General features: G+C 57.0%; 58 protein-coding genes and 4 tRNA genes (1 of these 62 cut by a window edge). 19 read left to right on the top strand and 43 right to left on the bottom strand.

Translation table 11 applies throughout. The annotated features are described in order from the left end of the window. Together mdoH and NR195_RS18980 are read right to left on the bottom strand one after the other, a co-directional pair. Positions 1-2304 carry the 5' portion of a glucans biosynthesis glucosyltransferase MdoH gene (gene mdoH, locus NR195_RS18985; protein WP_010669828.1) on the bottom strand. 249 nt of this gene lie to the left of the window's left edge, so only the first 2304 of its 2553 coding nucleotides appear in the window; its start codon is at positions 2302-2304; the stop codon falls past the left edge of the window. Then, the gene (locus NR195_RS18980; protein ID WP_170933489.1) at positions 2297-3832 is read right to left on the bottom strand and encodes a glucan biosynthesis protein G; all 1536 of its coding nucleotides are present in this window, start codon (positions 3830-3832) and stop codon (positions 2297-2299) included. Before NR195_RS18980 ends, mdoH begins: the two co-directional genes overlap by 8 nt. 268 nt (positions 3833-4100) lie before the next feature. Between NR195_RS18980 and mdoC the strand changes: the two genes are divergently transcribed. Further along, a complete protein-coding gene (mdoC, locus tag NR195_RS18975) occupies positions 4101-5234 on the top strand; it encodes a glucans biosynthesis protein MdoC (RefSeq protein WP_010246421.1) in 1134 nt (377 codons plus the stop codon). 296 nt (positions 5235-5530) lie between these two features. Here the strand turns inward: mdoC and NR195_RS18970 are convergent, their stop codons facing one another. Further along, positions 5531-6991: a phospholipase D family protein gene (locus NR195_RS18970; protein WP_010669827.1), complete on the bottom strand. Its 1461-nt coding sequence runs from the start codon at positions 6989-6991 to the stop codon at positions 5531-5533. 155 nt (positions 6992-7146) lie between these two features. Here NR195_RS18970 and NR195_RS18965 point away from each other — a divergent pair, with 155 nt between their 5' ends. After that, complete coding sequence (locus tag NR195_RS18965; RefSeq protein WP_010669826.1) at positions 7147-8310, top strand: beta-glucosidase; 1164 nt, start codon at positions 7147-7149, stop codon at positions 8308-8310. Here the strand turns inward: NR195_RS18965 and NR195_RS18960 are convergent. The 23 genes from NR195_RS18960 to NR195_RS18850 all read right to left on the bottom strand — a co-directional run bounded on the left by NR195_RS18960 (position 8298) and on the right by NR195_RS18850 (position 27706). After that, positions 8298-8471 carry a hypothetical protein gene (locus tag NR195_RS18960; protein ID WP_010246427.1) on the bottom strand — a complete coding sequence of 58 codons (174 nt, stop codon included), beginning with the start codon at positions 8469-8471 and terminating at the stop codon, positions 8298-8300. The genes NR195_RS18965 and NR195_RS18960 overlap by 13 nt on opposite strands. A 39-nt stretch (positions 8472-8510) precedes the next feature. After that, positions 8511-8654, bottom strand: a complete 144-nt coding sequence (locus tag NR195_RS18955) for a hypothetical protein (RefSeq protein WP_010246429.1) — start codon at positions 8652-8654, stop codon at positions 8511-8513. 132 nt (positions 8655-8786) lie between these two features. Next, positions 8787-10022, bottom strand: coding sequence for a beta-ketoacyl-ACP synthase (locus tag NR195_RS18950; RefSeq protein WP_171820328.1), 1236 nt, complete (start codon positions 10020-10022; stop codon positions 8787-8789). Further along, positions 10019-10750 (bottom strand): 3-ketoacyl-ACP reductase FabG2, encoded by a 732-nt coding sequence (locus NR195_RS18945; protein WP_060679923.1) that lies wholly within the window; start codon positions 10748-10750, stop codon positions 10019-10021. Before NR195_RS18945 ends, NR195_RS18950 begins: the two co-directional genes overlap by 4 nt. Beyond that, positions 10747-11223, bottom strand: coding sequence for a 3-hydroxy-fatty acyl-ACP dehydratase (locus tag NR195_RS18940; RefSeq protein WP_256844816.1), 477 nt, complete (start codon positions 11221-11223; stop codon positions 10747-10749). Before NR195_RS18940 ends, NR195_RS18945 begins: the two co-directional genes overlap by 4 nt. Further along, a complete protein-coding gene (locus NR195_RS18935; RefSeq protein ID WP_256844815.1) occupies positions 11213-12373 on the bottom strand; it encodes a beta-ketoacyl-[acyl-carrier-protein] synthase family protein in 1161 nt (386 codons plus the stop codon). Before NR195_RS18935 ends, NR195_RS18940 begins: the two co-directional genes overlap by 11 nt. After that, complete coding sequence (locus NR195_RS18930; RefSeq protein WP_031593666.1) at positions 12370-12942, bottom strand: DUF3261 domain-containing protein; 573 nt, start codon at positions 12940-12942, stop codon at positions 12370-12372. The genes NR195_RS18935 and NR195_RS18930 overlap by 4 nt, the downstream gene beginning before the upstream one ends. Next, the gene (locus tag NR195_RS18925; protein WP_256844814.1) at positions 12939-15245 is read right to left on the bottom strand and encodes an MMPL family transporter; all 2307 of its coding nucleotides are present in this window, start codon (positions 15243-15245) and stop codon (positions 12939-12941) included. The genes NR195_RS18930 and NR195_RS18925 overlap by 4 nt, the downstream gene beginning before the upstream one ends. Continuing rightward, positions 15232-15840, bottom strand: a complete 609-nt coding sequence (locus tag NR195_RS18920) for an outer membrane lipoprotein carrier protein LolA (protein WP_052270895.1) — start codon at positions 15838-15840, stop codon at positions 15232-15234. The genes NR195_RS18925 and NR195_RS18920 overlap by 14 nt, the downstream gene beginning before the upstream one ends. Next, positions 15834-16247: a thioesterase family protein gene (locus tag NR195_RS18915; protein WP_031594668.1), complete on the bottom strand. Its 414-nt coding sequence runs from the start codon at positions 16245-16247 to the stop codon at positions 15834-15836. Before NR195_RS18915 ends, NR195_RS18920 begins: the two co-directional genes overlap by 7 nt. Next, a complete protein-coding gene (locus NR195_RS18910; RefSeq protein ID WP_256844813.1) occupies positions 16240-17949 on the bottom strand; it encodes a glycosyltransferase family 2 protein in 1710 nt (569 codons plus the stop codon). The genes NR195_RS18915 and NR195_RS18910 overlap by 8 nt, the downstream gene beginning before the upstream one ends. After that, positions 17943-18290, bottom strand: a complete 348-nt coding sequence (locus tag NR195_RS18905; RefSeq protein ID WP_256844812.1) for a 3-hydroxyacyl-ACP dehydratase FabZ family protein — start codon at positions 18288-18290, stop codon at positions 17943-17945. Before NR195_RS18905 ends, NR195_RS18910 begins: the two co-directional genes overlap by 7 nt. After that, positions 18277-19596, bottom strand: coding sequence for an AMP-binding protein (locus NR195_RS18900; protein WP_306278213.1), 1320 nt, complete (start codon positions 19594-19596; stop codon positions 18277-18279). Before NR195_RS18900 ends, NR195_RS18905 begins: the two co-directional genes overlap by 14 nt. Then, complete coding sequence (locus tag NR195_RS18895; RefSeq protein WP_033757233.1) at positions 19593-20156, bottom strand: hypothetical protein; 564 nt, start codon at positions 20154-20156, stop codon at positions 19593-19595. Before NR195_RS18895 ends, NR195_RS18900 begins: the two co-directional genes overlap by 4 nt. Positions 20157-20163: 7 nt before the next feature. Further along, complete coding sequence (locus NR195_RS18890) at positions 20164-20418, bottom strand: acyl carrier protein (RefSeq protein ID WP_010246453.1); 255 nt, start codon at positions 20416-20418, stop codon at positions 20164-20166. A 16-nt stretch (positions 20419-20434) separates the two neighbouring features. Continuing rightward, the gene (locus NR195_RS18885) at positions 20435-20692 is read right to left on the bottom strand and encodes a phosphopantetheine-binding protein (protein ID WP_010669816.1); all 258 of its coding nucleotides are present in this window, start codon (positions 20690-20692) and stop codon (positions 20435-20437) included. A 13-nt stretch (positions 20693-20705) separates the two neighbouring features. Next, positions 20706-21506: a 1-acyl-sn-glycerol-3-phosphate acyltransferase gene (locus NR195_RS18880; protein WP_022625895.1), complete on the bottom strand. Its 801-nt coding sequence runs from the start codon at positions 21504-21506 to the stop codon at positions 20706-20708. Next, positions 21499-22230: a beta-ketoacyl synthase chain length factor gene (locus NR195_RS18875; RefSeq protein WP_256844810.1), complete on the bottom strand. Its 732-nt coding sequence runs from the start codon at positions 22228-22230 to the stop codon at positions 21499-21501. Before NR195_RS18875 ends, NR195_RS18880 begins: the two co-directional genes overlap by 8 nt. A gap of 230 nt (positions 22231-22460) precedes the next feature. Beyond that, complete coding sequence (locus NR195_RS18870; RefSeq protein ID WP_010669813.1) at positions 22461-22847, bottom strand: hypothetical protein; 387 nt, start codon at positions 22845-22847, stop codon at positions 22461-22463. A 266-nt stretch (positions 22848-23113) separates the two neighbouring features. Then, positions 23114-24499, bottom strand: coding sequence for an efflux transporter outer membrane subunit (locus NR195_RS18865; protein WP_372340768.1), 1386 nt, complete (start codon positions 24497-24499; stop codon positions 23114-23116). Next, positions 24496-25590: an HlyD family secretion protein gene (locus NR195_RS18860; RefSeq protein ID WP_010669812.1), complete on the bottom strand. Its 1095-nt coding sequence runs from the start codon at positions 25588-25590 to the stop codon at positions 24496-24498. Before NR195_RS18860 ends, NR195_RS18865 begins: the two co-directional genes overlap by 4 nt. Next, positions 25587-27272 (bottom strand): MFS transporter, encoded by a 1686-nt coding sequence (locus tag NR195_RS18855; RefSeq protein ID WP_029518976.1) that lies wholly within the window; start codon positions 27270-27272, stop codon positions 25587-25589. Before NR195_RS18855 ends, NR195_RS18860 begins: the two co-directional genes overlap by 4 nt. A 2-nt stretch (positions 27273-27274) precedes the next feature. Then, positions 27275-27706 carry a MarR family winged helix-turn-helix transcriptional regulator gene (locus NR195_RS18850; RefSeq protein WP_010669811.1) on the bottom strand — a complete coding sequence of 144 codons (432 nt, stop codon included), beginning with the start codon at positions 27704-27706 and terminating at the stop codon, positions 27275-27277. A 145-nt stretch (positions 27707-27851) separates the two neighbouring features. On the opposite strand from NR195_RS18850, the gene NR195_RS18845 reads away from it, so the two are divergent. The 4 genes from NR195_RS18845 to NR195_RS18830 all read left to right on the top strand — a co-directional run bounded on the left by NR195_RS18845 (position 27852) and on the right by NR195_RS18830 (position 31445). After that, positions 27852-28700, top strand: coding sequence for an AraC family transcriptional regulator (locus tag NR195_RS18845; RefSeq protein WP_187510894.1), 849 nt, complete (start codon positions 27852-27854; stop codon positions 28698-28700). Between the two features lie 41 nt (positions 28701-28741). Beyond that, positions 28742-29149, top strand: a complete 408-nt coding sequence (locus NR195_RS18840) for a DUF2000 domain-containing protein (RefSeq protein ID WP_033786587.1) — start codon at positions 28742-28744, stop codon at positions 29147-29149. Positions 29150-29539: 390 nt separating this feature from the next. Continuing rightward, positions 29540-29800 carry a biofilm/acid-resistance regulator YmgB/AriR gene (locus NR195_RS18835; RefSeq protein WP_010246474.1) on the top strand — a complete coding sequence of 87 codons (261 nt, stop codon included), beginning with the start codon at positions 29540-29542 and terminating at the stop codon, positions 29798-29800. Positions 29801-29939: 139 nt separating this feature from the next. Continuing rightward, positions 29940-31445, top strand: a complete 1506-nt coding sequence (locus NR195_RS18830; protein ID WP_022625901.1) for a SulP family inorganic anion transporter — start codon at positions 29940-29942, stop codon at positions 31443-31445. 34 nt (positions 31446-31479) lie between these two features. Here NR195_RS18830 and NR195_RS18825 read toward each other — a convergent pair whose 3' ends face one another. Next, on the bottom strand, positions 31480-31680 hold the full coding sequence (locus NR195_RS18825) for a DUF6404 family protein (protein ID WP_010669807.1): 201 nt from the start codon (positions 31678-31680) through the stop codon (positions 31480-31482). 193 nt (positions 31681-31873) lie between these two features. On the opposite strand from NR195_RS18825, the gene NR195_RS18820 reads away from it, so the two are divergent. Further along, positions 31874-32041, top strand: coding sequence for a hypothetical protein (locus tag NR195_RS18820; protein ID WP_010246480.1), 168 nt, complete (start codon positions 31874-31876; stop codon positions 32039-32041). A 31-nt stretch (positions 32042-32072) separates the two neighbouring features. Here the strand turns inward: NR195_RS18820 and NR195_RS18815 are convergent, their stop codons facing one another. Together NR195_RS18815 and NR195_RS18810 are read right to left on the bottom strand one after the other, a co-directional pair. Further along, positions 32073-32924 carry a substrate-binding domain-containing protein gene (locus NR195_RS18815; protein ID WP_256844809.1) on the bottom strand — a complete coding sequence of 284 codons (852 nt, stop codon included), beginning with the start codon at positions 32922-32924 and terminating at the stop codon, positions 32073-32075. Positions 32925-33103: 179 nt separating this feature from the next. Then, positions 33104-33176 (bottom strand) — tRNA-OTHER (locus NR195_RS18810). Between the two features lie 235 nt (positions 33177-33411). On the opposite strand from NR195_RS18810, the gene NR195_RS18805 reads away from it, so the two are divergent. Next, positions 33412-33648: a hypothetical protein gene (locus NR195_RS18805; RefSeq protein WP_223565690.1), complete on the top strand. Its 237-nt coding sequence runs from the start codon at positions 33412-33414 to the stop codon at positions 33646-33648. A 135-nt stretch (positions 33649-33783) separates the two neighbouring features. Here the strand turns inward: NR195_RS18805 and NR195_RS18800 are convergent. The 6 genes from NR195_RS18800 to uvrY form a co-directional block, all read right to left on the bottom strand. Continuing rightward, positions 33784-33870 (bottom strand) — tRNA-Leu (locus NR195_RS18800). 10 nt (positions 33871-33880) lie between these two features. Then, a tRNA-Cys gene (locus NR195_RS18795) sits at positions 33881-33954 on the bottom strand. Between the two features lie 39 nt (positions 33955-33993). Further along, positions 33994-34069 (bottom strand) — tRNA-Gly (locus NR195_RS18790). Between the two features lie 150 nt (positions 34070-34219). Then, positions 34220-34768, bottom strand: a complete 549-nt coding sequence (gene pgsA / locus NR195_RS18785; protein ID WP_010246604.1) for a CDP-diacylglycerol--glycerol-3-phosphate 3-phosphatidyltransferase — start codon at positions 34766-34768, stop codon at positions 34220-34222. A 69-nt stretch (positions 34769-34837) separates the two neighbouring features. Then, the gene (gene uvrC, locus NR195_RS18780) at positions 34838-36670 is read right to left on the bottom strand and encodes an excinuclease ABC subunit UvrC (protein ID WP_010246606.1); all 1833 of its coding nucleotides are present in this window, start codon (positions 36668-36670) and stop codon (positions 34838-34840) included. Continuing rightward, on the bottom strand, positions 36663-37322 hold the full coding sequence (uvrY, locus tag NR195_RS18775) for a UvrY/SirA/GacA family response regulator transcription factor (RefSeq protein ID WP_010246608.1): 660 nt from the start codon (positions 37320-37322) through the stop codon (positions 36663-36665). Before uvrY ends, uvrC begins: the two co-directional genes overlap by 8 nt. 432 nt (positions 37323-37754) lie before the next feature. Here uvrY and NR195_RS18770 point away from each other — a divergent pair, with 432 nt between their 5' ends. Beyond that, the gene (locus NR195_RS18770; protein ID WP_003849983.1) at positions 37755-37979 is read left to right on the top strand and encodes a DUF2594 family protein; all 225 of its coding nucleotides are present in this window, start codon (positions 37755-37757) and stop codon (positions 37977-37979) included. 35 nt (positions 37980-38014) lie between these two features. Here the strand turns inward: NR195_RS18770 and NR195_RS18765 are convergent, their stop codons facing one another. The 3 genes from NR195_RS18765 to NR195_RS18755 form a co-directional block, all read right to left on the bottom strand. Continuing rightward, positions 38015-38626 (bottom strand): acyl-homoserine-lactone synthase, encoded by a 612-nt coding sequence (locus NR195_RS18765; protein WP_029518973.1) that lies wholly within the window; start codon positions 38624-38626, stop codon positions 38015-38017. A 122-nt stretch (positions 38627-38748) separates the two neighbouring features. Next, a complete protein-coding gene (sdiA, locus tag NR195_RS18760) occupies positions 38749-39471 on the bottom strand; it encodes a transcriptional regulator SdiA (protein WP_033779449.1) in 723 nt (240 codons plus the stop codon). A gap of 1168 nt (positions 39472-40639) precedes the next feature. Continuing rightward, on the bottom strand, positions 40640-41335 hold the full coding sequence (locus NR195_RS18755; protein WP_010669801.1) for an extensin family protein: 696 nt from the start codon (positions 41333-41335) through the stop codon (positions 40640-40642). A 286-nt stretch (positions 41336-41621) separates the two neighbouring features. On the opposite strand from NR195_RS18755, the gene cycA reads away from it, so the two are divergent. Continuing rightward, positions 41622-43016, top strand: a complete 1395-nt coding sequence (gene cycA, locus NR195_RS18750) for a D-serine/D-alanine/glycine transporter (RefSeq protein ID WP_022625909.1) — start codon at positions 41622-41624, stop codon at positions 43014-43016. A gap of 46 nt (positions 43017-43062) precedes the next feature. Here cycA and NR195_RS18745 read toward each other — a convergent pair whose 3' ends face one another. Continuing rightward, the gene (locus tag NR195_RS18745) at positions 43063-44037 is read right to left on the bottom strand and encodes a metal-dependent hydrolase (RefSeq protein ID WP_010246619.1); all 975 of its coding nucleotides are present in this window, start codon (positions 44035-44037) and stop codon (positions 43063-43065) included. 38 nt (positions 44038-44075) lie between these two features. Beyond that, positions 44076-44711: an HTH-type transcriptional regulator RutR gene (gene rutR / locus NR195_RS18740; RefSeq protein WP_003849991.1), complete on the bottom strand. Its 636-nt coding sequence runs from the start codon at positions 44709-44711 to the stop codon at positions 44076-44078. Positions 44712-45017: 306 nt separating this feature from the next. Between rutR and rutA the strand changes: the two genes are divergently transcribed. Genes rutA through rutG form a run of 6 tightly spaced genes read left to right on the top strand, consistent with a single transcriptional unit; the run spans position 45018 to position 49957 of the window. Continuing rightward, positions 45018-46109, top strand: coding sequence for a pyrimidine utilization protein A (gene rutA, locus NR195_RS18735; RefSeq protein ID WP_010669800.1), 1092 nt, complete (start codon positions 45018-45020; stop codon positions 46107-46109). Next, on the top strand, positions 46109-46822 hold the full coding sequence (gene rutB / locus NR195_RS18730) for a pyrimidine utilization protein B (RefSeq protein WP_010246624.1): 714 nt from the start codon (positions 46109-46111) through the stop codon (positions 46820-46822). The genes rutA and rutB overlap by 1 nt, the downstream gene beginning before the upstream one ends. A 20-nt stretch (positions 46823-46842) precedes the next feature. After that, positions 46843-47238: a pyrimidine utilization protein C gene (gene rutC, locus NR195_RS18725; protein WP_033779453.1), complete on the top strand. Its 396-nt coding sequence runs from the start codon at positions 46843-46845 to the stop codon at positions 47236-47238. Then, positions 47238-48047, top strand: a complete 810-nt coding sequence (gene rutD / locus NR195_RS18720; protein WP_163762917.1) for a pyrimidine utilization protein D — start codon at positions 47238-47240, stop codon at positions 48045-48047. The genes rutC and rutD overlap by 1 nt, the downstream gene beginning before the upstream one ends. A gap of 19 nt (positions 48048-48066) precedes the next feature. Further along, positions 48067-48582 carry an NADH-dependent FMN reductase RutF gene (gene rutF, locus NR195_RS18715; protein ID WP_256844808.1) on the top strand — a complete coding sequence of 172 codons (516 nt, stop codon included), beginning with the start codon at positions 48067-48069 and terminating at the stop codon, positions 48580-48582. 46 nt (positions 48583-48628) lie between these two features. Next, the gene (gene rutG, locus NR195_RS18710) at positions 48629-49957 is read left to right on the top strand and encodes a pyrimidine utilization transport protein G (protein WP_010669797.1); all 1329 of its coding nucleotides are present in this window, start codon (positions 48629-48631) and stop codon (positions 49955-49957) included. Between the two features lie 4 nt (positions 49958-49961). Here the strand turns inward: rutG and NR195_RS18705 are convergent, their stop codons facing one another. Both NR195_RS18705 and NR195_RS18700 read right to left on the bottom strand, forming a co-directional pair. Continuing rightward, positions 49962-50876 (bottom strand): DMT family transporter, encoded by a 915-nt coding sequence (locus NR195_RS18705; RefSeq protein WP_010669796.1) that lies wholly within the window; start codon positions 50874-50876, stop codon positions 49962-49964. 96 nt (positions 50877-50972) lie between these two features. Next, positions 50973-51146 (bottom strand): general stress protein, encoded by a 174-nt coding sequence (locus tag NR195_RS18700; RefSeq protein WP_010246636.1) that lies wholly within the window; start codon positions 51144-51146, stop codon positions 50973-50975. 300 nt (positions 51147-51446) lie between these two features. Between NR195_RS18700 and wrbA the strand changes: the two genes are divergently transcribed. Genes wrbA through NR195_RS18685 form a run of 3 tightly spaced genes read left to right on the top strand, consistent with a single transcriptional unit; the run spans position 51447 to position 53724 of the window. Continuing rightward, complete coding sequence (wrbA, locus tag NR195_RS18695; RefSeq protein WP_010669795.1) at positions 51447-52046, top strand: NAD(P)H:quinone oxidoreductase; 600 nt, start codon at positions 51447-51449, stop codon at positions 52044-52046. A 20-nt stretch (positions 52047-52066) separates the two neighbouring features. After that, on the top strand, positions 52067-52297 hold the full coding sequence (locus tag NR195_RS18690) for a YccJ family protein (protein WP_010669794.1): 231 nt from the start codon (positions 52067-52069) through the stop codon (positions 52295-52297). A gap of 53 nt (positions 52298-52350) precedes the next feature. Next, positions 52351-53724, top strand: coding sequence for an NAD-dependent succinate-semialdehyde dehydrogenase (locus tag NR195_RS18685; protein WP_010669793.1), 1374 nt, complete (start codon positions 52351-52353; stop codon positions 53722-53724). A gap of 65 nt (positions 53725-53789) precedes the next feature. Here NR195_RS18685 and agp read toward each other — a convergent pair whose 3' ends face one another. After that, complete coding sequence (gene agp, locus NR195_RS18680; protein ID WP_256844807.1) at positions 53790-55493, bottom strand: bifunctional glucose-1-phosphatase/inositol phosphatase; 1704 nt, start codon at positions 55491-55493, stop codon at positions 53790-53792. Positions 55494-55776 lie beyond the last annotated feature (283 nt).

Here is a 55776-nt window from a genome sequence, read left to right as displayed (position 1 = left end):
CGTTGCCAGCGCGTTGAAGGCAGGATGGAATAAGGCATGCATAAAGCCATTTTCCAGCGCGCGCTCACGGTTCAGTACCACATAGCGATCGGTATCCACCAGCTCCTGCGGCGGTGAGTACTCTTCCGGGATCAGGAACAGCTTCGCTTTCTTGCTCTTAATGCCCAGCGTTGCGCGGCTCGACATGACCGAGACAAACGGCGACAGAATCAGTGAGAAGACGATCGGTGCCAGCCACCACAGGAAGTTAAGATCCAGCAGTCCCATACCAATCGCCCACACCAGACCCAATGCCATCTGCGAACCGTGACGTTTAAACGCCTCGCTCCACGGTGTCGCATCGTCATCACGCTGCGGTGAGTTCCACACCACTTCCCAGCCGAGGAAGGCGCTGACCACAAACACCGTATGGAACAGCATACGCACTGGTGCCAGCAGCACCGAGAACAGCGTTTCCAGCACCAGTGAAGCCAGCAGCCGCAGAGGTCCGCCGTAGGCCTTCGATCCTTTAAACCAGATCAACACGACACTCAGCATTTTCGGCAGGAACAGCAGCACCATGGTGGTTGAGAACAGCGCTATTGCCAGTTCCGGACGCCACTGCGGCCAGACCGGGAAGAGCTGCCGCGGTTGCAGGAAGTAGGTCGGTTCCATCAGCGTATGCACTACCTGCAGGGCAGTGGAGAGCGCCAGGAACATAAACCATAGCGGAGCCGAGAGGTAGGACATCACACCCGTCAGGAACACCGCACGGTGTACCGGGTGCATCCCTTTCACCAGGAACAGGCGGAAGTTCATCAGGTTGCCGTGACACCAGCGGCGGTCACGTTTCAGCTCATCCAGCAGGTTCGGTGGCAGTTCTTCATAGGATCCCGGCAGGTCATAGGCAATCCAGACGCCCCAACCGGCACGACGCATCAGCGCAGCTTCTACGAAGTCATGCGACATGATTGAACCCGCAAAGGAGCCCTCTCCCGGTAACGGTGCCAGGGCACAGTGCTCAATAAAGGGTTTCACGCGGATAATGGCGTTGTGACCCCAGTAGTGAGACTCACCCAGCTGCCAGAAGTGCAGACCGGCGGTGAACAACGGACCGTAGACGCGGGTCGCAAACTGCTGACAGCGCGCATAAAGCGTATCCATACCCGATGCTTTCGGCGACGACTGGATGATCCCGGCATTCGGGTTGGCATCCATCATGCGTACCAGACCGGTGAGACACTCTCCGCTCATGACGCTATCGGCATCCAGCACCACCATGTAGCTGTAGTTGCTGCCCCAGCGACGGCAGAAGTCATCGATGTTTCCGCTTTTACGCTTCACGCGACGACGACGACGGCGATAGAAAATCTTGCCTGCCCCGCCAACATCCCGCACCAGTTCCATCCAGGCTTTCTGTTCGGCAATCGCGATATCCGCATCGTAACTATCGCTGAGGATGTAGACGTCGAAGTGTTCAGCGTTACCGGTACGAACCACTGACTCCCAGGTCGCACGCAGACCGGCGTAAACACGCTCAACGTCTTCATTACAGATCGGCATAATCAGCGCGGTACGATGTTCCGGGTTAAGCGGTTCATCTCCGACCGTTGAGTAAGAGATACTGTATTTATCACGTCCAATCAGCAGCTGCAGGAAGCCCATCAACGCCGTCCAGAAACCGGCAGAGACCCAGCAGAAAAGTATGGCGAACAGGAACAGGATGCCGGTCTGCAACAAATAAGGCAGGATCTGCATCACTGACTGCTGCCAGTTCTGATTGATCATCTCCATCGGATCCAGAAGCGTCCAGCCCTGATACGGCAGAATACTCTTCATGTACCAGGTGGCGACCACGGTCTGGAAAATGGTCAGGATCAGCAGAATGTAGCGGCGAATTGAACCGACATGACGCCACTTCTCCTCGGCACGCCGCTCTTCGGCATTGCTATAACGCGGCACCGATTTGTGTCCACGCAGTGAGTCCCAGGCACGGGCGACCGGGTTGGTACGCCAGGCTTCCGGGAACATCAGTGAGCGTTTGACCTTCGGCATCGCCTTCAGCGTGGTGCGGTCGAGGTAATCTTTACCCAACTGCTGACCTTCGGCCAGCGAATCGGGCCAGGCCATTTCAACCCGCGATGAGACCGATTTTAACGGCGCATCGTCGGGACGGTCACTGGCTGCGACATCCCTGCCCAGCACATCATGGATGAAGTGGAACTCGCTGGCATTCTGCAATGAGACGCTCAGGCGGGCCTTCCCTGCCGCATCCAGCGGCAGAGATTCCACATAACGTTGAGGTGTAAAAGTCGATTTATTCATTGGCAGGTAACTGATAGCTCCAGGTTTCCGTCAATGTCTTGTCGCCGCTAACCAAGGCCGCACGCATTTCGGTGGACTGTTTGGCATCTTTCACACGCAGACGCAACACCAGACGCCAGCCTTTGGTGACCGGGTTATAACGTACGCTCTGCTCAACCACATCAGCATTTTTACCCACGCTGACCTGCGGTGCCACCTGACTGTTTTCCGCCATCTTGCTCATGTCTTTACCCACGAAGTCGATGGTGAAAGCCACGGTGCCATCCGGCTGACGCACCAGATTAGACTGCTTCACGTCACCCGCTGAACGCAGGGTATTTTTGACCCAGGCGGTATCATCGGAGTGCAGCTGGTTTTCGTCGCGCGAGAAGTGCAGACGATATTTGAAGTTCATCTCTTTGCCAGGCTCTGGCAGCGTCTCCGGCGTCCAGAACGCAACGATGTTGTCGTTGGTTTCATCTGCCGTCGGGATTTCAACCAGTTCAACCCGGCCTTTACCCCAGTCGCCTATTGGCTCAACCCAGCCGCTTGGACGAAGATCATAGCGGTCATCAAGATCCTGATAGTTGTTAAAGTCACGCCCACGCTGCAGCAGACCAAACCCTTTCGGATTCTCAATGGTGAAGGTGCTCACTGCCAGATGACGCGGGTTGTTCAGCGGACGCCAAATCCACTCCCCGTTGCCATTGTGGATAGAGAGACCGTCAGAGTCGTGTAGTGCCGGACGGAAGTTGTTCACCGTCGATGGCTGGTTCTGACCAAACAGGAACATACTGGTCAGCGGTGCAACACCCAGTTTGCCGACGTTATCACGCAGGTAAACTTTTGACTGCACATCAACCGTTGAAGCGTCACCCGGATGCAGCACAAAGCGATACGCACCCGCCGCACGCGGCGAATCGAGCAGCGCGTAGATCACCAGCTGTTTGTCCTGTGGTTTAGGACGCTGAATCCAGAACTCTTTAAAGCGCGGGAACTCCTCACCGGACGGCAGCGCCGTATCGATGGCAAGTCCACGCGCCGACAGGCCATAAACCTGGCCGGCACCGATGACACGGAAATAGCTCGCGCCCAGGAAGCTGGCGATCTCATCGTTTTTACCCTTGTTGTTGAGTGGGTAAAGCACTTTGAAACCGGCAAAACCGAGGTTTTTTACCGCATCCGCGTCATGTTTTACATTACCGAAATTAAAATAATCGGGGTTGTATTTAATCTCGCGCACCGCGCTGGCGGTCACTTCGTTGATCTGCACCGGGGTATCGAAATACATTCCCTGATGATAGAACTCCAGCTTGAACGGCGTGCGCAGTTTGCCCCAATACGCTTTATCGTGGTTAAACTGGATCTGCTGATAATCAGCAAATTTCATTTCACGAAATTGAGAGGGTAAATTGCTTTTAGGCGCTTCGAAGCTTTTCCCTGCCAACGCTTTGGCTTGTTTGGCAACATCGTCGATGTTAAACGCCCAACTGTTATTGGCGTACAACGCCAGCAGAACTGCAGTACCAATCCAGCGTACCTTCATCAGTCCGGCTTTATTTTTTTCTTTAGTCAGCACATCCCCCCCTTTCGTGTGCTTAAATCAAACCCGTTTATCTTAAAGGATTATTCGGTTTTCCGACAGCTTATGCGCAACATTGTTCCCGCATTTCGTCAGGCTTAACCCTGCTTTTAGGACAATTAGACACTACGGATTCCACTGATAGTATACCTGGTTTATCCCAGGTAGAATTTTCACAGAGCATAATCCGGTTTCAGGGTGAAACCGGTTAAACGTACTAACGAACTGGAACTTTATGAGTACTGTAAAACCTGAACGTGAATACTTCCTCGACTCCATCCGCGCCTATCTGATGTTACTGGGGGTGCCGTTTCACGTTTCCCTCATCTACTCTGCGCAGAAATGGGCAGTAAACAGTCATGAAGCGTCGTTATGGCTGACGCTGCTGAATGATTTTATTCATGCGTTTCGTATGCAGGTGTTTTTCGTCATTTCGGGCTATTTCTCCTACATGCTGTATCTGCGCTATCAGCCACGTCGCTTCCTGAAGGTGCGTCTGGAACGGGTAGGTATCCCAATGCTGACCGCCATTCCGCTGCTGACGCTGCCGCAATTTTTTATGCTGAAAGAGTGGACGGATAAGCTGGCTGACTGGCCCCGTTTCACGCCCTATCAGAAGTTTAATAACCTGATGTGGGAGCTGATTTCACACCTGTGGTTCCTGGTGGTGCTGGTGATGCTGACCACGCTGGGGATGGTGACCTTCCGCTGGTTGCGCGATCAGCATCGCACCATTGATTATTCGCGGGTTGGCTGGGGATCGCTGACGGCGGGCGTACTGGCGTGGGCGCTACTCTGGTGCGTGTTCCGGCGTCTGGTGTTTATTTTCCAGCCTGCGTGGCTGATGGATGGTTTGTTTAGCATCATTGTGATGCAGACGCTCTTCTATCTGCCGTTCTTTATGCTGGGAGCGCTGGCGTGGAAACATCCCCCGCTGAAGCAGCTGTTTGTCCGCTTCAATCTGGTGATGTGGGTCGGTGCGCTGCTGATGTTTGCGGCCTATTGCGCCAACCAGCGACTGAGCAGCGGTGAGGGCTGGTTGTATGAGCTGGATGCGATTATCTCGACGCTGATGGGCATTTGCATGCTGAATGTCTGCTTCTGCTTTGGTCATAAGCTGCTGAATTCACATTCGCCGCGCATTATGTATCTGGTCAATGCGTCACTGTTTATCTATCTGGTGCACCATCCGCTGACGCTGCTGTATGGCATTTACGTGACGCCACGGATTGAAAATAACACGCTGGGCTTCTTCGTTGGCCTGCTGATGGTGTTTGGCATCGCGTTTCTGCTGTATGAGATTCACCTGCGCATCCCGCTGCTGCGGTTCCTTTTCTCGGGGAAATTTGAGCGTAAACAAGCACAATGACAGGCGATCAGTGACCTCGGGCCATAAGTGAGGTCAGGCTATAAATGATGTGTCTCACAGACAGCTTAAGAGTTTAAAGCGATGGGAGCATACGCCAGTAGCAAAGCATAGCGGGCCAGGGACAAAAACGCCGGGAGCGTTTTTGAACAACGCAACGCGTTGGCCCGGCAACGGGCGCACCTCAGGGATGAGGTGCGTAATCGCTCGCGCTGAGCCCGCCAGGGATGGCGGGTTTTGCGTCTTTACGGAGGGCGCATGCTTCCTGATCCAGCGCCTGTACCCAGGCAAGGTCCAGCTTACAGCAGCCACTCAATCGGCAGTCGCCACACCAGGCGTACCTGCAGGCGCTGCCACCAGGAGCAGCCTGGCTCGTGTTTATGCACAATCTGCTGCGGCTCACCCGGATACTCCAGCCAGTTTACCCTGCCCCACTTATCCAGCCGCAGCGTCCATGCCCGATCGCGCATTGACTGGCTGAAACGCTGATGCGTCTCTCCGGCGAGCGCCGCACTCTCAATCACCAGTCCCATTTCCGTATTCAGCACCGCTGAACGGGGATCGAAGTTAAACGAGCCGATAAACAGCGTCTGTTGATCCACTGAGAAGGTTTTGGCATGCAGGCTGGAGCCGGAGTTACCGGTTAATCCCCGGTCGTGCGGGGCATCAGGCACGCCCGCCTGCGGTTTCAGCTCATAGAGCGCAATACCATGACGCAGCAATTTTTTGCGCCACTTAGCGTAGCCGGCATGGACAATCGACACATCGTTAGCCGCCAGCGAATTGGTCAGAATGGCAATTTTTACCCCTTTGCGCTTCAGCGACAGCAGCTGAGCGACCCCTGCGCGGGTCGGCACGAAATAGGCCGAGATGATGTCGAACTGCTTTTGCGGCGTGCCTATCACCTCCAGCATTCGCTGCGGCAGCAGGCTTCTGGCACGCGCTTTGCCCAGCCCTTTACGCGGATCATCGCTCAGCAGGCGCGCTTTTGCCCAGGTCAGAGCCAGCGTGCCCTCTTCCAGCTCCTGTAGCAGCGAAGAATTTTCCAGCCGCTGAAGATAGCGCTGCACCGGTTCACTGTGACGCCACTCTGCTGGCAGACTCACACTGTCCTCTTCCGGCTCCTCTTCATCCAGCACCTGCTGCAGCGGCGAGACCGGCTTGCTGCGCCAGTAGCGCTCAAAATCCTCTGCGACTTCTTTAACCACCGGGCCTATTGCCATGACGTCGAGATCGGCAAACAGCGGTTCATTGCCGGTGCCGAAATATTCGTCGCCGATATTGCGCCCACCGACCACGGTCGTGACGCCATCCACCGTAAAGCTTTTGTTGTGCATGCGGCGGTTCAGACGGGCAAAGTCGGTGAGATAACCCAGCGCGCGCAGGGTGCGAAACGAGAACGGATTAAACAGCCGCACCTCAATATTGGGATGGCGGTTAAGCTGGGCCAGCGTGTCGTCCAGGCCCGGCGTATTGTTGTCATCCAGCAGCAGCCGCACTTTCACCCCGCGTCGGGCAGCTTCCAGCACGGCGCTGAACAACAACCGGCCAGAGAGATCGTTTTGCCAGATGTAATACTGGATATCGAGTGAACGCTCCGCTTTTTGCATCAGCAGATAGCGGGCAGCAAAGGCATCCAGCCCGTCGCTCAGCTGATGGACGCCGCTCAGACCCGGATGGCGCAGACACTCTGGCTCCAGCTGTGTTTCCAGCCAGCTGGACCGTTCCAATGGCTGGGAGAGCTCAAACGCTTCGGTCATGACATTTCCCTGTAAAATGCAGTTATTTTTATTATTCCCCGGTCCGACCTCTGATGCTATTCCTCTGTTCTGAGTTAGTGAGGGGTCACGGGCGTTTTTTAGTCTAGACTTAACCGGACGATCTGTGACCGGCATTATCCCGGCAGGAGAGGAATATGTCTCATCAATCCCTTACAGATGCCCGCCAGCGCTATCATCCCAGCCTGTTTCGCAGCTTTTTCCAGGGCAGTTTCCCCTGTTCCACAGCCTGCCGTACACCCGGGAAACGGCTGGATATGGTGATCAGCAGCGGACACGATATGCTGCTGGAAAAAGATTATGCCGCCCTGGCTGAGCAGCATCTGCTCACCGCCCGCGACGGTGCGCGCTGGCATCTGATCGAAAAGATCCCTGGCCAGTATGACTGGCAGAGCTTTCTGCCGATGGTCGACGCCGCGCGACGTCAGCAGATGGAGATCATCTGGGAGCTGGCTCATTTCGGTTATCCCGATCATCTTAATATCTGGAAAGCCGAATTTGTTGACCATTTTAGTCGTTTCGCCCGTGCGATGGCACAACTGATGCGCGATCAGGGCATCGAACGCCCCTTCTTTACACCGGTTAATCAAATCTCATTCTGGTCATGGGCCGGGGCGGATGTGGCCTGGTTTAATCCTCATGCGGCGCAGCGCGGTAAAGAGCTGAAGCGCCAGCTGGTTCGCGCCTCGCTGGCGGCGATACATGCCATTCGCGAGGTCTATCCGGAGGCGCGCTTTGTGCTGACTGACCCGCTGGTGCAGATCGCTCACCATCCCGATAATCCGGACAGCAAACCCTATGCCGATGCGCAGCATCAGGCGCAGTTCGAAGCCTGGGACATGCTGGCCGGTCGCGTCGATAAGGAGCTAGGCGGCAGTGAAGATTGCCTGGATATCCTCGGCCTGAACTACTATCCCGATAACCACTGGTTTTTCCCCGACCAGCCGATGTCGCTGGAGGATCCGGAGCGTGTGCCGCTGCATATCCTGCTGGCGCAGTGCTGGCAGCGCTACCAGCGTCCGATGCTGATTGCCGAAACCGGCGCTGAGGGTGAAGCGCGCGCCCCCTGGCTGCAGGAGATCAGTGAAAACGTGGCGGTGGCGCTGGATCAGGGCATTGCGGTGGAGGGGATTTCGCTCTATCCGGTAGTGGAGTATCCGGCCTGGGCCGATGACCGGCGTTCCCCTGGCCCGCTGCTGGGATTAGCCGATCCCAATGGCAACCGTAATCTGCATGAGCCGCTGGCGCTGGTATTGCGCAGTCAGCAGATTAAGTTTGCGACACGAAATCAGACGTGCTGAGAAGGTGGCTTTTTAGGGTAACAGGAGCGAACGTCGAGAGAGGGATCGGCAGGATGACGTACGTCGGTCAGCCAGACCATGGTAAACAGGAAGGTCACCCCGATTAGGCAGGCCGCCAGCAAACCGATAATTGCGATTAATTTGTCATCTCCGGAGTCCATCGCCTTCTCCTTATTCAATCCGTTGAATCCCTGTGCGTGTCAGCTCATCCAGAGCGTAATCATCAGGACAAAGATTATAAGCGTTACCGAGGTCACCGCAAGCACCACTATCGCAAAGTGCGCATCGTCAAGTGACTGGCGAATTGGCTCATCGTGATCGTCGGGTGGCAAGGGTAAAGACATAACTATCCTGTGAAAAACGTGGGCCGCCGGGAGTGATGCGGTGTGTGACAGTGTAGATGAAAGGCTGATTATCGTCCGGTTCTTTCGTCCGAAAAATAAACTGGCCCGTGCCAGCGCGGCACGGGCCTGAGATCAGACGCCGCGCCAGCGTTTGAAGATCAGTGAAGTATTAATGCCACCAAAGGCAAAGTTATTGCTCTGGATATAGTCGGTTTCAATCTCACGCGGCTCACCCATGATGTAATCCAGCTGGCCGCCATCTGCTGCCGGTTGCGTCAGGTTCAGGGTTGGCGCAAACCACCCTTCCCGCATCATCTCAATACTCATCCAGGCTTCCAGCGCCCCACAGGCACCCAGCGTATGGCCAAAATAGGACTTCAGCGAGGAGATCGGCGTCGTTTCGCCAAACACCGCCGCCGTCGCCAGACTTTCGGCCATATCACCCCGTTCAGTGGCGGTGCCGTGCGCATTTACATAACCAACGTCTGCGGCCGTGATACCGGCGCTTTGCAACGCCCGCTCGATGCAGATCTGCATGGTTTCCCGCTGCGGCTGAGTAATATGGGCGGCGTCGCAGTTGGTATGAAAACCGGTGATCTCGGCGTAGATCGTTGCACCGCGTGCCAGGGCATGTTCCAGCGACTCAAGGATCAGCGTGCCCGCCCCTTCGCCAATTACCAGACCATCGCGCTGCTGATCAAAGGGTGCGGGCGTGGTGTGCGGCGCGTCATTACGCTGGCTGGTGGCAAACAGGGTGTCAAACACCGCGGCTTCCGACGGACAGAGCTCTTCTGCGCCGCCAGCCACCATCACCGTCTGATACCCGTGACGAATCGCTTCCCAGGCATAGCCAATCGCCTGGCTGCCAGAGGTACAGGCGCTGGAGGTCGGGATCACCCGGCCGCGCAGGCCGAAAAAGAGTCCGGCATTGACGGCCGTGGTATGCGGCATCATCTGCACATAGGTGGTGCCGGTGATATTGTTGGTGTGCTTTTCGGTCAGCATGGTGGCGAACTCGCTGACCGGCCCGGTGCTGCCGGTGGAAGAACCGTAGGCGATACCCGTTTCTCCGCTGGTCAGCACCGGATGGTCAATCAGGCCCGCCTGGGTCAGCGCCAGCTCGGTCGCGCGCGTTGCCAGCAGCGAAACGCGGCCCATGGCGCGGATACGCTTGCGGGTGTAGTGCGCCGGCAGCACAAAGTCATCCACCGGTGCGCCGAGCAGCGTATGCAGCCCGTCGTAGATCTGCCACTCCGGCATAAAGCGCACCGCATTGCGGCCCGCACGGATCCGTGCCGAAACTTCAGCCCAGGACTCACCAAAGGCGGTTACGCCGCCCATGCCGGTTACGACTACCCGCTGGATCACAGCATGCCTCCGTTAATAGAAATGACCTGACGCGTCACGTAGCCTGCGATATCGGACATCAGATAGCTCGCCAGTCCGGCGACCTCTTCAGCCGCGCCCATGCGCTTCATCGGCACGATCTTCATCGCTTCCTCAATCACCTGAGGTTCCAGCCCCTCCATACCGGTATCAATCAGGCCTGGCGCGATGCAGTTAACGGTGATTTTGCGTTTCGCCAGCTCAATCGCCAGCGCCTTAGTGGCACCAATAATCCCCGCTTTCGCCGCGCTGTAGTTCACCTGACCGCGATTGCCCATTATCCCCGACACCGACGAAAGCGTGATAATGCGACCGCCGCGCCGCAGACCGATCATCGGCATCACGCAGGGCTGGATCACATTGTAAAAACTGTCGAGATTGGTGTGGATGACGCTGTCCCACTCCTGATCCGTCAGGGCAGGAAACGCCGCATCGCGGGTGATACCGGCGTTGCTCACCACACCATAATAGGCGCCATATTGCTCAATATCCGCCTCCAGCGCAGCGCGGGTTGCCGCCCGATCGGCCACATCAAATCCCAGCACACGGCCGCTGCCGCCTGCGGTTTCGATCTGCTGCAGGCACTGCTCAGCGCCTGCGCGGTCACGGTTGAAATGGACGATAACCTGATAGCCATCCTGGGCGAGACGCAACGCAATCGCGCGGCCAATCCCTTTACTGGCGCCCGTCACTAATACCGAATCTGTCATGGCTGATTTCCTTGTGACATCAATTGCTGTAATTCTACTTCATTGGGTTGATACGTATTCAGACGACCGCTGGCAAGCCGCTGGGTGCCGTAATGAATGTCGCCCTCAAAGCTGCCCATGCGGTCGTCGCGCATCAGCAGCGTCATTCTGATATCCAGCGTAACACTGGCGGGAAAGAGGGATCGCTCTGCCCGCCAGCCGCGTCCGCCCAGCAGCATGCCGGGCGGGATAAGGGTGGCGCCGCCCTGCTTTGCATGCCAGCCAGACCAGACGCCCACGGTTTGCGCCATCATCTCCACGCCAAACCAGGCGGGCAGTTCACCCTGAGGCGTCAGAAACGGTGTCAGTACGCCACCGGCGCAGGTCGACACCTGACAGTGAACCTGCTCATCATCAACGGCGATCAGCTGATCAAGCAGCAGCATCGGCGCAGCGTGCGGCAGCCAGCGTGCCGCGGGAGAATTAATAACCATGTTGGCGTCCCAGAATCAGACAGGTGTTATTGCCGCCAAAGGCAAAAGAGTTAGAGGCAATAACCGGCCGTTGCAGCGCCTGCGGCTGTAATAACAATCCGCAATCCGGCAGCGTCTCATCCGCCGCCATCTCACTGAAATCCTGCGCGGGCAGCGGCAGATTGTTTTGCAGGATCAGCGCACTGAGAGCGGCTTCACACACTCCCGCCGCGCCGAGCGTATGGCCGGTCAGATGTTTGGTCGAGCTGCACGGCACTGCATTGCCAAACAGGCGCTGAATCACGGCGGCTTCCATCTGGTCGTTAAGCGGCGTTGCAGTGCCGTGCAGATTGATATAACCCACCTGCTCTGGCAACAGATTCGCCTGTTGCAGCGCCATACGCATCGCCCGTTCAGCGCCCTCGCCCTGCGGATGGGGAGCGGACATGTGCCAGGCGTCAGACGATTCGCCAGCTCCCAGTAGCGCCAGCGGCTGCGGTTCCCGCGTCAGCAGCATCAGTGCGGCCCCTTCGCCAATCGAGATACCGTCGCGATCGCGGCTGAAGGGAGCGCAGCGACGTTCAGAGAGCGACTCCAGGCTGTCAAATCCGTTGATCGGCATCCGGCTCAGCGAGTCCGCACCGCCCACCAGCGCCACATCCGCCAGCCCCGCCGCGATCAGACGCTCACCACTGATAATGGCGCGGGCGCTGGAGGAGCAGGCGGTTGAAATAGTATAGGCCGGGCCATCCAGGCGCAGAAAGTGAGCCAGAAAACGGGAGGGATCGCCCAGCTCCTGCATCTGATAGTGATAACCGGACTGACTGCCGCCAATCTGCTGATCGCCCTCATCCACGCCCGAGGTGCTGGTTCCCAACACAATTGCCACTCTGCTGGCACCATAGTGCGCAATCGCCGCATCGAGCGGCGGACGGATTTGCGCCAGCGCGGCCAGCAGCAGCTGGTTATTACGGGTGTTGTGCGCGCTCAGGGCAGCAGGAATCAATGGCAAATCGCCTTCAACCCTGCCAAGCCAGCAGGCGCGGTCGCCGCTCAGCCAGCCATGACGCAACTGCATGCCGGGTGCCTCACCCCTGGTAAGGCTGGCCGCAATCTGCTGAGTGTTGTTCCCCAGGGCATTCAGCATGCCGATGGCAGAGATGTAAATCATGAGCCGTCCAGATGTTGAATGCGGATCTGATAGCCAAACGCATGCTGCTGAATGCTGATGGGCTGGCGCTGATTACCGCGTTGCAGATAGTCGATTTCGGTAACCAGCTGGTTATCGGCATCGATCAGCCGTCGCTTTAACCCCTGATCCTGCAACGTCCAGCCTGGCGGCAGCTGTTTTTGCCACAGCTCCCGTGGCCAGTAGCTGAGCATAATATCCGCCAGCACCTGACTGGCAGGCGGCATCTGCGGCAGCGGCATCAGTTGCTGGGTGTGAATACCGCTGGCATCGTAGCGCAGGCTGAACAGGCGAATACCCACCGAGGAGAGTCCGGCCAGATCAATTTGCTGTTCATCGGCGCTGAGCAGTACCAGCAGTGACTGACTCTGGCCTTTCACCTGTCCGGTCAGCAACTGCTGCTGCTGGAAGGCGGGACGGATGCCCGGCGGTGGCAGCGTCACCTTCACGCCCGGTTTCAGCCAGGCGGTGGGACGGCTGCTGTCGGGTGCAGGTCCGGCACAGGCGCTGAGCAGCAGAGCCGTCAGCAGAATAAGAGCGGCGCGGATCATCGTTTACTCCTTGATCGGGTGGGTCGCATCGCCAGCGGCGACAGCAGGAAAGCGCTGAAGATGCCGCTGCATAACACTGTGCCAAAACTGGCAATCGCGCTGGTGCTGCTGAATACCAGCATACCCAGCGTCAGTAAGGTGGTAATCATCGCCAGCGACACCGCCAGCAACGAGGTCAGCGGCGTACCCTGCGGGTTGCTGAAAAAGAGCGTGTAATTAATGCCGATGCCCAGCACCAGAATCAGTGCCAGCAGGGCAAACAGATTCAGCGACGCACCGATCCAGCCCAGCGTTGCCAGCGCCATCGCCAGCGACAGCACTGACGGCAGCGCGCTGCGTAAGCCCGCCTTTAACCCCAGTCGCAGGACAAAACTCAGGGTGATCAGCAGCAGCGCCAGCGCCAGTAACCCGCTCAGCAGGGTGCGCCAGAAGCTGAACAGCGAATCGTAACCTGATTTGCGGTCAATCCAGCTGACGCCCGGATGCTGTTTGGTCAGCTCCGCGAGTGCAGCGCTGTTTTTTACGCCGCTGGTGGGGATCAAAACACCGCTGCGCCCGTCTGGCAGCGTCAGCCACAGCAGTCGCCAGCCTTCACTCAGCGGACTCGACAGCCACGCCTCTGGTGTTACCGGCATCGGGGTCAGATCCGGTGCCGGCAGCGTGATACCCGCCTGCTGCAGGCGGGCCGTAATATCCGGTACTGCCTGTTTCAACAGCTGAAGATCCCGCTGTTGCTGCGCCAGCGACGTCAGCGGCAGCAGACGATAGTGCTGCAGCCAGCCCTGCTGCTGCGCCTGGTGCAGATCCGGTGCCAGTTTTTCCAGTCGCTGCAGCGTCTGCTGCGCATCATCGCCCCAGACCACAAACCAGGTCTGATCGGCGCGCTGTCCGGTCAGGGTTGCCAGCTGGCGATCCTGCTCCAGCAGATGCGCAGGCGCACTTTGCAGATGGGCGATGTCATCATCCACCTTTAACTGGGCGATACCGGCCAGCGCGAAGATCGCCATCGCCACCGGTAATCCGACGCGCAGCCCGCGCTGGCGACGCCAGGCGGCAAGCCAGCGCGCCAGCGGCACCATCAGCGGCACCGGACGCACCGGTAATCCGCGTACCAGCCACGGATAGATGAGAATCACCGTCAGACAGGAGGCCGTTAATCCGCTGGCGGCAAACACCGCCAGCTGCCGCAGCCCCGGGAACGGTGCCAGCAGCATCAGCAGCCAGGCGATGGCGGTGGTCGCCAGCGCCAGCAGCAGCGTGCCGCGGACTTTTCGCAGGCTCTGCCACGGCGTCTGCTGATCGCCGTGAACCATGCGCTCGGTGAGATAATAGAGCGTGTAATCCGCAGAGATGCCGACAATACTCAGGCTCATCACCAGCGTCATCAGATGCAGTTCACCGAAGCAAAGCAGCGTCATCACCGTGCCCGCCATCGCGCCGATGGCCACAGACGTAACCGTCAGCAACAGCGGGCGCAGTGAGCGGAAGACCAGCAGCACCAGCAGGACAACGCCACCCAGCGTCACACTGCCCAGCGTTTTAACGTCATGCTGCGCACGCTGGCTGGCGTTGTCGCTGAACAGCACCGTGCCACGCGTCAGCAGTTTCGCCTGCGGCCAGCGGCTTTTAAGCTGTTGCTCCAGCGCGCTGAGTCGGGTAACCAGCGCATGACTTTGCTGCATACTGAAGGCGTTGTTCGCCAGTTCGCCATGCAGAAAATACCACTGCTGACCCTGTGCATCTTTTACTGTCAGCCAGCCATCATGCAGCGTCATGCGCCCGGCGTTTTGTGCCAGCGCCAGCTGCGAACCCCGCACCAGCATCATGGGATCGCCCTGCAACTCTTTGCTGCTGACGCCAGAGAAGGCCGAAAAGAGCTGCGCCAGCAGCCAGTCAGCCTGCGCGTCGCCGCCGTTCTGTAAGCGGTCGCGCGTCACCTCATCGATCAGGCCGTTACGGTGTTGCCAGGCAAAGCGGCCCCACTGCTGCTGCTGTTGCCCGTCGAGATCACCCTGCACCTGTTTCAGGTCAGGCAGCGCGCGCAGCTGGGCCAGCCACCAGGCGGCGACCTGGGGATCGTCCTGCTCTCCGGGTGAAACCAGCCACACCAGCTGGCGATCCAGCCGCTGCATAAAGCCCTGCTGCAGCGCAGGCGGTGCCGCCCCCAGATTCTGCTGCGGCAGCAGCGCCAGCACACTGCTGTTGAGCTGACTGCGCGGCAGCAAAAAAGAGAGCGCAGCCGCCAGCAGCAGACAGAGGGCCAGCCACAGGAGGGCCAGCAGCCGATCGTTACGGCCCGGCAAAACGCGCCTGCTCCTCGTCGCTTAACTGCGGCGGTTCAATTCGGGTGTTGCTGAGCTCTATTTGGGTTTTATCGCCCTGCTTATCATCCAGATTGATACTGTCCAGGAAGGCGCTGCCCGCCAGCGAGATACGGTTGAAGATTTTGTTGAGCGGCGCCGCTTTGGGCGTCAGCTCCAGCGTCCAGGCTCCGTTGCCGCGATCGCTGAAGGCCACGCTGAAGTTCTCGTTCAGCACTTTCTGGTCGGCCTGGAACAGCGCCCGCAATAGATGGTTGAACTGGAACATCTGCGGGTTGCTGTCGGCGGTGATTACCTGAGGCTTCTGGCCGCTGAGGCTCTGCACCATGCGTTTATCATCCAGCAGCAGCGTCATCACAAAGGGTGTCTGCTGATGCCACCATAAGCCCTGCTCGCGAGCGATCAGCATCTGCCCGTGCGAGACCAGCGGCTGACGCATGCCGGAAATGGTGCGCGTCTGGATAAAGTCTGCCCGAATCACCGGCTGGCTGGCAAAACGCTGCTGCAGCTGATCCAGCGTGACCGCGCTGGCGGCACTGGCCCACAGCAGCAGGCTGGTAAGCACAATTTTCAGCATCCTTTCACTCCTAAACGTTCCAGTAAAATATCGGGTGAAACAAAGCACAACGCCTGACTCTCCTGCTCCACCGCCACCTGCAGAGTATGCGCTTTGGTGGTGATCTGACCGGCAGCATTTCGCACTTCATAGTCGATGCGCAGACGGTTCTCATATTCCGTAATCCGGGCGCTGACGCGAATTGTCTCTTCGCAGCGCAGTGGCTGGCGGTATTTGACCCGGGTATCGACCACCGGCCAGACGTAGCCGCTGGCGGCCATCTCGGCATAGCTGTAGTTAATGCTGCGCAGCAGGGCTTCACGCGCCACTTCGAAAAAGCGGAAATAGTTGCCGTGCCAGACCACGCCCATGGGATCGCAGTCGTGGAATGAGACGGTCAGCACGACTTCAGCATGATGTTCAGTCATGGTCAGACTCCTTGTGGTGCGCCTGTTGATCAGGCAGCGTCCAGAAATCGAAAAAGTTAAACCAGTCGAGCGGCGCCAGCAGTGCGTAATGGGCCAGCCGCGCTGCGTAACGATCGACCGCCTGTTGCAGTGCCTGCTGACGTTGCGCACGCGGCAGCAGCAGCGGATCGGCGAAGGGCTCACAGTGAATACGCAGTTTACCCTGTTGCTGCAGGGCGAACATCAGCAGCACCGGACAGCGCAACGCAGCCGCCAGCACAAACGGCCCCTGTGGAAAGGGCGCGGCGCGGCCCAGAAAGTCGCTCCAGATCACCCGCCGCTCGCCGCCGCGCTGCGGATTGACCGCAGTGCGATCCCCGACAATCGCCACCCATTCGCCCGCATCCAGCTTCTGTTGCAGCAGGATAGCGGTCTCCGGCCCGATATCGCTCACCGGCATCAGATTCACCCCCGCCTGCGGGGCGATGGTTTCCAGCACCGCCCGAAAGCGCCGGGCATTATCGGTAAACACCAGCGCATTAATCACCAGTCCGCTGACCTGCTGCGCCATCGCGCGACAGGCTTCAATGTCACCAAGATGGGAAGCGAGAATCAGCTTGCCCTGCGGCGTGGGTGTGCGGATCACCGCTTCTGCGCCTGGCGCAAAATCGATATCACGTCCCCAGCGCAGATCGCCGCGCCAGCTGGCCACTTTATCCAGCATTGCCTTGGCGAACCGCAGGAAATGGCGGTAGCTGTTAAGCCGTGGCGGTAACGCAATCTGCTGCTGCTGCGCGGCGGTAGTGACCTGCGCCAGCCACTGCCGGGAAGCGCGTCGCGCACGCTGACCGCTCAGCCAGTAGACCGCCACTACCGGCCAGAGTAGCAGAGTAAAGGGGAGCCGCCCGCCGTAGCGATAGACCGCCAGCATAAAACGTAATCCCCACTGTCCGCGCCGCTCCGTTTCCGCAGACCAGTGCGTCGGCGGTTTACGCATCGCCAGCAGACGAGGAATGCGCGGCAGCATGCCGAAAAACAGCCGGGTATGCATCCAGGAGATGCGCAGGTTGTCGTAGAGCGCATCGAAGTGTGACAGCCCGCTGGCCGGATAGGTGACGCGGGTCGGGATAAAGCGACTGCGGGTTCCCTGCCAGTAGAGCCGCACCATGATCTCGGTATCAAAATCCATGCGCTGACCGATGGCCCGGCGATCGCACAGCGCCAGCGTCGCGGCCAGGGGATAGACGCGGAAGCCGCACATGCTGTCGCGGATCGACAGCGACAGCGTTTCAATCCAGACCCAGAAGTGGGTGATGTAGCGACCGTAAAGGCGTGATTTGGGGATCGAGTCGTCATAGAGCGGCTGACCGGAGATCAGCGCGTCGGGATAACGCTCCGCTTCCGCCAGCATCAGCGGCAGATCTTCCGCCTGATGCTGGCCGTCCGCGTCGAGCTGCACCGCATGGGTGAAGCCGCGTGCCGCCGCAGCCCGCAGTCCGTGGATCACCGCCGCGCCTTTACCCTGATTGCTGTCGAGTCGCAGCAGGCTGAGCTGCGGGGCGTGCAGCGTCGCCAGCTGAAGCTGAGTGGCCGCATCGCTGCCATCATCCACCACGATTACCGGCAGATTAAAGGGTGCCAGCCGTGCCAGCACTGACGCCATCATCGCGCCGTGGTTGTAGCAGGGGATCACCACGCAGGGTGAAAACGGGGCGCTTAACACAGCGCGATCTTCCCGCTGCTGGCGATCTGCTCGCCGTCGTTCTTCAGCAGGCTGTAACGGAAACTCAGGCGGGATTTTTCAGCGTCCCAGTCCAGATGCAGTTGCAATAGCGAGTCGGGTAATACCGGCTGCTGAAATTTAATGTTATCAACGGCGGCAAACTGTTTACCGGGCGCAAGCAGTGATATGCCGTAGTGCATCACCCAGTCGAGCTGAGCCACACCCGGCAGAATGGGCAGATGCGGAAAGTGGCCCTGAAACCAGAAGAGTCCGCCATCTATCTGCAGGGTCAGCGTGACGCTGTCAGCCCGCAGCTCCCGGCTGCGTTCAATCGGCAACATGAAAAAGTTCCTCTATTTGCGGCCAGGCGCGTTTGCTTTGGGTGGTCACCGGAATAGTGGCCACAATCCGCCAGTAGCGCGGCATCGCCAGCGGTTCCAGCCAGCGCTGCAGCTGGCGTTTCCACTGCTGCCTGCGCTGATGCAGAGCCGCCTCATCCAGTGCGCTGTTCAGCGCCAGCACGACGCCAATCGCCTGACGCTCATGACGCGTGACCACCAGCGCTACGGCATCCTCGATTTCCGGCAGGTCGGTCAGACGGCGCTCTATCTCGCTTAATGAGATGCGCTTGTCACCGATTTTTACGATGCGATCGTGGCGTCCTGCCAGCTGAAATCCGCCGTCCGGATGCATAGTCAGTCGATCGTCAAGCAGCAGCCCGCTGTCACCGGCAATCAGCGGCGACCAGACCTGCCAGCGATCGGGCGTCACCTGCTCCAGCCTGACCTGCGGGAAGCGGCGCCACGGCGCCTCTGCCCGATCGCACTGACGCCAGGCCAGAATGCCGGTTTCGGTGCTGCCGTAGATTTCACTGACCTGACAGCCAAAGCGCTGCCAGACCTGCTCCGCATCAGAGTCGCGCAGTGCGCCCCCGGCGGAGACAATCAGTTCACAGGCGGGCGCTTTCAGCGTGCTGTCCAGCCGCGATAAAAAGGCCGGGCTGCTGATAAAGGCATAGCGAACGTCGCGCGGAAGCTGGGCCAGCTGTTCGCCGTAAAACAGCGGCTGGGCGGCAAACGGCAGCCTGAGCGTCATCGGCAGGAAAATTCGAAACGATAAACCGTAGAGATGCTGATGGCTGACCGAGGCGATGACCCGGCACCCCCGCAACGGTTCGCCCCACAGGCTGCTGAGCCAGCGACTCTCCTGCTCCATCACCGCCAGCGACTTCACCACCTGACGCGGTGCGCCGGTGGATCCCGAGGTGAAGAGCACCAGTTCTGCACTCTCCGGCAGCGGCGGCAGCGGCCCCTGCGTTTCTGCGTCGTCCCACGCCAGCAGCGGCAGACTGACCGCCAGCGGCATGTCGCACAGCACGCCATCCAGCCGATCCTGCCTCTCATCCAGCAGCGCGGCGCGGCAGTGACCCGGCATCACCGGCGTTTTGCCGGCATACCAGCATGCCAGCAGCGCCACACAAAAACGATAACTGTCATCAAAACAGAGCGCCCAGTAGCTGCCCGGTTGTGCTGCCAAGCGCTGGCGGAGCGCCACGACCTGACGATGCATCGCGCTGAGCATCAAACGTTGGTCGCCGCGCCAGGCGACCTCGCGATCGTCTCCCGTCAGCCAGTCGGCCACTCTCATGCTTTTCGCCTCACGCGCTGACGTACCAGCCATTCAGCACTCATCAGCGCTGCGATTAGCAGATAACTTATGCCGCCATTCCACAGCGTCCAGAGCCGCAGATCGCCCAGCAAACAGGTATAGATCGCCATGCTGCCGTTGCCGATAAAAAACAGGCACCAGATTTGGGTGACGCGGCGGGTATAGCGCACTGCCGCAGGGGGAAGCACGGGCTCACGCAGCCGGGCGATGCGTTCCACCAGCGGCATCGCACTCCAGAGTGAGGCGCCAAACACCAGCAGCATCGCCAGATTGACCGCCACCGGATACCACAGCAGCAGATGCTGAGTGCGTAATAGCTGGCTGCTGACACAGAGCAGTGCACCGAGCAGCGCCAGCCAGCCCATGACCGCGCCCATGGCGTTTTGCTGACGACGCAGCTGCAGCCAGCGCAGGCCAAACAGCAGTGCCAGCAGCCAGAAAAGCCCCTGCCAGCGCGGCTGGGTCAGCGCCAGCCAGACCAGCAGTGGCCAGGCCAGTAGCGTAAGCAGATTCAGCAGGCGAAGCGTAGCAGCAGGCACGGCGGGATCAGGCGTCTTCGCGCATCAGTTGTTCCACGGCATCCACCACATCCTGCACGGTGCGCACCGCCCGGAAGGTTTCCGGTTTAATCTTACGGCCGGTACGTTTTTGCAGATGAACCACCATATCGACGGCGTCAATGCTGTCGAGTTCGAGATCTTCATACAGACGTGCCTCGGGATGGATATCCTCAGGCGCAATTTCAAACAGGCTGGTCAGTAGCGAAGCCACTTCCTGATAGATCTGTTCTTTGTTCATCATAAGGTTGTCTCCGCTTTCAGCCGCGCTGTTGGTTGACGAACGCAGCCAGCGTCGCAACAGAGAAAAAGTGCGCGCGCAGGGTTTCACTCTCAGCGGACAGCGCCACGCCGTAGCGATTTTTCACTGCCAGGCCAAGTTCCAGTGCATCAATCGAATCCAGCCCCAGTCCGTCGCCAAACAGTGCAGCGTCGGTCTCTATATCATCGGGACTGAGATCTTCAAGGTTCAGCGTGTCGATAATCATCTGTTTGATATCGTTAATTAATGAATCCATACCGGTTTTCGTCTTACCTGTTCTGGGGGACCAGCGCCTGCTGTAAATGGCGGGTCAGGCGACGCGCGGCCAGCGGCTGCGCATCGGGATTGCTTTCACAAAACGACTGACTGTCGATTCGCGTTTGTACACGCACGGTAAACAGCGGTTTAACCGGCGGAATCTGATACCAGCGGCTCTGTTTATCGAGCATACGCTGGCTACAGGTGATGTGAACCACACGCAGATCGCATCCGGCGCGCACCGCAATATTGGCTGCCCCGCGCTGCAGAGTCAGTGGATGACCGTAGCGGGTGCGGGTGCCTTCCGGAAAGATCAGGATATTGTCGCCGCGCGCCAGTCGCTGCTGGCTGTCCGGCAACAGCGTCTCCGCTTCACTGTTGATCAGATAGTCCGCGGCGCGGATCACCCCACGCATAAAGGGGTTCTTTTGCAGATCGGCTTTAACCAGACAATCCATCTCTGGCAGTACCGAAGCGATCATCACGTAGTCGATCAGTGATGGATGATTGGCGACAATCAGGCATCCGCGATCCTGTTGCAGCAGCTCTGCGCCTTCAATCCGGTAGTCATAGACTCCGGTCATCCGGCAGAATCGCAGAAAGCAACGGAAGCTAAAGGCGATAGCGCGTCGGGCCAGCAGGCGGCGGCGCAGCGAATCGCGTTGTACCAGCAGCAGCAGATTGAAGCCAATCAGCGACAGCAGCAGTCCGCCTATGCCAAACAGCGTAAAACTTACCGCCGTCATCACCAGCCGCCAGCAATAGTTCATGCGGCTGCCGGTGTAGTGCGCCGGTTGTGAACAATCAGCCATGATGTCTCTCCCAGTGCCATGTCAGGCGTTCGCCCGGCAGGCTGAAGGTGGGCGATTCCGCCAGCCACTGCTGCAGAAAGCGCAGGCTTTGCGGTAACCCTGTTTCTGCCCTCTCCTCTCTGCCAGCACGGCCAGTGCAGTGCAGCTGGTCGCCCGGGCGCAGCAGCAGCGCCACCGCATAGGGAAAGTTCACACGCTGTTCCGGAAGCCACGGCAGATAGTAGTCAGGCACGATGCCGTCGAAATCGACCAGCAGTACCTGCTGATAACCCGCCTGATGCAGCGCGCTGACTTCGATCAATCCCTGCTGAAACGAGTCGACTCCGGCGGCGATTGAGGTGGAGACCAGTGGCGCTTTGGCTGCAATGGTCAGGCTGCCGACCGCCGAATTGTGAACCGACATGGCAAAATCCGTAGGTGACATTGACTGCTGATCGGCCAGGGTAGTGAGGATGCGCAGATTACGTTCCAGTTCACCATGACGACTGGTGAACACGATAGCGTCAACCTGCTGACGCGCAAGCAGCGCCAGCCCACACTCTACCGCCGCACGACTGCCGCCGCTCAGACGACGTGCTGTCATCATCGGTAAAAATTTCGGCTTTGCCATCGCCTCTTTAGGGTCTATGACGTTGCCCTGTTGCGCCCAGTGCTGCCAGCCCTCGCCCCCGTGTAATCCCGGAGCCAGAGCCTGCCAGTCGACCAGTGAGTAAGCGAGTCTCATCTCAACACTCTTTTTGTCATATGTGTGGCGTCGGCGTTTATCGGGGCATCACCCCGGCCCTCTGCAAAAAAAGTGCGTCCGGGAAACCCTCTGCCGATTCCGCATCAGGCCTTCACGGTAGAGGGTTACTCAGTGGTTCAGCAATAGCAGCTCATCTGATTTGTCGGCCGGCTGCCGGAGATCTTTATGCTTTGATCGGCTGTCGACACATCATTGCGACAGCGCACGCATTACTGAGCGGCAAGAGCAGAGAGTCGTAACTGAATATCCTGATCGAGATTGGCAATCCAGCGGTTGTAGTTATTGTGGATCTCGCCCTGCTCCGCTTTCAGGTTCTCACTGCTGACATAATCGATGCGGTAGTTCTGGCTGGTATACGTGATGCGAATAGTCGCCACGAAATCACGCTGAGCCAGACGACCATTGATCACGCCAGGCGAAACGGGAGTCATCACCCATTTCCGGCCAATACCCGCTTCGATGATCGCCAGTTTCATCTGGTTGTCGCTGTAACGCTGAGTGAGCGTTTGATTCACGTTATGAATCGGCGCAGTGCGCGCGCAGCCGGTTAATAACGCAGCGACCACGGCCAGCGTGCAAATAGTTTTTTTATTCATGATGAATCCCTTCTTTTATTTTTATATCAGTAAGTTAAACGGATAATCCGTCTCGCGCAGGCTAAGCTTTCAGTGCGCTTTTCCGTCTGGCTGGCTTAAAACCCGCGCATGATACCACCGAATGTAAAGACAGGTAAGCAGAAGTATGCGTGGGTTTTAGGGGGTTATTTGGGGGATTAAAGCGGGGAATATGCGCAGTCGCCGCGACAGCGCAGAGGCCGATCCCTGCCGCAGAAACTCTGGCTGCGGCTGGATCGGTCTGGGGATTACTGTGTGGAGGCGGGTGTCCAGCCACCGCCCAGCGCGCGGTAGAGATCGATCTGCGCCAGCAGCAGGTTATTTTTGACAGTCACCCGATTCAGCTGCGTTGAAAACAGGGTGCGCTGCGCATCCAGTTCATCCAGATAGGAGGCGTAGCCGTTCTGATAGCGATTGCGGGCAATGCGCAGCGCTTCCGTCACATAGGCTTCCTGCTTTTGCAGCTCCTGAAGTTGTGCCTCACGCTGCCTGATAGCGTCTATTGCATCGTTAACTTCCGAGAAGGCGTTGCGCACCACTTTTTCATAGCCATAAAGTGCCTGATTCCGCGTCGCCATTGAGACATCCACCTGCGCCGTCAGCGCTTCACGGTTCAGCAGCGGTGCCAGGATGCTGCCGCCCACGCTCCACAGCCGGAACGGATCATCCGCGAGCTGGTGCAGAACCGAACTCTGCAGAGTGCCAGTCGCAGTGAGGTTAAGCCCAGGCAGCAGCTTAGCGCGCGACGATGCCAGGCTGGCATCTGCGGCCAGTAACTGACGCTGAGCCTGCACAATATCCGGACGGCGATTGAGTAGCTCTGATGGCAGCAGTGACGGCATCCGCTGCGGTGCAATCTGGTCAAACTGCTGACGACGGGCGATGCTGCGCGGGTTCATACCCACCAGAAGGCTCAGCGCATTCTCCTGCTGGGTGATCTGGTGCTGCAACTGGGGCATCTGCGCTTTGGCCGACTGATATTCCGAGGCGGCCTGCATCCACTCCAGCCTGGAGGTGTAGCCGGTTTCAAACTGACGCTGTGCCAGCTTCAGCGAATTGTTGCGGGTCGCCAGCGTCGCCTCCGTGACCCGCAACTGCTCATCCAGCGCGCACAGGTTGAGATAACCTGACGCCACCGAACTGGCGATGGTCAGCTCGGCGGCAGACGCAGCGGCCTGCTGCGCCGCTAAACTCGCCTGCGATGCGGTGATGCTGCTGCTGCGTGCTCCCCAGAGATCGACCTCGTAGTTCGCCTGTAATAAGCCCTGAAAAATATCGGTTTCATAGGGCTGGCCCGTCACTGACGAGAGCGTACGCTCCCGGGTCGCGGCCACACCGGCGCTCAGGGTCGGAAAGTTATCGCCCTGCGTGGCGCGCAGCTGGGCGCGATACTGGTCAACCCGGGATCGCGCCGTGAGGATATCGGGGTTATTGCGCAGCGCCTGCGTCACCAGCCGGTTGAGATTTTCATCATGAAAAGCGCGCCACCACTCCGCCTCAGGCGCAGCAGATGGCCCGACACTATTGCGCCAGGCGTCGGGGATCGGCAGAGAGGCCGGTGCCTTTTCAACCTGCGTGGCACAGCTGGTCAGAAGGAGTGTCAGTGCGCTTACTATTAAGCTGCGCCGCATCATGGCGCACCCTCACCAGCGGGTTGTGCGGCGGTGTCGATGTTGACTTCGACCGACATACCCGGGCGTAACTGATGCATATCCTGGTCATTGATGCGGATGCGAACCGGAATGCGCTGCGCAATTTTAACGAAGTTACCGGTGGCGTTGTCGGGCGAAATTGCGCTGAACTCTGAGCCTGCGGCCGGAGAGATAAATTCAACCTGACCCGTAAAGCGTTTGCCATCCAGCGCATCGACCCGAATCGTCACCGGCAGGCCAGGACGAATATTTGCCAGCTGGGTCTCTTTCAGATTCGCGATAATCCATTTGTGATTAGGCACCACCGAGGTCAGGCGCGTACCTGCCGTGACATAGGCGCCGGTGCGCACCGCCAGCTGGCCGAGCTGGCCATCATCGGGCGCGGTAATCCGGGTATTCGCCAGATCGATCTCCGCCAGCTCCAGCGCGGCGCGGGCGCTGTCGACATCGCCTTTCAGCGCGTCACGGTTAACGATGACGGTTTGCAGATTCTGCTGGGCGACGGCGATCTGCGCCGCAGCCTGACGAACCTGTGCCTGCGCCTGGGCGTCTGCGGCCCGGGCGGCGTCGCGCTCACGCACTGACAGGGATCCATCCGCCGTGAGATTTTCGACACGCTTCAGATCGAAGCCGCTTTTCAGCGCCTGTGCTTTGGCATTCTCCAGTGCCGCTTTATTGCTCTGGATGGTCGCTTCTGCGCTGCGACGCTGCTGCAGGTTATTGTTCAGCGCCGCCTGCTTCATCGCCAGCTGCGCCTGCGCCTGATGCACCCGCTGGCGATAGATACGGTCGTCAATCGTCATCAGCAACTGCCCTTTTTTCACCGGCTGCAGATCGATCACCTCGACTGAGGTGAGATAGCCATTAACCTGCGGGCTGATAAAGGTCACCTGACCGCGCACATAGGCATTCTCAGTGCTTTGTATTGCGCTGGTGAAGGGCCAGAGTTGCCAGGCGTAAAGAATAACCAGTACACCAATCACCACAATGCCGCTACCTGCGGCGATAGAAAGAATACGGCGGCGATTCGCGCGTTCGCGTTCCGCCGCCTGAAGCTCATCCTGCTGACTCATTGTTTCTCCGTTGATTCCTGTAATGCGGCCAGCTGTTGCTGCTCACGCAGGTTAAATTGCGCCTGACGCCAGTCAAGATAACGACGACGGGTCAAACGCCAGATCACCCACATCAGGGTGACCAGTGCCAGCGCAGCGGTTAACAGGTAGGTGTCGTTATAAGCGAGCACGTTGGCCTGCAGCGTGGCGATTACCTGTAACTGGCTGGTGCTCTGCGCGCCGCGCAGAACGTCGTCACCCACCAGCGAATTAAACAGCGCATTATACTGGCTGAGCCGTTCGGTGACGTTGGGATCGAGCAGTGAGAGCTGATCGCCCAGCAGGCTGGAGTGATATTTTTCCCGCCAGACCTGAAACGTGCCAAGAATAGCCGAGCCGATCAGCCCGCCGAGGTTCTGACTCATGCCAAACAGCACCACAAAGCTCACCAGATTTTTCGGCTGAGTCACCACGCTGCCAATGCCCATCAGCATCGCGGGTGCCATGAAAAAGGCGCTGCTGAAGCCCAGCAGAAACTGACTGAAATACATATTGCTGGCGCGGGTCAGTGGACTGGATTGCGCATCCATCAGCGAGGCGATAATCATCACCACCAGCGAGGTGACAATCGGCCAGTTGAGATGATTGGGCTTGATGGTCAGCGCACTGGCGGCGATGCCCGCAATAACCCCGGCCATGATCGCCAGCGCCAGACCGCGCATCTGATCGTTCTGCAAGCCAATCTGCTGCAGAAAGCCGATTGCGCCGGTGTTCTGTTCCGCCAGTACGATACGGATCATGATCATCACAATGCCCAGCCGCACCATCATGCCGCTGCTTAGCCAGCGGGTATTGATCAGCGGGTTGCGCCGGTTATGCTCAATGACGATCGCAGCGACAATCAGCGTCAGGGCGATCGCGGTACAGATACCGAGCCAGGGCGTGGTAAACCACCACTCAATACGGCCCAGCGTCAGTACGCCGCACAGCAGCGCCATACCGGGTGCCAGCAGGATAAAGGTGACGAAATCCATCTTTTCAAAGGTTTTGATGCGATCGCCCGGTGGCAGTTTCACCAGTAGTACCCCGCCCAGCGCAATCAGCGCCAGACCGAGTTCAAACAGATAGAGACCGCGCCACTCGTTGAGCTGCAGCAATTCCGAAGAGAATAAGCGGGCCAGCGGGATAGCCAGTTGCGATACCGTCAGGCCAATCACCAGCGCTTTCAGCCGATGTTTCGCAGGCCAGGCCTGTACCTGATAGTAGATGCCCAGAGAACTGAGCGCCGCAGCCACCATACCGTGAGCGGTGCGCACAATGATTGCCGAACTGAGATCGTTGGCGAAGAGATGGAAAAACGCCACCAGTACATACAGCACCAGAAACGCCTCGGTAAAGACACGCAGGCCAAACTGCTGGCGGAATTTCACCAGCAGCAGGTTAATAGAGATGTTGCCCATCACGTAGACCGCAGGCAGCCAGGCAATCTCATTCGACCAGGCACCAAAGGTACCCTGCAGGTTGACCAGATTCGCCGTGACCAGCGCGTTACTCAGCGCACCGGTCAGCGAGATAAGTAAACCGATCAGGCCAAACGCCAGGCGTTTTGGCATCGGATGCAGCGGCGTCGAGGGCGATCCCGGCAGCATCGGTTTTTCGTGCGGCAACCACTCGCGTGCAGCGTAGGGATTTCGCTTTGCCACTGCTACATACTTCCCATGCGGCTCAGGAGTTGTTGCAATACGCGCTCGGTCACGGCCAGATCCTGAGGGTCAATATCGGCCAGCATTTCAGTACGGAGTGCGTCAGCCTCGGTTTTCACTTTGGCGAACGCTTCGTTACCCTTATCAGTCAGCACCAGGTGACGCTTACGTCGATCTTCTGGCGGCTGTACCCGCATCAGCAGTGACTGTTTCACCAGCCGATCCACCAGCGGTACCATGCTGGCATCTTCCAGCCCCAGCAGCTGTGCCAGCTCGGTCTGGGTCATGCGTTGCGGCTCACTGGCAATCAGCCCGATGGCCATCCAGCTGCTCATGCTTAAGCCGCTATCTTTAAGGTGACGATCGACCGCCAGGCGCCAGGCATGTGCGGTCAGATGCAATAAGTGGGTAAAGGTACGCGTGTGCTGAGACAAATGTTAGCAGCCTAATAGTAAGAGTTCTAATTGAGTGGTGACGTTATTATACGCAAAGCGAAACGCCAATGAAAAGCGTCCGGTCTGTTAAAAATTAGTGGATCGCGGCAGAATGTCCAGAGGCCGCAACCGGGAGCCGGATAACATGAAACAGGCATCAGCAAACTGGGTCGATCTGCGCCGTGACGCCGTCAGCGGTATTGAGGCGCTACGCGCCCATTTTACCGGACACGCCTATGATCCTCACTGGCACGACAGTTATCTGATTGGCGTGACCGAGCAAGGTGTACAGCAGTTTCATTCGCGGCGCAAACAGCATCAGAGCCGACCAGGCACGGTCTTTATGCTGGAGCCGGAGGAGCTGCATGATGGTGATGCCATCAACGAAAGCGGTTTTACCTACCGGATGCTCTATCTTTCGCCGCAGCAGATTGCGCAGCACCTGGCTCCGATGCTGGCTGATAAACCCTCACTGCGTGAGCTACGTTTTGCCGTCACGCTGCGCGACGAGCGTCCACTGGCTTATGCCGTCTGGCATGCGTTCGATGCGCTGTGGCACAACCATCCCGCCATCATCAAAGAGGCGGCGCTGGACCGGATGTTTGGGCAGCTCATCCCGCACCGGCAGTGGTCACTGCCCGCTCAGCCCCCGGATAAAGATGCCCGGCTGGCACTGCAGTCGCGTGACTGGCTGATTGCCCATCATGCGGATAATCCCGGTCTGGAGCAGATGGCGCAGCATCTGCAGGTGGATCGCTTCCGGTTATCGCGTCTGTTCCAGGCTCACTGGGGTTTACCGCCCCACGCCTGGCTGGTGCAGTGGCGGCTGAGCCAGGCGCGTCGTCAGCTGGCGCAGGGCCAGCCCGTCGCCGATGTGGCAGCTGCGCTGGGTTTCGCCGATCAGAGTCACCTGGGCCGCTGGTTCAAACGCGCCTGCCAGCTTACCCCTTCCCGTTATCAGCACGCCTGCACAAATCTTCCAGACCTGGGTTAAGCCACTTGCCACAATGCGTTTTTTTAGTCAGGAGAAGCGCAATGCAAGACCCACGCTGTGTAATGATACTCAATGCCGCTCTGCCGCCTGGCAAAGCCACCAATGCTGCCGCCGTGATGGCATTAACCCTGGGACAGCGACATCCGGCGCTGGTTGGCGACGCCCTGGAGGATGCTGACAGGCGCCCTTCTCCCGGTTTGATCACCACCGGCATTCCGGTGCTGGCCGCGACTGACGAGCAGCTCAGTGCATTGCGGGAACAGTGCGAACAGGCTGAATACGATCTGGTGCTGTTTCCGGAAGAGGGTCAGACCACCACCGATTATCAGGCGCTGAGCGCCGTCCTGCGACAGCAACTGCGTCAGCAGTGGCGCCTGCTGGGCGTCGCCATCGTCGGCGATAAAAAAGCCCTGCGAAAGCTGACGGCAAAACTGGCGCTATTCAGCTAATCTTTTTGCGGGAAGCTGGTCATGGCTTCCTGTTTTTCCCCTCCCGCCCCTCGGCCCCGCCGTTTGTACAGGTTACTTGTACAGCTTTCGTTTCGGAATAGTCCTTATAAGCTGCTGATAAGTGTCAAATAGCACACTTTGTTAAAGAATCCGATTGTACAGATTGGGCTTCATTGTATAAGTTTACTGCCACGAGTTGTCATGCGACTCTGTAACGAATGATGCACTTGCGTCGCCTCTGAAGGTGTCAGTGGATTTCCACCTTCAGAGGTTATTTTTTCTGTTCAATTTGTGACACTGGTACCATCGCATCTGTACATGCGGTGGTTTTTTTGATCGCTTTTGTCCTGACATCCGAACCGGAATCGGGCTGTTCTGAAGGGCTTACACATGCAATATATTCTTCCCCGGACCAATCAGGAAATTGCTGATTATTTTAATCCTGCCGCCAATAAACCCGCCAGCGAGATGGAGATGCTGGGTATCCTGGTTGCAGAAATTTTGCAGTCAGGCATGCCAGTGAACAATAAAGCGATTATCTCAAAGCTTATTCATCGGCTGGAGCTGGAAAGCGACAGGGAATTACTGGATATCTACCGACAGCTGCTTGAACTGGTGGTCCATAAAACCCCGGACGATTTTTCACTGTAGCATCGACTCCACGGAGGGAGTCATCCGCCTTTTTCTGGTATCTTCGCCAGTCGCCCGGTACTATCTGCCCCTCACTGTTTATCCTGATCTTCCCGCCCCTCGCGCGGGAGCAAAATAACTAAAGAGCCTGCAATCTTTTATGACTCAAACCAATGATATTGCCGCAACCGACGTTGTGGCGGGCGATATCAGTGTAGGGCGCGTTCTGCGTTCGCCTGCGCTGCTGACCCGCGAATGCCTGGCCGGGGTGATTACCGCGCTGGCGCTGATCCCTGAAGTGATCTCCTTTTCCGTTATTGCCGGTGTAGACCCTAAAGTCAGCCTCGTCGCCTCGGTGGTGCTCTGCCTGACTCTGTCGATACTGGGCGGACGTCCTGCGATGGTAACAGCGGCTGCGGGTTCAGTGGCGCTGGTTATCGGGCCGATGGTCCATCTGCATGGCGTTGAATATATTCTGCCCGCGGTGGTGATGGGCGGCGTCATTCAGATTCTGTTTGGTGTGGCTGGTCTGGCGCGCATGATGCGTTATATTCCCCGTTCGGTGATGCTGGGATTTGTGAATGCGCTCGGGGTGCTGATTTTCTTTGCTCAGGTGCCGCACGTCTGGGGACAGTCATCACTGGTGTGGATCTTCTTTGCCGTCACACTGGCTATCGTGCTGTTGTTGCCGCGTCTGATAAAAAGTGTTCCTTCACCGCTGGTTGCCATTGTGGTAGTGACTGCCGTCGCGCTGCTAATGGGCTATCGCATGCCGAACGTGGGCGATGAAGGGCCGATGAGTCCCGGTCTGCCCGGTTTTAACAGCCTGCTGGTGCCACTTAACCTGCAGACCCTGCAGATTATCTGGCCCACGGCCCTGAGCATCGCCTTTGTCGGGCTGATGGAGTCACTGCTGACCGCCAAACTGGTCGATGACCTGACCGATACCCCATCCAGTAAGCGTCGCGAATCCTGGGGCCTGGGCGTGGCGAATATTCTGGCGGGCTTTTATGGCGGTATCGCCGGGTGCGCGATGATAGGTCAGACCATCGTCAATGTTGAGCTGGGCCGGGCGCGCAGCCGGGTCTCCACCGTGGCCGCCGGTCTGGTGCTGCTGTTACTGGTGACCGGACTGAGCCGGATTATGGCGCAAATCCCGATGGTGGTACTGGCCGGGATCATGATGGTGGTGGCCGTGAAAACCGTTAACTGGCATAGCCTGCAACCCGCTACCCTGAAACGTATGCCGTGGTCAGAGACGCTGATTATGGTGCTGACGGTAGCGGTGACTGTCTGGACAGGTAATCTGGCACTGGGCGTTCTGGCTGGGGTAATCCTGGCTATGCTGCTGTTTGCCCGCCGTATTGCGCACGTTATTCATGCGGAGCGTCAGCTGAGCGAAGATGGCGAGTCGGTGCGCTATGTGGTGCGCGGCCCGCTGTTTTTCGCCAGCAGCAACGATCTGTTTGAGCATTTCGATTATGCCCATGACCCTAAAAAAGTCACTATCGATTTAACGCACGCGCAGATCTGGGATGCGTCCAGCGTCGCGGCGCTGGACGGCATTGAGTATCGCTATCAGCGTTATGGTGCAGAGGTGACCATTGAGGGGCTGGATCCACGCAGCACGGACTTCCATCAGCGTCTGACCGGTAATTTCGGCTAAAAACGCCGTTCTGCTGCCTCTCCGGCAGCAGAACTCACTCAGCCTGTTGCCGCCGCGCGCGGTAGCGGCCAACCATGGTAATCAGCGCCTGGTAGATTAAACCGGCGTAGAGACTTGTCAGAATCGCCAGACCAGGCTCTTTGCCCTGCTGATGCCATGACATAAACCACATGAATACGCCCCACAGTACAGAGAACACCAGCCACCCGCGGACGAACTTCATCATGCCATTCATAACGACTCCTCTTAAATGAAGCGCTACCTTAGCGCGCTCCGGCCTGAAACGCATTGCCAGCATGCGCGAGTTGCGAGGCGTCTCAAATAATCGTCGACAATTTGCCATGCGTATTGATGATTTAGTCCTGTCCGGGCGATTTTGTTGCGATTCTCTATACTCAACGTTCCGCTTACCTGATCGGGGAATTACGATGAAACGTACTGCTTATCTGTTATCCACACTGGCTATCCTCGCCACGCTTACGGCCTGTGCACCGCCGCCACCGGGCAGAGATGCCCCGCCACCGCCTCCACCTGGCGGGCAGCAGCCGGTGGGCGCACCCGGCGGCAGCGGCCCGGCAGGACAACCGCAGGCCTGACATTATTCTGCCAGCCTGCGTTGCGGGCTGGTTAATGCCGGAAGGCGCAGCCGCAGGCTGACATCTCACCCGGCAGCACTTTGCCTGCGTGAGAGTGACGCCGCTGTAATTGCCCCTGCTCTTCAGCACTGCTGTTGCCTGCCTGCTGTCCCAGCCAGCGATCCAGCGCGCGGCCAGCGATCTGCCGGATGTCAGGTGACCAGCTGGTAAGATGCCAGGTTGAGCTACGGGCTTCCTCACTATCACCAAAACCTGCCACTGCCAGATGGATACCCTGACCAAAATCCCGAATCGCCTGCATTGCACCAAAGGCCAGCAGATCGCTTTCACAGAAGAGTGCCTGGATACGCTCAGCAGCACGTGTCTTTTTCAGGTAAGACATCATCGCCTGATAAGCGCAGTCGCGATCATCACTACCCACAGTCAGTTCGGCGTTCAGCGCCATGCCTGCCGCCAGCAGAGAGGCGCGATAGCCCTGTTTTTGCGCCAGTTCGCCTGGCTGACCCTGCATAAAGCCAAACCGCTGATGCCCCTGTTTAAGCAATAATTCCGCTGTCACTTCACCCGCCCGCAGTGCATCCGCCTGCAGTTCAGGCTCAGCGTCAATCTGAAGCACCGGCAAATGGCAGGCATCAGTTAAGCGGTTACCGGGGAGTAACAGCAAACCACGCAGCCCGAGCGGTGTAGCCTGCCGGATGAGTGTGGTTAGTGTGACGTCGGTTTCGGCACTCAGTAGCACCGAGATAAGACCGCGCGCGTTAAGCTGGCGCATCACTTCGTCCAGCATTTTTTGTTGATAGGGATTGAGCAACTGGCTGGCGACAACACCGATAACCGTAGGGGCCGCCGGTTCAGTTAAGTCAGGTGTAAAAGGTGTAATCATTGGCATTAATTCTCTGCGACGGCAAACAATAGTCACCACAATACGGTAAACCACAACGTTTCAACAGGTTACAGAGTTCGACACAGGCCGCAAAAATGAGTGAAATCGGATGTAATTGGAATAGATCGGCAGAAACCCAAAAGGGATAAGGCTGGCGTTAACGTAGATGCAGGAGAGGGACCGGGCAGCAGGAGTTGAACCCGCATCGTCAACCCGTTAAGAGTTGCAGTAATACCTTTATACCATGCCCGAATGGCGTGCCTGGAAAAGCCGCGCTGTGTGAACAAGAAGCGTAGTACGACTCTCTGACCAGGCAAGCGCAAGCGGCAGGTATTTTTGCAACCGTCGTATGAAATCAAAAAAGAGGTACCGCCGCCTGTAGGCATTGATTATTCAGCTAACCTTAAGTTTCAGGCAGCCTGTTCCGACCGGGACTTATGGCCAACATTACGCAGAGGTCAAGACTATGCCGTCAGGACAATTTTACGTGGTTGATCAACCCGAACTGAATTTTACCGCCAATTATCATATTGATACGGTTAATGATAAACCCTATCCCTCGCGGATGGTACTGGAGATCCGGAAGCAGTCACAGCCGACCGACGCCTTTGATGATATCAGCATCGGCCATGAAGTGACCTTTGTCTCTTCCAGTGGTGAGGCGCAACGGATGGTGCTGGTGAGTGACACTGATGATGAGCTGGTGTTCAGCTCCCGGGGCTGATGTCGGCTTATACCGCTAAACGGAAGTTGCAGTCGCCATATCCGCCAGATAGCAGGCACAAAAAAACCGCCCTTGGGCGGTTACGACATTACTGCATATTGCTTTTATTTTATTAGATTTTCTTCGGCAGAAATATGGTGCCCGGGGCGGGACTTGAACCCGCACAGCCTTACAGCCGAGGGATTTTAAATCCCTTGTGTCTACCGATTTCACCACCCGGGCAGGGTGTAACTGGAGGCGCGTCCCGGAGTCGAACCGAGGTACACGGATTTGCAATCCGCTGCATAGCCACTCTGCCAACGCGCCTTAACTGATGTGCCGTCAGGTTAACCTGACCTGCGAATCTGGAGCGGGAAACGAGACTCGAACTCGCGACCCCGACCTTGGCAAGGTCGTGCTCTACCAACTGAGCTATTCCCGCAATTCAGCAATTTCGTCGAACCTGCTGATTTTATTTATCTTCTGGCAGCCTGGCTGCCGTTCGATGCGATGCATTCTACTTAGATGACGCAATGAGTCAATAAAATTATCCTCACAGCGCGTCCGTTTGCTGCTTTTTAAATCGTATCGATCACGGTTCGAGCAGATCGCCGCGCGCGGCGCTTAAATACTGGAACATAGACCAGAAAGTCAGCACGGCAGCAATGTATAACGCCACCACACCAATCGCCACGACGGTCGCATCAGGACGCCACAGCAAGGCAAACAGTGAGAACATCTGGGCAGTGGTTTTCACTTTACCAATCCAGGAAACCGACACGCTGCTGCGTTTACCAATCTCCGCCATCCATTCACGCAGCGCAGAGATAATGATCTCGCGTGCAATCATGGTGGCGGCGGGCAGCGTAATCCACCAGGCGTGGAAATATTCCGCCACCAGCACCAGCGCAATGGCCACCATCACTTTATCCGCTACCGGATCGAGAAACGCACCAAAGCGTGTTGTCTGCTTCCAGCGGCGCGCCAGAAAGCCATCAAACCAGTCGGTGATGGCAGCAAAAACAAAAATCAGTGCAGTCGCCAGCGGCGCCCAGGTGAACGGCAGATAGAAAGCCAGCACAAAGAACGGGATGAGCACGACTCGAAACAGGGTGAGACACGTCGGAATGTTTAATTGCATATGCCGGTAACTGTCTGGATATAGGTAGAATTTAGCCTATGTTCCTACATTGCCCCCCCCGTTTCAATGCTAGTGTTTCAACGAGTAGTATATTTTTTCTGCCAGAGCATGTGAGATACCGGGTACATTGGCGATCTCCTCCACCGACGCGTTCATCAGCGGTTGCAGGCCACCCATGTACTTAAGCAGTTGCTGACGCCGTTTCGGCCCCACCCCTTCGATGCTTTCCAGTGCGCTGGTGTTCTTTACTTTGGCCCGTTTTTTACGGTGGCCTGAAATGGCATGATTGTGAGCGTCATCACGAATATGCTGGATCACATGCAGCGCTGGCGCATCGGGTGGCAGCGAAACGCCCTCACCTTCCGCTTCAAAGAACAGCGTCTCCAGTCCGGCTTTACGATCGCTGCCTTTCGCTACGCCGAGTAAAATCGGCCGGCTTTTGTCCCAGGGCACATCCAGTTCCGCGAAGACCTGCTTCGCCTGAGACAGCTGGCCTTTACCGCCATCGATCAGAATCACATCCGGGATCTTATCTTCTTCAATCGCTTTACCATAACGGCGGCGTAGCACCTGATTCATGGCGGCGTAGTCATCACCCGGCGTAATGCCGCTGATGTTGTAGCGACGATAATCGGCACGCAGCGGACCATTCTGGTCGAACACCACGCAGGAGGCGATGGTCTGCTCACCCATGGTATGACTGATATCGAAACACTCCATGCGTTTAATTTTGTCCAGCTCAAGAAACTCCGCCAGCGCCATCAGCCGCTGATGAATTGTGGAGTGCTGTGACAGCCGCGTGGTTAACGCCGTCGCGGCGTTGGTGCGCGCCAGTTTGAGATAACGGGCGCGATCCCCGCGCGGCTTGCTCTGAATACTCACCCGACGCCCGGCCAGCTCACTGAGGGACTCTGCCAGCAGTTCACGCTCTGGCAAGGTAAAGTCCAGCAGAATATCGCCAGGCAGCGTACGTGCCTCGCTACCCTGCAGGTAGAACTGCCCGACAAAGGTCTGAACGACCTCAGCCAGATCGGTATCGACGGGCACTTTCGGGAAGTAGCTGCGGCTGCCTAACACTTTGCCCTGACGGATAAACAGCACGTGGAGACAGGCCATGCCCGCTTCATAAGCCACACCCATCACATCAAGGTCATCACCCTGATTCGAGACAAACTGCTTTTCGGTGATCCGTCGCACAGCCTGAATCTGATCGCGCAGGCGTGCCGCCTCTTCAAAGCGCAGGCCCGTGCTCGCCTCTTCCATCCGTTTGACCAGCTGGTTAAGAACCTGATCGTCTTTACCCGCCAGGAACAGGCGCACGTAATCGGTCTGCTGTGCATACTCCTCCTCACTGACCAGTCCCGCGACACAGGGACCCAGACAGCGGCCAATCTGATATTGCAGACAGGGCCGGGAGCGATTGCGGTAGACGCTGTTTTCGCACTGGCGGATAGGGAAAACTTTTTGCAGCAATCCCAGCGTTTCACGCACCGCATAGCCGTTGGGGAACGGGCCAAAGTATTCGCCTTTGGCATGCTTTGCACCACGGTGCATCGCCAGTCGCGGATGAGTATCGCTGCTAAGAAAGATGTAGGGGTAAGATTTATCGTCGCGCAGCAGCACGTTGTAGCGCGGCTGGTAGAGCTTGATGTAGTTATGCTCAAGCAGCAGCGCTTCGGTTTCGGTGTGGGTTACGGTGACATCGATGTGCTGGATATTACTAACCAGCGCTTCGGTTTTGCGGCTGCCGACCTGAGTGCGGAAGTAGCTGGTCAGACGCTTCTTCAGGTCTTTGGCTTTGCCCACATAGATGACGGTGCCTGAGGCGTCATACATGCGGTAAACACCGGGCTTGCTGGTTACCGTACTCAGAAAGGCTTTGGAATCAAAAACGTCATTCACTACTGATTAACGGCTCCGCATTATAGAGGCCATGTCGAATGGCCAGATGCGTTAACTCTACATCGCCACTGATATTCAGCTTGCTGAACATCCGGTAGCGGTAACTGTTAACGGTTTTAGGACTGAGATTTAACTGCTCGGAAATTTCCGTCACCTTTTGTCCACGGGTGATCATCAGCATAATCTGCAATTCCCTTTCCGACAAACAGCTGAAGGGGGATTCCGCTTTTTGTGGCTCAATCTGGCTCAGCGCCATCTGCTGAGCGATATCTGAAGCGATGTAGCGCTGTCCGGCATTGACCGAGCGAATCGCATTGATCACCTCCTGCGGCGCAGCCCCTTTACTGAGGTAGCCTGCAGCCCCCGCCTGCATCACTTTCGCAGGCAGCGGATTTTCCGTGTGAATGGTCAGCATGATGATTTTGATATCGGGATTGTAACGCACGATTTTGCGCGTCGCCTCCAGTCCACCGATGCCCGGCATGTTCATATCCATGAGGATCACATCAACCTGATTGGCACGGCACCACTTAGCGGCATCCTCGCCACAGTTGACCTCTCCGACCACGGCCAGACCTTTGACATCCTCCAGGATGCGACGGATTCCGGCACGGACAAGTTCATGGTCATCAACAAGAAGCACACTGATCAACGGGGAAACTCCAGAGGCTAAAAAAAGAGGAATCAATTAACGAATACAGGCGATAATCATACCCGCTTTTACCTCAAAAGCACATCAACAAAGCAAAACAGTCGACGCTTCGCATAACGATTTCCAGCCCCGTGCAGCCAGCAATAACAGAGATTTCTTACAACCGACAGGCGTACTGAATAATCCTTAAACTCTTACTATTTCATGGTATTAACACCAGACTTTGCTGTGCCTTATCGCTGCAGGCCCTCGTGATATCTGGCCCGGCAACACCTGTAATTACTTTCAGCGATTGATTAGTTGTACTGGACAAACCAGCTCTTTATAGCGAAGCGAACCGGCTGCTCCAGCAACTTACTGACCCTGTGATATACTCACGCACTGCTGTTCGGACAGATTGCCGACACATTGTCATTCACCAAGGAGAAACGCATGAGCGATGAAGATTTTGCAACTTCGCAGGAAGCCCGGAAATTAGCGGATGAAATCGCGGGTCTGAAGATGATGATCACCCTGATCCTGAAAGGTATGGGCCAGGCTGATGCCGGCAAAGTGATTATCAACATGGAACGCTATGTACAGACGCTGGGCGACAAGCCTCAGGCGGAAGTATTCAGCAATACCATTAAGCAGATCAAAACAGCCTACCGTCAGTAAGCTTGCTTGCCCCCACAGCCGCGGGGGCAAATTAATTAGCTGTGCGCCTGCCAGTTAACCGAAACGCCCAGCGTAGGCAGCACCTCTTCCGGACTAAAGCGCCGCGTTCCCCGATACTTTTCAGCCAGCGCTGGCTGAACCACCGGAATGCGGATCGCAAACAGATTATCTTCTGACAGAATAAGTCCCGGCGTCAGCGGCTCATACACCACCTGATGCTCTTCAAACATCTTTTCCAGCATCGGCGTTGCCGAACTGATGATGTATTCCATACCGTTCAATTCTGCCAGCTGCACGGCGTGCCAGAGAATATTCAGTGGCAGTTCAGCGTCCACATCCAGCCGTGCCGAGAAGCGCGACATTTCCCACACTTTCTCATGGCTGAAAGGCAGTACGATGCCTTCACTCAGTTCAGGTTCGAACCAGGGCATCAGACGCGCACAGCCGCTGATGCCCTCCCGCGCATTCCATGCGATCAGCCAGGTGACATCTGAACGATCGTAGCGATCATATTCCTGTCCTGGCGTGCTCAGGCGTGGCGGAATTGACCACCCTTCGCCGCGCGCAAAGACGCTATATCGGTAGCTGCCGAGTTCGGCAAGCAAAGAGGATGGCATATCCTTTAATTGCGTTTGCACTATTTTCATCATGCGCCTCTGACATCCCCATGTTTGCAATGATTTCTTTGCGCCAGCCTGGCAAAGTCCCGGCGCAGGGTAGACAACAGACCTGTGCAAAGGAACGGCGAAGTGTAGCCGTTGCTTTATGTTCAGATCAGTCCGATTGCCGCTGCATAGCAGGCAATCTGCGTTTTATTGGAAACATTGAAACGCTTTTGCATATTTTTTTGGTGAAAGTTAACGGTATGTTCAGAGATGGATAAAATAAGTGAAATTTCGACCGCCGTTTTTCCTTCGGCTGTCCATTTCAAAATTTCCAGCTCGCGCTGACTAAACTCTTTTTTTAGTACCATCATTGCATCATCGCTAAAGCGTTCCAGCGTATCCAGACTTAGTTCCGCTAAAAGGTGTAGTTTCACCTCCAGCTCAGCATGGCAGAGCTGGACAGAAATGGGCTGTTGCGACGATATAGATAATATACCAATGACGCGATTTGGTGCCATTGCAGAGCAAGAAAATCCGCTCTGCAGCCCATATTCTCTCGCCTCATGCCACAAATTGCCGGCGTCGGCGAAGAGTTCCTCCGTCCACGCCATGCCTTTGCCCGGTCGCTGACACAACCTGAGCACCGGATCGACAGCGTAATAATTCTGCTTCTCATAGTGTTTAACCCATAATCTGGGATAGGTGCTATGTAAATGAATGCGCGGTCGGTTAAAAGGCACCGGGTGCTGAATCAAAAAGGCAAAATAATCGAAGCCTAATGATTCAGTAAATTGTTGCAATAACGGCTTCAATTCAGAAGAAACCGTTAATGCCTGAAATTGTTCTTTCACCTCATGTCGCCAGGCGAAATAATTTTCAGTGCTCATATTGCCTCAGCGTTAATTTCACTCGCCCTTCCGGTAATATTCATTCGGATTCATCGGATAAAATAACTTTGCAGAAGAAAATTAATTTATCTTTCAGGACGAATCTGTCGCGATCTACAGCGCATTTAACCTTTCACCGTTGGAGCGGAGTGAAAAAGTGTTCCTGCCTTTACAAGGTGAGGCCGATCACAGCAATTTCAATCACCCCAGGAGAATAAGATTTTTCTGATAGGATTTCAATCCCTGACCTCCAGTACAATTTTATCTCAGACCTGAAACGTCTGCTGAAAATATTGAATCGCGATGCTGATTGTTGGTTAAATAACGAGTAAACAAGGCGTTAATTACTTCGCTATAAGCGAAGCGGCAGTGACAAATTTCTGACATATTTTTCATCAGGAAATAAGCCCGGCTCTCTCTTTGCAGCATCAGGACCGGTTTCGTCAGACGACCCCGCAGCCCCTGTGGCGTCTGTTGAGGCCGCTAACCGGCTTGCTGACCGCGCCACGCGCTTGCCGGTGACAGACCTGTCCCGGTTTTCAGTGGCAGCCCTGTAAGCGTAACGATGTGCTGTTTAATAAACCTTTTCTGCTCTCTCCTGCCCGACCATGCTCTGTGCCAGTCGATTCACATGCTGCTGTGGTTTATCGACTTATCTGACTGCAAATACCTGATCCAGGACAGCGTGTCCGTAAAAGTCTCGTTTACTTACTTTGCTGTCTGACCGCAATACGTGGCGGAGATCACTATTTATGGCGTAATGCTCAACACTGACTCTATTTTAATCAGTTAAATCACTTTCCCGATAGTCACGCAACTAAATCATATGAAAATAAATTTGCAGGAAAATCCGTTCTTTTCTCAATCACGCACGCTTTATTTATGCGATACCTTTCCCTTATTTCTGCCAGCGCAACCGTGAAATAATTTCATCATGCCGCCAGCAGGCGCTGAGCAAATGAGGCTGAGAATCTGCACAAGGGTTTTATCCCGCAGGCATCGTTTTATTCTTACAGATGGCCCTGAAATCGGCTTTTTTATGCGCATCCTGACCTGTTGTCAGACTATTTCAGTAAGGGATCAGGTTCAGCAATGATAACTGGATGGGTTTTACTGGCACCATAAGAACATTTCTTAATCAAACACGGTATTAATCCTGTCTGATGATTTATCGGCAGTAGCCTGCACCTCGCATACCCAGATGAAAATGTGAGGCGTGAGCGGCGTTATAGTCCGGCCCCAGCGCATTGCCGAATACCTCACAGCCGCCACGCCACAGCGTATGAAGCATTGCCGCTTTTTCTTCCGGCTGTTGCCAGTGACGACTGACCTCAAGCCGCTGACCATCAGCCAGCTGAAAGCCTGTCACATCCCAGGCATCGGCGGTGGCATGTTCACTGAGCCGCCCCTGGGCACGATGATAAATATTACGGCAGGCGTAACTGCCGACATGCGTAATTCGTACCAGTGGACTGTGCATCTCTCTGGCGGTCTGTTCACGACTGCGCAGAGCATACATGGTGCTGGCGACGGCCATAGGACAGCTGGCCAGAAAGCTGCTGCTGAGGCTGACCGGGCCAAATTTCTGAACCCGCAGCGGATGACTGAGCGGACAGTGACCCGTGACGTCCGGACGCTCGCTGAAGCTGACCCAGCCCGCCTGTTGAGCGCGGCGCATCACCGCCAGACACGCGTCTGGATCGCTGGCCAGCCTTTTCATCTTAATCTGCGTCATCCAGCCCGGCGGATCGGTAACAGAGAGTGGCGTAAAGGGATTAAACTGCGGCGGCAGATGCTGCTTAAGCCAGGGTAAGCTGACCCATCCCAGCGCAAGCAATAGCAAAAACAGGATAAGCGTGCGCATAGTCCCTCTCGCAGCATGATGATTAGCAAACAAAAAGTGTAGAAGCCCATCGCCTTTCACGCCGCCTGACTGACATAACGTGATGAATAATTACCCAGGCTGACGAAGGTTTGAACAAAATCGCGCTTTATTGCCGCTTCCGGGGCGGCAGGCATCACAATTGGTAAAAAAGCGTTACCCGATTCCGGCTCTCTTCCTCTATCTTATGCCGACTTGCCCTCAGGCAGACGCCTTGACTAACAGCCAGCAGAGCTGAACACAACATCACGACAGGAAAGACAATTCTATGGTTGATCAATCTAAAGAAACCGCAAGCACCCACGAAACGCCCGATAAACTCCAGCGCAATCTGCACAATCGTCACATCCAGCTGATCGCCATTGGTGGCGCTATCGGTACCGGCCTGTTTATGGGTTCCGGTAAAACCATCAGCCTGGCTGGCCCCTCGATCATTTTCGTCTATATGATCATCGGTTTTATGCTGTTCTTTGTGATGCGCGCCATGGGGGAGCTGCTGCTCTCCAACCTTGAGTACAAATCCTTTAGCGATTTTGCCGCTGATCTGCTTGGCCCGTGGGCCGGCTACTTTACCGGCTGGACCTACTGGTTCTGTTGGGTGGTAACCGGCATTGCCGACGTGGTGGCAATCAGCGCCTATTTCCAGCTCTGGTTTCCGGGCTTCTCGATCTGGATGAGCGCCCTGCTTTGCGTGGTGGTTTTTCTGGCGCTCAATATTGCCACCGTCAAGCTGTTTGGCGAGATGGAGTTCTGGTTTGCGATCATTAAAATCGTCGCCATTGTGGCACTGATCGTAACCGGGATTGTGCTGGTATCGATTCACTACCCCTCACCGGGCGGCGGCACAGCGTCACTCAGCAACATCTGGGATCACGGCGGCATGTTCCCGAAAGGCCTCAGCGGCTTCTTTGCCGGCTTCCAGATTGCGGTGTTTGCCTTTGTCGGCATTGAACTGGTGGGCACGGCAGCGGCTGAAACCCACAATCCGCATAAAGTGTTACCGCGCGCGATTAATGCGATTCCGTTGCGGGTCATTATGTTTTACGTGCTGGCGCTGATGGTGATTATGGCGGTAACGCCCTGGACCCAGGTGATGGCCGATCGCAGTCCGTTTGTTGAGATGTTCGTTCTGATTGGTCTGCCTGCGGCTGCGAGTATCGTTAACTTTGTGGTGCTGACTTCTGCCGCCTCCTCAGCCAACAGCGGCATCTTCTCCACCAGCCGTATGCTCTATGGCCTGTCGCAGCAGGGTGTGGCCAGCCGCGCCTTTGGCCGACTCTCTGCCCGTGCGGTGCCGACTACCGGCCTGTTTTTCTCCTGCCTGTGCCTGCTGATTGGTGTGGCGTTGATCTACCTGATCCCGGATGTAATGAAGGTCTTCACGCTGGTGACCACCGTCTCGGCCATTCTGTTTATGTTCGTCTGGACCATCATTCTGTGCAGCTATCTGGCCTACCGTAAAAAGCATCCGCAGCGCCATGCGGAGTCGGCATTTAAGATGCCGCTGGGCAAATTCATGTGCTGGGTCTGCATGGCATTCTTCGCATTTGTGCTGGTGCTGCTGACGCTGCAGGAAGATACGCGCCAGGCGCTGATGGTTACGCCACTCTGGTTTGCCCTGCTGGGTGTCGGCTGGATGCTGCGTAATCGTCGTAGCCGCTAATCGGTAATATCATGAACAAAGCCCGGTCAGATGACCGGGCTTTTTTTTACAGGCGATCGCCCAGCGCAGAGAAAATGGCGGATAAAGAGGGGCGTTCATAAGGTAAGCGCTGCGGCCGGGGATCGGGCTGCTGAGGCGTGCCCAGACCAAAGGTGAAGGTATACTTATCGCCTTCGCCCATGCGCAGGTCGGCAATCGTCGTCTGCCCGTCCTGCTCACGCAGCGCGTAGAAGCCGTGGCTGAACCAGGCGACACGTTCTGCATACCAGCTGCCCCGAAAGGCGTCGAACAGTTCAGGATGACGCGGGTACCACGCCACCTGCAGTGGCCGTGAGGGCGACAACAGCGACCAGTAAACTTCGCCATAGCGATCCGGCGTCATAATCACGCTGCGCCATACCAGCGTATTAAAGGCCGTGGGCGTCACCAGCACTTTATTGTCCGGAATACCCTGCTCCGCCAGCGACGCTCTGATCTGCCAGCCTGCGACGCCCTGAATCACCACACTCCAGACCAGATAAAGGGTACTCAGCATCAGCCCGAGCCGGTTTCCGCGCAGCCCTTTATCACTGCGCCGCCAGAGCGCGACGCCCAGGCCTGCCAGCAGCGGCAGGGTATAGAGTGGATCGACGATGTAGATACTGCCGATGGCATAAGGATAATCGGTGATCGGCAGGCCAAGCTGGGTGCCATACACCGTCATCAAATCGAGCAGCGGATGGGTAATCAGCGCCAGCCAGATGGCAGGCCACCATGCTGCCCACTTCACCCGCTGGCGAAACAGACCCGCCACCAGCCATGCAATCAGTGGCGAGAGCAGCGTGAGCCAGAGCAGCGCATGCGTTTCCGTGCGATGCAGGGTCATGTTGCGTATCGCATCGCCATGATCAAGAAAGACATCGAGATCGGGTAAGGTGCCGCAGACGCCGCCCACCAGCGCGGCCTGCCAGACCGGCACCCGACGTCCCATCACTGCGACACTGACTGAGGCACCCAGCACCAGTTGCGAAACAGAATCCATTGATTAACTCCGTACCTGAACCGTGGATGTATCCTGAATTAGCGTACGCGAATCCCTTCGATGATCATGCGCTGCACGTTATCAACAGCCTGATCGAAAAACGCCGGATCGCTGAGCGTCTGGCCGGTAACGGCCTCAACCTGAGTGGCAAAATCGGCGTAATGCTGCGTAGTGGCCCACAGCATAAAGATCAGATGCTGCGGCTGTACGCCTGCCAGTCGTCCTTCATCAATCCAGCGTTCAATAATTGCCGCTTTGTCATCCACCAGCTGCTTAAGATCGCCTGCCAGCTCCCCTTTCAGAAGCGGAGCACCCTGCAGCATCTCCAGACAGAAGAGCCGGGAAGCCTGAGGATGATCGCGCGACACTTCCAGCTTCAGCCGGATGTAGCGCCGAATCGCGACCAGTGGATCCTGATCGTGCGCCAGCGCGCGCAACGGTGCCAGCCAGACATCCAGAATCTGCTTAAGCACCGCCACATAGAGCACTTCTTTAGAGGGAAAATAGTAGAGCAGATTAGTTTTAGAGACATCGGCCAGCTCGGCTACCTTATCGAGGCTGGTGCCGTGAATGCCAAACTGTGAGAAGAAGGTTAATGCCGCTTCCAGTATGGCGGCCCGCTTCGCTGCAACCGCACGCGAACGACGCGTTGGCTTTTTTTCATCGGTATTCACACGTTTACCTCATCCTTCTGGTGTCAGCGCATCATAGCAAAGGGATTCATCGCTGCCCAATCCGCGCCCTGCACCTTTTTTGCTCAGCCTGCATGGAAAACGTGCAGCGAATTTTGACCAGACGGTCTGAAATGGACCAGTTACTCCACTTACCTCTTTCGGGTTAATTTTAACTCATTGTTATATAAAACAATAAAAAAAGTGGCACACAGTTTGCAGAATTGTGACTGAGCGCGGCCCACATGGACGATGCAGGATGCAGTGCAGCGCGTGAAACACCTTTCCCCCATCGCAACGAGGTTTCACATGAAGATAGGCGTCTTTATTCCAATTGGTAACAATGGCTGGCTGATTTCGTCCAATGCGCCGCAGTACATGCCGACCTTTGAACTGAACAAAGCGATCGTGCTGAAAGCAGAGCATTACCATTTCGATTTTGCGCTCTCGATGATCAAACTGCGCGGCTTCGGCGGAAAAACCGAGTTCTGGGATCATAATCTCGAGTCGTTCACCCTGATGGCAGGCCTGGCCGCCGTGACATCACGCATTGAGATCTACGCCACCGCCGCCACCCTGACGCTGCCTCCGGCGATTGTGGCGCGCATGGCCTCCACCATCGATTCCATTTCAGGCGGTCGCTTTGGCGTCAACCTGGTGACCGGCTGGCAGAAACCGGAATATGAACAGATGGGAATGTGGCCTGGCGATGAGTACTTCAGCAGCCGCTACGCTTATCTGACCGAATACGTTACCGTGCTGCGCGACCTGTGGGGCACCGGAAAATCGGACTTTAAAGGTGAGTTCTTCACCATGAACGACTGCCGGGTGAGTCCGCAGCCGCAGCGCCCGATGAAGGTGATCTGCGCCGGACAGAGCGATGCCGGTATGGCCTTCTCTGCTCAGCACGCCGATTACAACTTCTGCTTTGGTAAAGGTGTTAACACGCCTGCCGCGTTCAGCTCTACCTCGATTCGCATGAAGCAGGCCGCTGAAAAAGCGGGTCGCGATGTCGGCTCCTATGTGCTGTTTATGATCATCGCTGCTGAAACGGACGAAGAAGCGCGGGCGAAGTGGGAACACTACAAAGCCGGTGCGGATGAAGAGGCGCTCTCCTGGCTCACCACTCAGAGTCAGCAGGACACCAAATCGGGCAGCGACACCAATGTGCGCCAGATGGCGGATCCGACCTCGGCAGTCAATATCAATATGGGCACCCTGGTGGGGTCGTATGCCAGCGTGGCGCGGATGCTGGATGAGGTTGCGCAGGTCGAAGGCACCCACGGCGTGCTGCTGACGTTTGATGACTTCCTGCAGGGTATCGAGAACTTCGGGCAGCACATTCAGCCGCTGATGGCCTGCCGCAGCGCCCTGCTCGACGCACAGCAGGAGGTGGCATGATGGCTACTGTTTATTGTGCTCACACGCCGGATGTTCCCCAGGTTGAACTGCCGGCGCGGCCAGAGCCGATCGCCTTTCCGCCTGGCCAGACCGCGCTGATTGTCGTGGATATGCAGAACGCCTACGCCACTGAAGGCGGCTATCTCGATCTCGCGGGTTTCGATGTTTCCGCCACCAAGCCGGTGATTGCGAAAATCCATCAGGCGGTGACGGCGGCCCGTGCGGCAGGTGTCCAGATCATCTGGTTCCAGAACGGCTGGGACAGTGACTATGTAGAAGCGGGCGACGCCGGTTCCCCCAATTTCCACAAATCGAATGCCCTGAAAACCATGCGTAAACGGCCTGAACTGCAGGGCTCGCTGCTGTCAAAAGGCGGCTGGGATTACGCGCTGGTCGATGAACTGGTGCCACAACCCGGTGACATCGTGCTGCCGAAATCGCGTTACAGCGGCTTCTATAACACCCCGCTCGACAGCATGCTGCGCAGCCGCGGGATCCGTCATCTGATGTTTACCGGCATCGCCACCAACGTCTGCGTTGAATCGACGCTGCGCGACGGCTTCTTTCTGGAGTACTTCGGCGTGGTGCTGGAAGACGCCACTTATCAGGCCGGCCCGCCCTTTGCTCAGCAGGCTGCCCTGTTCAATATCGAAACCTTTTTTGGCTGGGTATCGGATGTCGATACCTTCTGCGAAAGCCTGAATGCCCGCTAATCCACGATAAGGACGACGCTATGCCGAAAAGTATTATTGTTCCGCCAGGCACCTCCACCCCCATCGCCCCGTTCGTTCCCGGCACGCTGGCGGATGGCGTGGTCTATGTCTCGGGTACGCTGCCGTTTGATGCTGACAACAACGTGGTGCATGTGGGTGATGCCGCAGCGCAGACCCGCCACGTGCTGGAAACCATTAAAAAGGTGATCGAGACCGCCGGTGGCAGCATGACCGATGTGACGTTTAATTCAATTTTTATCACCGACTGGTCGAACTACGCCGCGGTGAATCAGGTTTATGCCGAGTTCTTTCCCGGCGAAAAACCGGCGCGCTTCTGTATTCAGTGCGGTCTGGTCAAGCCTGATGCGCTGATTGAGATCGCCAGCGTGGCGCACATCGGCAAAGCGGAGGTCTGATGCAGCTGGATATTCTGGGTCTGCAAAATCCCGATGCACCGACACTGGTGCTCTCATCCGGTCTGGGCGGCGTGGCGGGTTTCTGGCAGCCGCAGCTGGCCGCGCTAACGGCACGCTATCGCGTGGTGACCTATGACCAGCGCGGCACCGGTCGCAGCGCTGACAGCCTGCCGGAAGGCTACAGCATGGCGATGATGGCGTCAGAACTGGCCGCCGCGCTGGCGCAGCACGGCATCCTGCGCTTCAGCCTGATCGGTCACGCGCTGGGCGGTCTGGTGGGGATGCAGCTGGCACTGGATTATCCGGATCGGATCGAACGGATCGTGGTAATCAATGGCTGGCTGACGCTGCATCCCCATACCCGTCGTTGCTTTCAGGTACGTCAGGACCTGCTGCTCAACGTCGGCGTCGAGGCATTTGTCCGCGCTCAGCCGCTGTTTCTCTATCCTGCGGAGTGGATGGCACAGCATCAGACACGGCTGGATCAGGAAGATAGCCATCACGTCGCACATTTTCAGGGGATGGAAAATCTGATGCGGCGGCTGCACGCCCTGATGAGCGCCGACTTCAGCGCGCGGGCTGCTGCCATTCCACAACCGGTACTGGTGATCGCCAGCCAGGACGATCTGCTGGTGCCGTGGAGCTGCTCCACTGAGCTGGCCGCGGCCCTGCCCAATGCGACTGAACAGATGATGGCCTGGGGCGGCCACGCCATGAGCGTCACCGCCCCCGAAAACTTTAATGCCCTGCTGCTGCAGTGGCTGGATCAGACTGATGACGTGCAGCCGCTGCAGCGCGTCGTCGGATAACCTTTTCGCGGAGAACACGATGAGCCTGGATACCCTTACCCCTGCCGTTGAGAAAACTGAGTTTCGTAATGCGATGTCGCGGCTGGGTGCTGCGGTCAACATCATCACCACTGAAGGCCCGGCCGGACGCGCAGGCTTTACGGCCTCGGCGGTGTGCAGCGTCACGGATTCGCCGCCGACGCTGCTGGTCTGCCTTAACCGCTCTGCCTCGGTTTACCCGGTGTTCCGCGAAAACATGCAGCTCTGCGTCAATACGCTGGCGGCGGGCCATGAAACGCTCTCCAATCTGTTCGGCGGCAAAACGCCAATGGCTGCTCGTTTTATTGCCGCTGAGTGGTCAACGGCCGTGACCGGCTCGCCGGTGCTGAGCGGCGCCGTCGCGTCCTTTGACTGCCGCATCACTCAGATTGTCAGCGTCGGTACGCATGACACGCTGTTCTGCGAAGTCGTGGGGTTAGTGCGCAATGATGACACCCACGGTCTGGCGTGGTTTGACCGGGGATACCATCCCCTGTTGCGGCAGGATGCCTGTTAACGCTTCCCTGAATCCCACCGGCATTCATAACGCTCTGGAGTAGACGATGGCACGATCCTGGTTTCCGCAATGGCAAAAGAAGTCGGCATTAACAGAAAACGGTATTATCGCCCCGGATGAGACCCTGCCTCTGGGGCAGACGCTGGTGCTGGGTTTACAGCATGCGGTAGCGATGTTTGGCGCAACGGTGCTGATGCCCCTGCTGATGGGGCTGGATCCCAATCTGGCCATTCTGGTCTCGGGTATAGGCACGCTGCTGTTCTTCTTTATCACCGGCGGTCGGGTGCCCAGTTATCTCGGGTCGAGCGCTGCCTTTGTCGGCGTGGTCATTGCGGTAACCGGCTTCAGCGGTCAGGGGCTGAATCCCAATCTCAGCGTGGCGCTGGGCGGCGTGATCGCCTGCGGCCTGCTCTACACGCTGATTGGTCTGGTGGTGATGAAGTCCGGCACGCGCTGGATTGAAAATCTGATGCCGCCGGTCGTGACCGGTGCAGTGGTGATGGCTATCGGGCTGAATCTGGCCCCGATTGCGGTTCACAGCGTCTCCGCCTCGTCGTTCGACAGCTGGGTTGCGGTGATGACCGTACTCTGCATTGGTCTGGTAGCGGTATTTACCCACGGGATGATTCAGCGACTGCTGATTCTGGTCGGCCTGATTCTGGCCTGGGCGATCTATGCGCTGCTGACCAACGGTCTGGGGCTGGGTAAGCCGGTCGATTTTACCCTGCTGTCACAGGCCGCCTGGTTTGGCCTGCCGCACACCACCGCTCCCACCTTTGATCTGCAGGCGATGGTGCTTATCGCCCCGGTGGCGATCATTCTGGTGGCTGAAAACCTCGGGCATCTGAAAGCGGTGGCGGGCATGACCGGACGCAATCTCGATCCTTACATGGGACGCGCTTTTGTTGGCGATGGCCTGGCCACCATGCTCTCCGGCTCAATCGGCGGCAGTGGCGTTACCACCTATGCCGAAAATATCGGGGTGATGGCGGTGACCAAAGTCTACTCTACGCTGGCGTTTGTCGCCGCGGCGGTCATCGCCATCCTCGCCGGTTTCTCGCCGAAGTTTGGTGCGCTGATCCACACCATTCCGGCCCCGGTGATTGGCGGCGCATCCATTGTGGTGTTCGGGCTGATTGCGGTAGCAGGTGCACGCATCTGGGTGCAGAACCATGTCGATTTAGGCCAGAACAGTAACCTGATCATGGTGGCGACCACACTGGTGCTCGGAGCCGGGGATTTCGCGCTGAAAATCGGTTCTTTCACGCTGGGGGGTATCGGTACCGCCACCTTTGGCGCGATTATCCTCAATGCGATTCTGCGCCGACGCAGTGCGGCAAAGCAGGACAAGCCACTGGCGCGACAGCAGGGTTAACGACCTACTCCAGCGGTGTGGCAGCAGGCTGCACCGCTTTTTTTCGTTTCAGCCGCAGCTCACTGACGATCACCCCGCAGACGATCAGCGCGCCGCCCAGCAACGCCAGCGCAGGCAGGCGCTCACCCGCAATACGCCCCACGACGCCGGCCCAGACTGGTTCCCCGGCATAAATCACCGTGGCGCGGGTCGGCGAAACGCTGCGTTGCGCCCAGTTCATGGTGACCTGAATCAGGGCGCTGGCCGCACCCAGCCCCAGCGCGCTGAGCAGCAGCGGCGTTGAGATGGCAGGCACCGTTTCCCCATTGGGGATCATCAGACCAAAGGCGCACAGCGACGCCACCGCCAGCTGGATCAGGGTCACACGGCGCACATCGACCTTACCGGCATAGCGGCTGATTAAGATGATCTCGGCGGCGATCGCCAGGGTACTGATCAGCGTCGCTATTTCACCTGCATTCAGAGTGATGCGACCATCCTGCGGCCCGGCCACCAGCAGCAGGCCGGTAAACGCCAGTACAATCCCCAGCCACGACATCAATCCCGGCGGACGGCGCAGAAACAGCCATTGCAGCAACGGCACGACAGGGACATAGAGCGCGGTGAGAAAGGCGGACTGACTGCTGGAGATGGTCTGCATTCCCCACGTCTGAAGACCATAGCCCCCGGCGATCGACAGGCCAATCAGCGCACCCGCTTTCACCTCCAGCCAGGTCATGCCTGCCAGATAGCGGCGGAAAAAGAGCGCCAGCAGCAGCGCGGCGGTGGCAAAACGCAGGCCGACAAAGAAAAACGGGCCGGAGTGCTGCATCGCACGATGCACCACCAGAAAGGTACCGCCCCAGATCATGGTGATGAAAAGTAATACCAGCTCCTGCCGCGTCAGGCGCAGGGTTAAACCGCGGAGTGTGTCCGACATAATTCACCTGATGATGTGTCCGGACAATATTGTGGGGAGAGCGAGGGGGAAAAGCAACGACGTTAACCGCCGGTCTCAACCGGCGGCAGTGTGGGGTTATGCGTCCGGTTTTTTAGGACTGCTGCGTCCCCCTTTCTCCCCGGCACGCGCGGCGCGCTGCGGATCGTTTTTAAAATTACCGCCGCTGTTTTTTCCCCCTTTACGTCCCGCTTCTGCGGCACGTTCACGGTTTTCAGCAAAATTTCCAGAACCCCCACGATGTGTTGTCATGATTTGCTCCTGTCGCGTAGTGCGATAATTAAGAATTAAAAACAGAGGGCTGACGGCCCGAAACGCGAGCTCAGCCCATGTTTAAATAATAGCCAGATTATCCTTTCACTCGTCCGCCAGTCACATTTAGCAACAGAGTAATCACCAGAAATTTGGCTAAACAACGAACACTCTGCCGACTTACAACCGATTAGCTGCTGATTTATTGCCCGACTCCTCCGTTCCGGCTTCGGCATCGCCTGCGTAAAACGAAAGCTCTTCTATACTTTTTCTGGACGTCAAAACCATCTGGAGAGATCAATGGCTAAGATTCTGGTGCTCTACTATTCGATGTACGGACATATTGAAACAATGGCGAACGCGGTTGCAGAAGGCGCTCGTCGGGTTCCCGGCGCGGAAGTGGATATCCTGCGGGTACCAGAAACGATGGAGGCCGATCGCTTTGCACAGGTGGGCGGCAAAACCGATCAGCAGGCAGCAGAAGCCACGCCCGAGTTGCTGCCGCACTATGACGCAATTATCGTCGGTACCCCGACCCGCTTCGGCAACATGGCCGGACAGATGCGGACATTCTGGGATCGCACCGGCGGACTCTGGGCGTCAGGCGCGCTGTTTGGCAAGGTTGCCAGCGTCTTTACCTCAACCGGCACCGGCGGCGGTCAGGAACAGACCATCACGTCTGTCTGGACCACCCTGGCACATCACGGCATGGTGATTGTGCCAATCGGCTACGGAACCAAAGAGTTGTTCGATATTTCACAGGTTCGCGGTGGAACGCCTTATGGAGCCACCACCCTGGCGGGCGGCGATGGTTCGCGTCAGCCTACCGAAGCGGAACTGAATATCGCCCGTTTTCAGGGCGAACATGTTGCCGGACTGACCGTCAAACTGCAGGACTGATTTAATCAAAGGAGAAAAGTATGTCTACTGAACAATCGAAAGCACATCACGTTGGCGAATGGGCAAGTCTGCGTCATACCTCCCCTGAAATTGCCGAGGCCATTTTCGAAGTGGCTAACTACGATGAAAAACTGGCAGAAGAGATCTGGCGTCAGCAAGGCAGTGATGACGTGCTGATTCGCGCCTTTGAAAAAACCGATAAAGATCTCCTGACCTGGGATGACAAGCCCGTAGAACGTAAGAACGTCTGATTCAGGGGCGGGACTTTCCCGCCCTCAATTTTTAGCTCACCAAGGAGTACGCTATGTCTTCCTATCAAAGCATTAATCCCGCAAACAACCAGTTGCTGAAAAGCTGGCCGTCACACGATGAAGCCGCCGTCAGCCATGCCCTCGAAGTGGCCGATCGCCTTTTCCATTCTTCATGGAGCAAAGGTGATATTCAGCCGCGTCTGCAGGTACTGAAAAAACTGGCTGACCTGATTGATAGCCGCGCGGAAGAACTGGCCACCATCGCCAGTAAAGAGATGGGTAAACTGATTGGTCAGAGCCGCGGAGAAGTGAAAATCTGCTCGCAGATTGCCCGCTACTACGCAGAGAATGCGGAACGTATTCTGCAGCCGCAGTCCTATCCCAGCGATCTGGGCGAAGCCTGGGTTGAGTATCACCCGATTGGCGTTTTAGTCGCCGTCGAGCCGTGGAACTTCCCTTACTATCAGCTGATGCGCGTGCTGGCACCTAACCTGGCGCTGGGTAACCCGGTGCTGGCAAAACATGCCAATATCGTGCCGCACTGTGCCGATGTCTTTGAGAAGCTGGTTCGTGAAGCGGGTGCGCCTGAAGGGGCCTGGACTAACCTGTTCATCTCCACCGATCAGGTCGCCGATCTGATTGCTGACGACCGCGTACAGGGTGTCGCCCTGACTGGTTCCGAGCGCGCGGGCAGCGCCGTGGCTGAGCAGGCCGGTAAGCATCTTAAGAAATCGACGCTGGAGCTGGGTGGCAATGACGTGTTTGTGGTGCTGGATGATGCCGATCTTGATGAAGCGGTACGTCAGGGCGTGCAGGCTCGCCTCAGCAACTGCGGACAGGTCTGTACCGCCGCAAAACGTTTTATTCTGCATGAGAAGATTGCCGATCGCTTTATCAGCCAGTTCAGCGCTGCACTGAGTTCCGCTACGCTGGGTGATCCGCTGGATGAAAAGACCACGCTTGGCCCGCTCTCCTCCGCTGACGCGCGTGACCGCCTGGTAAAACAGGTAGACGAAGCCGTCGCCAATGGCGCAAAACTGGTTACGGGCGGCAAAGCCGTTGAAGGTGCAGGTTGCTACTATCAGCCAACCATTCTCACTGGCATTACCCCGGATAATCCCGCCTATTATCAGGAGTTCTTCGGTCCGGTCGCGCAGATTTATGTCATAGGTGACGATCAGGCGGCTGTGGCGCTGGCGAACGACTCTCACTATGGTCTGGGCGGCTCGGTCTGGACACGCGATATTGCACGCGGTCGTAAACTGGCCTCTGCCATCGAAACCGGCATGGTGTTTATCAACTCCCAGAGCGACACCTCAGCGGAGCTGCCCTTTGGTGGCGTGAAACGTTCAGGTTATGGTCGTGAGCTATCTGATCTGGGTATCAAAGAGTTTGCTAACCAGAAACTGGTGGTCGTGGCGGGTTAACCGCCTTGCAGCCATAAAAAAACCCCGTCTCGACGGGGTTTTTTATTATCAGCGGGATAGCACGATTACTGTGTTGCCACAGCTGCTGACTTTGATTCGTCGTTGTGCGCTGTTGCAGGCGTGTTCGAGGCGTTAGCCTGGTCAGCCGCACCTTTATCGGCACTGGCTGATTTCACTGCCGCGTTGTCCGCTTTCGCTTTCTCAGCGGCGGCTTTATCCGCTGCTGCCTTGTCCGCTTTTGCCTTCTCAGCGGCGTCTTTATCGGCTGCTGCCTTGTCCGCTTTTGCCTTCTCGGCTGCTGCTTTATCGGCTGCTGCCTTGTCCGCTTTTGCTTTTTCAGCGGCGGCTTTATCGGCTTCAGACTTCTCAGCGGCAGCTTTATCGGCGTCAGCCTTCTCTTTCGCCGCGGTCGCTTTATCCGCTTCAGCCTTATCAGCAGCAGCGTCATTGGTCGCTGCGGCTTTCGCACTGTCGTCGTCAGACTGGGCTGCCGGTTGTGGTGCCGCCGCTGGCTGCATTGGCGTGCCCTGCAGCGCAGCATTCAGCACCTGAGAGAACTGATCCCAGCTGCAATAGCCGTTTGCATCGGTCTCACAACCCGCCAGCTGCAGCGTAACGCGCTTCGGTGGGTTCTTCAGGCTCAGCACGTCTGCGTTGCGCAGCTGATCGGCGCTCTGATAGACATACTCAACTTTGAGCAGGTCTTTATCATTTTTGGCATCATGCCAGCGTTCGAAAACAACCTGACCGCCAATCGGCGTTTTTTCGAAGGTATCAGGCAGTTCATAAGGCTTGACCTGCAACGCGCTCAGCAGCGAGGCGATGTTTGAGTCATGGCCTACCATCAGCGTAATTTTAGGCGCGTTGGCTTTGTCCTGATCCACTAACTGACTGCGGATGTAGTCCACCAGCGGTGCCGCCACTTCACGGGAAATGTCCGGGCTGGTAAACAGCGCGTCCTGGTAACCATTTTTAATCGCTGACAGCTCTTTCCACTGCTCAGGTGTTTTGATCTGGCCCCATGCAACCTGATCCAGCGGGAAGCCTTCGTAATATTGCAGCGTGAACGCATCCATCAGGGAATTCCCCGTTTTCAGCGGGCCACTGACATTCGGTTCTTTACCATTTTCAGCGCTGAAGGTGTTCTGACCACTGCTGAGGTCGCACTGCTTTTTATTGTTGCAGGCAGGCGATGCTTTGTAGTCGACAATCTTTTCCAGGCGCTGGAAGGCAGGCTTCAGCGACAGTTTTTCATTCGCAGCGGCCATCTCAGCCAGCGCTTTCTTATTGAATGCTTCACTGCCATCTGTAATAACCGGATTGAAGATAGGATCCATGGAGCCCATTTCATCCTGATGAGAAACAGCGACGTCACAGCCCGGGAAGGCGCCATTAACAAAGAACTGGGCGGTGGCCACAGTGCGCTGCAGGCTGTTGGCGTAAACAAAGACGTTATTGCTGTCAGGACAGCTGCCGTTCTTCACCAGGCCCTGCTGTGCCAGCCACTGACGGGTGTAGTTACCCATGTAGACTTCCAGCACACCACCTTTGGTGGTCAGCTGTCCGCCGGGAACATCCCACTGCGGCCAGCTCTTTTTGGTCGACTGCGCCAGCACGCTGCCATTATCAGCCAGCGGTGCACGCAGATTGTGACGACTTAACATCAGCACCTGTTGCAGCTGCATATCACCCTCAGCAGCAAATGCTACCGTTCCGACCGGCAATGCAGCGAGCACTGACAATGCGCAAAGACTCAGTTTCTTGATCATTGTGCCTATTCCATTCATTCAGTAAAGAAACACTCTGGCTATCAACCCATTAGCTCGCCTCAGAGCGATGTAATCAACAGTGTAACTCAGCTCGCCTCAGAAAAGCGCCAGATGTTTGCAAAAACGGTGAGTGGACTATAGCAGAGATGCACCGGAGAGATGAATGCGCAGCCACGCGTCACAGAGAGTGGCACGCTTTTTTCAGACAGGAAGAAGTAACAGAGAGAGCAGAAACAAAACAGGCCAGCACTGCGTGCTGGCCTGTAAAATGTGGCGGAGGAGG

Origin of the sequence: Pantoea sp. Ft-CA_14 (assembly GCF_024520875.1) — a bacterium.
Taxonomy (GTDB): Bacteria; Pseudomonadota; Gammaproteobacteria; order Enterobacterales; family Enterobacteriaceae; genus Pantoea; species Pantoea agglomerans.
The sequence above is the reverse complement of the archived record's forward strand: the minus strand, read 5'-3'. Positions and strand labels throughout refer to the sequence as shown.

What these genes read in the sequence shown, in the direction of transcription:
- rutB (WP_010246624.1), top strand. Translation starts at nt 46,109, where the DNA reads ATGGCTACTGTTTATTGTGCTCACACGCCGGATGTTCCCCAGGTTGAA.
- NR195_RS18755 (WP_010669801.1), bottom strand. Translation starts at nt 41,335, where the DNA reads ATGCGCACGCTTATCCTGTTTTTGCTATTGCTTGCGCTGGGATGGGTC.
- NR195_RS18955 (WP_010246429.1), bottom strand. Translation starts at nt 8,654, where the DNA reads ATGTCTTTACCCTTGCCACCCGACGATCACGATGAGCCAATTCGCCAG.
- NR195_RS18930 (WP_031593666.1), bottom strand. Translation starts at nt 12,942, where the DNA reads ATGATCCGCGCCGCTCTTATTCTGCTGACGGCTCTGCTGCTCAGCGCC.
- sdiA (WP_033779449.1), bottom strand. Translation starts at nt 39,471, where the DNA reads ATGAGCACTGAAAATTATTTCGCCTGGCGACATGAGGTGAAAGAACAA.
- rutC (WP_033779453.1), top strand. Translation starts at nt 46,843, where the DNA reads ATGCCGAAAAGTATTATTGTTCCGCCAGGCACCTCCACCCCCATCGCC.
- wrbA (WP_010669795.1), top strand. Translation starts at nt 51,447, where the DNA reads ATGGCTAAGATTCTGGTGCTCTACTATTCGATGTACGGACATATTGAA.
- NR195_RS18865 (WP_372340768.1), bottom strand. Translation starts at nt 24,499, where the DNA reads ATGATGCGGCGCAGCTTAATAGTAAGCGCACTGACACTCCTTCTGACC.
- NR195_RS18905 (WP_256844812.1), bottom strand. Translation starts at nt 18,290, where the DNA reads ATGTTGCCGATTGAACGCAGCCGGGAGCTGCGGGCTGACAGCGTCACG.
- NR195_RS18885 (WP_010669816.1), bottom strand. Translation starts at nt 20,692, where the DNA reads ATGGATTCATTAATTAACGATATCAAACAGATGATTATCGACACGCTG.
- NR195_RS18765 (WP_029518973.1), bottom strand. Translation starts at nt 38,626, where the DNA reads ATGAAAATAGTGCAAACGCAATTAAAGGATATGCCATCCTCTTTGCTT.
- NR195_RS18875 (WP_256844810.1), bottom strand. Translation starts at nt 22,230, where the DNA reads ATGAGACTCGCTTACTCACTGGTCGACTGGCAGGCTCTGGCTCCGGGA.
- NR195_RS18705 (WP_010669796.1), bottom strand. Translation starts at nt 50,876, where the DNA reads ATGTCGGACACACTCCGCGGTTTAACCCTGCGCCTGACGCGGCAGGAG.
- rutD (WP_163762917.1), top strand. Translation starts at nt 47,238, where the DNA reads ATGCAGCTGGATATTCTGGGTCTGCAAAATCCCGATGCACCGACACTG.
- NR195_RS18820 (WP_010246480.1), top strand. Translation starts at nt 31,874, where the DNA reads ATGAAACGTACTGCTTATCTGTTATCCACACTGGCTATCCTCGCCACG.
- rutA (WP_010669800.1), top strand. Translation starts at nt 45,018, where the DNA reads ATGAAGATAGGCGTCTTTATTCCAATTGGTAACAATGGCTGGCTGATT.
- NR195_RS18690 (WP_010669794.1), top strand. Translation starts at nt 52,067, where the DNA reads ATGTCTACTGAACAATCGAAAGCACATCACGTTGGCGAATGGGCAAGT.
- NR195_RS18860 (WP_010669812.1), bottom strand. Translation starts at nt 25,590, where the DNA reads ATGAGTCAGCAGGATGAGCTTCAGGCGGCGGAACGCGAACGCGCGAAT.
- NR195_RS18700 (WP_010246636.1), bottom strand. Translation starts at nt 51,146, where the DNA reads ATGACAACACATCGTGGGGGTTCTGGAAATTTTGCTGAAAACCGTGAA.
- rutG (WP_010669797.1), top strand. Translation starts at nt 48,629, where the DNA reads ATGGCACGATCCTGGTTTCCGCAATGGCAAAAGAAGTCGGCATTAACA.
- NR195_RS18915 (WP_031594668.1), bottom strand. Translation starts at nt 16,247, where the DNA reads ATGACTGAACATCATGCTGAAGTCGTGCTGACCGTCTCATTCCACGAC.
- NR195_RS18830 (WP_022625901.1), top strand. Translation starts at nt 29,940, where the DNA reads ATGACTCAAACCAATGATATTGCCGCAACCGACGTTGTGGCGGGCGAT.
- NR195_RS18815 (WP_256844809.1), bottom strand. Translation starts at nt 32,924, where the DNA reads ATGATTACACCTTTTACACCTGACTTAACTGAACCGGCGGCCCCTACG.
- NR195_RS18840 (WP_033786587.1), top strand. Translation starts at nt 28,742, where the DNA reads ATGCAAGACCCACGCTGTGTAATGATACTCAATGCCGCTCTGCCGCCT.
- NR195_RS18880 (WP_022625895.1), bottom strand. Translation starts at nt 21,506, where the DNA reads ATGGCTGATTGTTCACAACCGGCGCACTACACCGGCAGCCGCATGAAC.
- NR195_RS18890 (WP_010246453.1), bottom strand. Translation starts at nt 20,418, where the DNA reads ATGATGAACAAAGAACAGATCTATCAGGAAGTGGCTTCGCTACTGACC.
- agp (WP_256844807.1), bottom strand. Translation starts at nt 55,493, where the DNA reads ATGATCAAGAAACTGAGTCTTTGCGCATTGTCAGTGCTCGCTGCATTG.
- NR195_RS18745 (WP_010246619.1), bottom strand. Translation starts at nt 44,037, where the DNA reads ATGGATTCTGTTTCGCAACTGGTGCTGGGTGCCTCAGTCAGTGTCGCA.
- NR195_RS18935 (WP_256844815.1), bottom strand. Translation starts at nt 12,373, where the DNA reads ATGATTTACATCTCTGCCATCGGCATGCTGAATGCCCTGGGGAACAAC.
- rutF (WP_256844808.1), top strand. Translation starts at nt 48,067, where the DNA reads ATGAGCCTGGATACCCTTACCCCTGCCGTTGAGAAAACTGAGTTTCGT.
- pgsA (WP_010246604.1), bottom strand. Translation starts at nt 34,768, where the DNA reads ATGCAATTAAACATTCCGACGTGTCTCACCCTGTTTCGAGTCGTGCTC.
- NR195_RS18835 (WP_010246474.1), top strand. Translation starts at nt 29,540, where the DNA reads ATGCAATATATTCTTCCCCGGACCAATCAGGAAATTGCTGATTATTTT.
- NR195_RS18945 (WP_060679923.1), bottom strand. Translation starts at nt 10,750, where the DNA reads ATGACAGATTCGGTATTAGTGACGGGCGCCAGTAAAGGGATTGGCCGC.
- mdoC (WP_010246421.1), top strand. Translation starts at nt 4,101, where the DNA reads ATGAGTACTGTAAAACCTGAACGTGAATACTTCCTCGACTCCATCCGC.
- NR195_RS18825 (WP_010669807.1), bottom strand. Translation starts at nt 31,680, where the DNA reads ATGAATGGCATGATGAAGTTCGTCCGCGGGTGGCTGGTGTTCTCTGTA.
- NR195_RS18770 (WP_003849983.1), top strand. Translation starts at nt 37,755, where the DNA reads ATGAGCGATGAAGATTTTGCAACTTCGCAGGAAGCCCGGAAATTAGCG.
- NR195_RS18965 (WP_010669826.1), top strand. Translation starts at nt 7,147, where the DNA reads ATGTCTCATCAATCCCTTACAGATGCCCGCCAGCGCTATCATCCCAGC.
- NR195_RS18960 (WP_010246427.1), bottom strand. Translation starts at nt 8,471, where the DNA reads ATGGACTCCGGAGATGACAAATTAATCGCAATTATCGGTTTGCTGGCG.
- NR195_RS18970 (WP_010669827.1), bottom strand. Translation starts at nt 6,991, where the DNA reads ATGACCGAAGCGTTTGAGCTCTCCCAGCCATTGGAACGGTCCAGCTGG.
- NR195_RS18685 (WP_010669793.1), top strand. Translation starts at nt 52,351, where the DNA reads ATGTCTTCCTATCAAAGCATTAATCCCGCAAACAACCAGTTGCTGAAA.
- NR195_RS18920 (WP_052270895.1), bottom strand. Translation starts at nt 15,840, where the DNA reads ATGCTGAAAATTGTGCTTACCAGCCTGCTGCTGTGGGCCAGTGCCGCC.
- NR195_RS18900 (WP_306278213.1), bottom strand. Translation starts at nt 19,596, where the DNA reads ATGAGAGTGGCCGACTGGCTGACGGGAGACGATCGCGAGGTCGCCTGG.
- cycA (WP_022625909.1), top strand. Translation starts at nt 41,622, where the DNA reads ATGGTTGATCAATCTAAAGAAACCGCAAGCACCCACGAAACGCCCGAT.
- NR195_RS18845 (WP_187510894.1), top strand. Translation starts at nt 27,852, where the DNA reads ATGAAACAGGCATCAGCAAACTGGGTCGATCTGCGCCGTGACGCCGTC.
- NR195_RS18940 (WP_256844816.1), bottom strand. Translation starts at nt 11,223, where the DNA reads ATGGTTATTAATTCTCCCGCGGCACGCTGGCTGCCGCACGCTGCGCCG.
- NR195_RS18870 (WP_010669813.1), bottom strand. Translation starts at nt 22,847, where the DNA reads ATGAATAAAAAAACTATTTGCACGCTGGCCGTGGTCGCTGCGTTATTA.